General features: G+C 71.4%; 50 protein-coding genes. 28 read left to right on the top strand and 22 right to left on the bottom strand.

Translation table 11 applies throughout. From position 1 onward, the window contains the following. Positions 1–84 precede the first annotated feature (84 nt). Positions 85–1,089, bottom strand: coding sequence for a WD40 repeat domain-containing protein (locus tag AB0G47_RS30745; protein ID WP_360776656.1), 1,005 nt, complete (start codon positions 1,087–1,089; stop codon positions 85–87). Positions 1,090–1,185: 96 nt separating this feature from the next. Here AB0G47_RS30745 and AB0G47_RS30740 point away from each other — a divergent pair, with 96 nt between their 5' ends. Continuing rightward, positions 1,186–1,953, top strand: coding sequence for an SGNH/GDSL hydrolase family protein (locus tag AB0G47_RS30740; RefSeq protein ID WP_360776654.1), 768 nt, complete (start codon positions 1,186–1,188; stop codon positions 1,951–1,953). On the opposite strand, the gene AB0G47_RS30735 is transcribed toward AB0G47_RS30740, so the two are convergent. Next, entirely contained in the window at positions 1,943–2,728 is a 786-nt protein-coding gene (locus AB0G47_RS30735; RefSeq protein ID WP_360776652.1) for a hypothetical protein, read from the bottom strand. The two genes, AB0G47_RS30740 and AB0G47_RS30735, sit on opposite strands and share 11 nt — an antisense overlap. Positions 2,729–3,083: 355 nt before the next feature. On the opposite strand from AB0G47_RS30735, the gene AB0G47_RS30730 reads away from it, so the two are divergent. After that, positions 3,084–4,397 (top strand): DUF418 domain-containing protein, encoded by a 1,314-nt coding sequence (locus AB0G47_RS30730; protein ID WP_360776650.1) that lies wholly within the window; start codon positions 3,084–3,086, stop codon positions 4,395–4,397. Positions 4,398–4,491: 94 nt separating this feature from the next. Beyond that, positions 4,492–6,543, top strand: a complete 2,052-nt coding sequence (locus tag AB0G47_RS30725) for a tetratricopeptide repeat protein (protein ID WP_360776648.1) — start codon at positions 4,492–4,494, stop codon at positions 6,541–6,543. Positions 6,544–6,550: 7 nt separating this feature from the next. On the opposite strand, the gene AB0G47_RS30720 is transcribed toward AB0G47_RS30725, so the two are convergent. Continuing rightward, positions 6,551–7,006, bottom strand: coding sequence for a carboxymuconolactone decarboxylase family protein (locus AB0G47_RS30720; RefSeq protein WP_360776701.1), 456 nt, complete (start codon positions 7,004–7,006; stop codon positions 6,551–6,553). Positions 7,007–7,072: 66 nt separating this feature from the next. On the opposite strand from AB0G47_RS30720, the gene AB0G47_RS30715 reads away from it, so the two are divergent. Both AB0G47_RS30715 and AB0G47_RS30710 read left to right on the top strand, forming a co-directional pair. Then, positions 7,073–7,609, top strand: coding sequence for a MarR family transcriptional regulator (locus tag AB0G47_RS30715; RefSeq protein ID WP_360776646.1), 537 nt, complete (start codon positions 7,073–7,075; stop codon positions 7,607–7,609). A gap of 80 nt (positions 7,610–7,689) precedes the next feature. Then, a complete protein-coding gene (locus AB0G47_RS30710) occupies positions 7,690–8,682 on the top strand; it encodes an aldo/keto reductase (protein WP_360776644.1) in 993 nt (330 codons plus the stop codon). Positions 8,683–8,807: 125 nt separating this feature from the next. On the opposite strand, the gene thpR is transcribed toward AB0G47_RS30710, so the two are convergent. After that, positions 8,808–9,377, bottom strand: coding sequence for an RNA 2',3'-cyclic phosphodiesterase (thpR, locus tag AB0G47_RS30705; RefSeq protein ID WP_360776642.1), 570 nt, complete (start codon positions 9,375–9,377; stop codon positions 8,808–8,810). A gap of 121 nt (positions 9,378–9,498) precedes the next feature. Here thpR and AB0G47_RS30700 point away from each other — a divergent pair, with 121 nt between their 5' ends. The 3 genes from AB0G47_RS30700 to AB0G47_RS30690 are packed head-to-tail and all read left to right on the top strand — an operon-like array spanning position 9,499 to position 12,191. Further along, entirely contained in the window at positions 9,499–10,689 is a 1,191-nt protein-coding gene (locus AB0G47_RS30700; RefSeq protein ID WP_360776640.1) for an FAD-dependent oxidoreductase, read from the top strand. Positions 10,690–10,713: 24 nt separating this feature from the next. After that, complete coding sequence (locus AB0G47_RS30695; protein ID WP_360776638.1) at positions 10,714–11,652, top strand: sigma-70 family RNA polymerase sigma factor; 939 nt, start codon at positions 10,714–10,716, stop codon at positions 11,650–11,652. 29 nt (positions 11,653–11,681) lie between these two features. Beyond that, on the top strand, positions 11,682–12,191 hold the full coding sequence (locus tag AB0G47_RS30690) for a GNAT family N-acetyltransferase (protein WP_360776636.1): 510 nt from the start codon (positions 11,682–11,684) through the stop codon (positions 12,189–12,191). Between the two features lie 10 nt (positions 12,192–12,201). Here the strand turns inward: AB0G47_RS30690 and AB0G47_RS30685 are convergent, their stop codons facing one another. Further along, on the bottom strand, positions 12,202–13,542 hold the full coding sequence (locus tag AB0G47_RS30685) for an MFS transporter (protein WP_360776634.1): 1,341 nt from the start codon (positions 13,540–13,542) through the stop codon (positions 12,202–12,204). Between the two features lie 45 nt (positions 13,543–13,587). After that, positions 13,588–14,025, bottom strand: coding sequence for a MarR family transcriptional regulator (locus AB0G47_RS30680; RefSeq protein WP_360776633.1), 438 nt, complete (start codon positions 14,023–14,025; stop codon positions 13,588–13,590). A gap of 144 nt (positions 14,026–14,169) precedes the next feature. On the opposite strand from AB0G47_RS30680, the gene AB0G47_RS30675 reads away from it, so the two are divergent. Further along, the gene (locus AB0G47_RS30675) at positions 14,170–14,352 is read left to right on the top strand and encodes a ribbon-helix-helix protein, CopG family (RefSeq protein ID WP_135333375.1); all 183 of its coding nucleotides are present in this window, start codon (positions 14,170–14,172) and stop codon (positions 14,350–14,352) included. A gap of 12 nt (positions 14,353–14,364) precedes the next feature. Here the strand turns inward: AB0G47_RS30675 and AB0G47_RS30670 are convergent, their stop codons facing one another. Continuing rightward, positions 14,365–15,813, bottom strand: coding sequence for an NCS2 family permease (locus AB0G47_RS30670; RefSeq protein ID WP_360776632.1), 1,449 nt, complete (start codon positions 15,811–15,813; stop codon positions 14,365–14,367). Between the two features lie 212 nt (positions 15,814–16,025). Here AB0G47_RS30670 and AB0G47_RS30665 point away from each other — a divergent pair, with 212 nt between their 5' ends. Beyond that, complete coding sequence (locus tag AB0G47_RS30665) at positions 16,026–16,295, top strand: DUF2530 domain-containing protein (RefSeq protein ID WP_360776630.1); 270 nt, start codon at positions 16,026–16,028, stop codon at positions 16,293–16,295. 95 nt (positions 16,296–16,390) lie between these two features. Then, positions 16,391–18,793, top strand: coding sequence for an HAD-IC family P-type ATPase (locus tag AB0G47_RS30660; RefSeq protein WP_360776628.1), 2,403 nt, complete (start codon positions 16,391–16,393; stop codon positions 18,791–18,793). Positions 18,794–18,822: 29 nt separating this feature from the next. Here the strand turns inward: AB0G47_RS30660 and AB0G47_RS30655 are convergent, their stop codons facing one another. Both AB0G47_RS30655 and AB0G47_RS30650 read right to left on the bottom strand, forming a co-directional pair. Continuing rightward, the gene (locus AB0G47_RS30655; RefSeq protein ID WP_360776626.1) at positions 18,823–21,996 is read right to left on the bottom strand and encodes a molecular chaperone Hsp90; all 3,174 of its coding nucleotides are present in this window, start codon (positions 21,994–21,996) and stop codon (positions 18,823–18,825) included. Positions 21,997–22,603: 607 nt separating this feature from the next. After that, positions 22,604–23,542: a DUF3027 domain-containing protein gene (locus AB0G47_RS30650; protein WP_360776624.1), complete on the bottom strand. Its 939-nt coding sequence runs from the start codon at positions 23,540–23,542 to the stop codon at positions 22,604–22,606. A gap of 357 nt (positions 23,543–23,899) precedes the next feature. Here AB0G47_RS30650 and AB0G47_RS30645 point away from each other — a divergent pair, with 357 nt between their 5' ends. From AB0G47_RS30645 to AB0G47_RS30630, 4 genes are all read left to right on the top strand, one after another. Further along, the gene (locus AB0G47_RS30645; RefSeq protein WP_360776622.1) at positions 23,900–25,312 is read left to right on the top strand and encodes an MFS transporter; all 1,413 of its coding nucleotides are present in this window, start codon (positions 23,900–23,902) and stop codon (positions 25,310–25,312) included. Positions 25,313–25,389: 77 nt separating this feature from the next. Then, positions 25,390–25,899, top strand: coding sequence for a DUF2771 domain-containing protein (locus AB0G47_RS30640; protein ID WP_360776620.1), 510 nt, complete (start codon positions 25,390–25,392; stop codon positions 25,897–25,899). Beyond that, on the top strand, positions 25,869–26,552 hold the full coding sequence (locus AB0G47_RS30635) for a futalosine hydrolase (protein WP_360776618.1): 684 nt from the start codon (positions 25,869–25,871) through the stop codon (positions 26,550–26,552). The genes AB0G47_RS30640 and AB0G47_RS30635 overlap by 31 nt, the downstream gene beginning before the upstream one ends. Further along, positions 26,545–27,414, top strand: coding sequence for a 1,4-dihydroxy-6-naphthoate synthase (locus tag AB0G47_RS30630; RefSeq protein ID WP_360776616.1), 870 nt, complete (start codon positions 26,545–26,547; stop codon positions 27,412–27,414). The genes AB0G47_RS30635 and AB0G47_RS30630 overlap by 8 nt, the downstream gene beginning before the upstream one ends. A gap of 64 nt (positions 27,415–27,478) precedes the next feature. Here the strand turns inward: AB0G47_RS30630 and AB0G47_RS30625 are convergent, their stop codons facing one another. Beyond that, the gene (locus tag AB0G47_RS30625; RefSeq protein WP_055701393.1) at positions 27,479–27,862 is read right to left on the bottom strand and encodes a cold-shock protein; all 384 of its coding nucleotides are present in this window, start codon (positions 27,860–27,862) and stop codon (positions 27,479–27,481) included. A gap of 172 nt (positions 27,863–28,034) precedes the next feature. On the opposite strand from AB0G47_RS30625, the gene AB0G47_RS30620 reads away from it, so the two are divergent. Beyond that, the gene (locus AB0G47_RS30620) at positions 28,035–28,286 is read left to right on the top strand and encodes a hypothetical protein (RefSeq protein WP_360776614.1); all 252 of its coding nucleotides are present in this window, start codon (positions 28,035–28,037) and stop codon (positions 28,284–28,286) included. Here the strand turns inward: AB0G47_RS30620 and AB0G47_RS30615 are convergent. Next, positions 28,279–28,908 (bottom strand): HAD hydrolase-like protein, encoded by a 630-nt coding sequence (locus tag AB0G47_RS30615; protein WP_360776612.1) that lies wholly within the window; start codon positions 28,906–28,908, stop codon positions 28,279–28,281. The two genes, AB0G47_RS30620 and AB0G47_RS30615, sit on opposite strands and share 8 nt — an antisense overlap. A 149-nt stretch (positions 28,909–29,057) precedes the next feature. Between AB0G47_RS30615 and AB0G47_RS30610 the strand changes: the two genes are divergently transcribed. Genes AB0G47_RS30610 through AB0G47_RS30595 form a run of 4 tightly spaced genes read left to right on the top strand, consistent with a single transcriptional unit; the run spans position 29,058 to position 32,996 of the window. Further along, positions 29,058–30,056, top strand: a complete 999-nt coding sequence (locus AB0G47_RS30610; RefSeq protein ID WP_360776610.1) for an iron ABC transporter permease — start codon at positions 29,058–29,060, stop codon at positions 30,054–30,056. Next, positions 30,056–31,168 carry an iron chelate uptake ABC transporter family permease subunit gene (locus tag AB0G47_RS30605; RefSeq protein ID WP_360776608.1) on the top strand — a complete coding sequence of 371 codons (1,113 nt, stop codon included), beginning with the start codon at positions 30,056–30,058 and terminating at the stop codon, positions 31,166–31,168. The genes AB0G47_RS30610 and AB0G47_RS30605 overlap by 1 nt, the downstream gene beginning before the upstream one ends. After that, positions 31,165–32,031, top strand: coding sequence for an ABC transporter ATP-binding protein (locus AB0G47_RS30600; RefSeq protein WP_360776606.1), 867 nt, complete (start codon positions 31,165–31,167; stop codon positions 32,029–32,031). The genes AB0G47_RS30605 and AB0G47_RS30600 overlap by 4 nt, the downstream gene beginning before the upstream one ends. Next, positions 32,028–32,996 carry an iron-siderophore ABC transporter substrate-binding protein gene (locus AB0G47_RS30595; RefSeq protein ID WP_360776605.1) on the top strand — a complete coding sequence of 323 codons (969 nt, stop codon included), beginning with the start codon at positions 32,028–32,030 and terminating at the stop codon, positions 32,994–32,996. Before AB0G47_RS30600 ends, AB0G47_RS30595 begins: the two co-directional genes overlap by 4 nt. Positions 32,997–33,034: 38 nt before the next feature. On the opposite strand, the gene AB0G47_RS30590 is transcribed toward AB0G47_RS30595, so the two are convergent. Further along, entirely contained in the window at positions 33,035–34,090 is a 1,056-nt protein-coding gene (locus AB0G47_RS30590; protein ID WP_360776603.1) for a hypothetical protein, read from the bottom strand. 694 nt (positions 34,091–34,784) lie between these two features. On the opposite strand from AB0G47_RS30590, the gene AB0G47_RS30585 reads away from it, so the two are divergent. Both AB0G47_RS30585 and AB0G47_RS30580 read left to right on the top strand, forming a co-directional pair. Next, positions 34,785–37,325, top strand: coding sequence for a helicase C-terminal domain-containing protein (locus AB0G47_RS30585; protein WP_360776601.1), 2,541 nt, complete (start codon positions 34,785–34,787; stop codon positions 37,323–37,325). A 103-nt stretch (positions 37,326–37,428) separates the two neighbouring features. Further along, positions 37,429–39,072, top strand: coding sequence for a DNA repair helicase XPB (locus AB0G47_RS30580; protein ID WP_360776599.1), 1,644 nt, complete (start codon positions 37,429–37,431; stop codon positions 39,070–39,072). A 24-nt stretch (positions 39,073–39,096) separates the two neighbouring features. On the opposite strand, the gene AB0G47_RS30575 is transcribed toward AB0G47_RS30580, so the two are convergent. Continuing rightward, on the bottom strand, positions 39,097–39,501 hold the full coding sequence (locus AB0G47_RS30575; RefSeq protein ID WP_360776598.1) for a hypothetical protein: 405 nt from the start codon (positions 39,499–39,501) through the stop codon (positions 39,097–39,099). Further along, positions 39,410–40,558, bottom strand: a complete 1,149-nt coding sequence (locus AB0G47_RS30570) for a glycosyltransferase 87 family protein (RefSeq protein WP_360776699.1) — start codon at positions 40,556–40,558, stop codon at positions 39,410–39,412. Before AB0G47_RS30570 ends, AB0G47_RS30575 begins: the two co-directional genes overlap by 92 nt. Before the next feature lie 329 nt (positions 40,559–40,887). Here AB0G47_RS30570 and AB0G47_RS30565 point away from each other — a divergent pair, with 329 nt between their 5' ends. Then, a complete protein-coding gene (locus tag AB0G47_RS30565; protein ID WP_360776596.1) occupies positions 40,888–42,936 on the top strand; it encodes an ATP-binding domain-containing protein in 2,049 nt (682 codons plus the stop codon). A 90-nt stretch (positions 42,937–43,026) separates the two neighbouring features. Here the strand turns inward: AB0G47_RS30565 and AB0G47_RS30560 are convergent, their stop codons facing one another. From AB0G47_RS30560 to AB0G47_RS30550, 3 genes are all read right to left on the bottom strand, one after another. Then, positions 43,027–43,572, bottom strand: coding sequence for a DUF2165 domain-containing protein (locus AB0G47_RS30560; protein WP_360776594.1), 546 nt, complete (start codon positions 43,570–43,572; stop codon positions 43,027–43,029). A gap of 50 nt (positions 43,573–43,622) precedes the next feature. Further along, positions 43,623–44,321: a copper homeostasis protein CutC gene (locus AB0G47_RS30555; RefSeq protein ID WP_360776592.1), complete on the bottom strand. Its 699-nt coding sequence runs from the start codon at positions 44,319–44,321 to the stop codon at positions 43,623–43,625. Between the two features lie 135 nt (positions 44,322–44,456). Then, on the bottom strand, positions 44,457–46,736 hold the full coding sequence (locus tag AB0G47_RS30550; protein WP_360776590.1) for a heavy metal translocating P-type ATPase: 2,280 nt from the start codon (positions 46,734–46,736) through the stop codon (positions 44,457–44,459). Between the two features lie 181 nt (positions 46,737–46,917). Between AB0G47_RS30550 and AB0G47_RS30545 the strand changes: the two genes are divergently transcribed. Beyond that, positions 46,918–47,910, top strand: coding sequence for a hypothetical protein (locus AB0G47_RS30545; protein WP_360776588.1), 993 nt, complete (start codon positions 46,918–46,920; stop codon positions 47,908–47,910). A 127-nt stretch (positions 47,911–48,037) separates the two neighbouring features. Here AB0G47_RS30545 and AB0G47_RS30540 read toward each other — a convergent pair whose 3' ends face one another. Continuing rightward, entirely contained in the window at positions 48,038–48,712 is a 675-nt protein-coding gene (locus AB0G47_RS30540; RefSeq protein WP_360776586.1) for a maleylpyruvate isomerase family mycothiol-dependent enzyme, read from the bottom strand. Positions 48,713–48,858: 146 nt separating this feature from the next. Continuing rightward, entirely contained in the window at positions 48,859–50,268 is a 1,410-nt protein-coding gene (locus AB0G47_RS30535; protein ID WP_360776584.1) for an MFS transporter, read from the bottom strand. 100 nt (positions 50,269–50,368) lie between these two features. Here AB0G47_RS30535 and AB0G47_RS30530 point away from each other — a divergent pair, with 100 nt between their 5' ends. The 3 genes from AB0G47_RS30530 to AB0G47_RS30520 all read left to right on the top strand — a co-directional run bounded on the left by AB0G47_RS30530 (position 50,369) and on the right by AB0G47_RS30520 (position 53,526). Then, positions 50,369–51,022, top strand: coding sequence for a hypothetical protein (locus tag AB0G47_RS30530; RefSeq protein ID WP_360776583.1), 654 nt, complete (start codon positions 50,369–50,371; stop codon positions 51,020–51,022). A 20-nt stretch (positions 51,023–51,042) separates the two neighbouring features. Next, positions 51,043–52,116, top strand: a complete 1,074-nt coding sequence (locus AB0G47_RS30525) for a GNAT family N-acetyltransferase (RefSeq protein WP_360776581.1) — start codon at positions 51,043–51,045, stop codon at positions 52,114–52,116. 192 nt (positions 52,117–52,308) lie between these two features. Then, the gene (locus AB0G47_RS30520; protein ID WP_360776579.1) at positions 52,309–53,526 is read left to right on the top strand and encodes a Cmx/CmrA family chloramphenicol efflux MFS transporter; all 1,218 of its coding nucleotides are present in this window, start codon (positions 52,309–52,311) and stop codon (positions 53,524–53,526) included. A 25-nt stretch (positions 53,527–53,551) separates the two neighbouring features. Here the strand turns inward: AB0G47_RS30520 and AB0G47_RS30515 are convergent, their stop codons facing one another. From AB0G47_RS30515 to AB0G47_RS30505, 3 genes are read right to left on the bottom strand one after another with little or no spacing between them, the layout of a single operon-like run. Next, entirely contained in the window at positions 53,552–53,854 is a 303-nt protein-coding gene (locus tag AB0G47_RS30515; RefSeq protein ID WP_360776577.1) for an NIPSNAP family protein, read from the bottom strand. Positions 53,855–53,880: 26 nt separating this feature from the next. Beyond that, a complete protein-coding gene (locus AB0G47_RS30510; RefSeq protein WP_360776575.1) occupies positions 53,881–54,147 on the bottom strand; it encodes a DUF4031 domain-containing protein in 267 nt (88 codons plus the stop codon). Continuing rightward, entirely contained in the window at positions 54,144–54,515 is a 372-nt protein-coding gene (locus AB0G47_RS30505) for a hypothetical protein (RefSeq protein WP_360776573.1), read from the bottom strand. The genes AB0G47_RS30510 and AB0G47_RS30505 overlap by 4 nt, the downstream gene beginning before the upstream one ends. Positions 54,516–54,630: 115 nt before the next feature. Here AB0G47_RS30505 and AB0G47_RS30500 point away from each other — a divergent pair, with 115 nt between their 5' ends. Continuing rightward, complete coding sequence (locus tag AB0G47_RS30500; protein WP_360776571.1) at positions 54,631–55,554, top strand: MurR/RpiR family transcriptional regulator; 924 nt, start codon at positions 54,631–54,633, stop codon at positions 55,552–55,554. The last annotated feature ends 57 nt before the right edge of the window (positions 55,555–55,611 follow it).

The following is a 55,611-nucleotide window of genomic DNA, read 5'->3' as shown; positions in this document are numbered from 1 at the left end:
GAAGCCCCGCGGGGTGCGCTTCCGTGCCCCAAAGGGGCGCGGGGAACTGCGCGACCAGCCACATACGGCCCGCAGATTCCATCCTCAGCGCCGCCGCAACACCCGCTTCAGGCCGAGGAAAGCCGCCACCACAACCGCCAAGGCCAACGCCCCCACCTTGAAGTCCCCGTCGAGCCCGGAGCCCCCGCCGCCCCCGGCATCCGGGCCCGAACTCCCGCCGCCTGAACCGGCGGTGCCACCCGCGCCCTCCACCTCGACCGGCTCGACCTCGCCCTGCTCACCCTCCGTGCCGTACATGAGGTTCGTCCCGTCCAGGGTGTACGACACCGACTCCCCCTGGCCCTGGAGGGGAACGCTCAGCCGCCCCTCGCGCGCCGGCAGCTTCCCCTCGCCCTTCCAGGCGTACGAGACACCGCCCAGGTAGCCCCGCAGGGCAAGCTGCTTGCCGTCGGGGGAGAACGCGCCGTCGGTCGTCCAGAGGCCGGTCTTCCCGAGGCGCTTGAAGACATTGACCCCGGAGGCGGACATCTGCGCAGGCCCCTCGTACAGCGCCCCGCCCTCCTCCTTCTTGTCCGCGATGTAGATCCGCCCGGTCTTGGGGTGGACCATCAACGCCTCCGCGTCGCGCGCCCCGTCCTCGTACTTCACCGTGTACTGCGTGGCGCGCACGGTCTGGTCGCGGAGCTGCTTCGGCTCGGGCAGCTTGTAGATCCACACGTGGGACCAGGTGCCGCCGAGGTTGTCGCCGATGTCGCCTACGTAGAGGTTGCCGTCGCTGCCGACGGAGACCGCCTCGACGTCGCGCGGCTTCCCGACGCCGGTCATGGTGATCGTCGCGACCGTCTCGCCGGTCTTGCCGTCCACGGCGTAGAGCAGCGCCCCGCCCTTGTCCTGGTCGTTGTGCGTCCAGTAGACGCCCGGGTGGGCGCGGGACGCGGCAAGGCCGCTGGACTCGATGATGCGGGGGTCCTTCATGGTGAACCCGTCGTGGCTGTCGTCGGCGGCGGCCGGAGCGGCGGCACCGAACAGGACCAGGCAGCCGGCGGCGGCCGCGGCCATGGCACCCATCGAAGTACGCAGTGAACGCATGGCCCAAGACTGCCACCCCGGCGCGGGGCGGCGGGCGTCCGGCGGGTGTTGAGCCTCACATCGCAGGCCGGGGCGTTGATCCGGGATGATGAGCGGATGCTCAGGTTCATGTTCGTCGGCGACTCGATGACGATCGGAAGCGCCGGGGAACACACCTGGCGCCACCGGATGTGGCAACACCTGCGGTCCTCGCTCGGCGAGCCCGGCGAACTCGGCGAGCCCGGCGAACTCGGCGAGCCCGGCGGCGAGGGCTTCGCCGTCGTGGGCCCGCGTCTGACGCTGCACGACAAGACCACCGGCGAACCGACGTCGCACGCCTACGCCGACGGCACGGACCCCGCCTTCCCCCGCAACCACCTCGCGGGCTGGGGCGAGGGCTGGCTGCACATGGCGCCGCAGATCGCCGACGCGGTGACGCGCGACCGCCCCGACGTGCTGCTGATCTCCCTCGGCCTGATCGACCTCGGCTTCTACACGAACGCCGAGCAGACCGCGGAGAACATGCGCCGCTTCGTCGCTCAGGCCCGTACGGCGAACCCGCACATCCGGATGGTCATGCTCCCCGTCATACCGAACGTCCGGGCCCGCACGGACGCCCCGTTCGCGGCGGAGGTCGCCCGCTTCAACACGCTGCTCGCGAAGGCGGTCGCCGACCTCGACACGGGTACGTCCCCGCTGCTCCTGGCCTCGTCCCCGCCGTCGTACGACATCGACGTCGACACCTACGACGGGACGCACCCCAACGCCTCCGGCGAGCACCGCCTCGCGGGGGCGTTCGCCGACGCCATGCACCAGGCGTGGGGCGTGGGCGCGCCGTACGGAACGACGCGCCCAGAACTGCTCAACTCACTTACTACCGGCTGAAGTTGGCCTTGAGGGCCTTGAGCCCGGCGATGTCCCACTTCGTGTACTGACCGGCGTACTTCTTGACGCGGTCCTCGCTGCCGCCCTTCGCCCTGCCGTGGCCGCCGTTGGGCGAGCACATGACCGGGGTGTCCTTGCTGCTGTTGCTGACGCACTCGAAGGGGTCGACGGTCCTGTTGGCGTCCGGGCCGTCGGCGTTCGCGTGGTCGAGCCCGATCGCGTGCCCGATCTCATGGCTCATCATGTTCGAGACGCGCGCCGGGCCTATCGCGTAGTCCCCCGGCTTCCAGTACTCGCTGTCGACCCATATCCACCCGCCCCACGCGCTCTTGTTGCCGCTCGCCGAGCAGGGGTGCGCCTGGGAGTAGCCCGGCTTGTTGCCGGGCATGAAGGGCCGGTACTTCAGGCCGACGGTGATGACGTGACGCTCGGCGGTGTTACAGGCGTTCTGCTCCTTGTGATAGCCGCTCGCCAGCGTGAACTTGGTCCCCGTGACCGCGGTCAGCTGCGCCGCGGTCTTCTTCAGCTGCGCCCGCAGCTGGGACTCGGCGGTCTTGGTCTGCGCGGCGGTGAGCTTGGTCTCGGAGGCCTTGGGCTTCACGAGATGGATGACGTACGGATCCGGGCTGAGCGACTGGATCCCCCGGTCGGACAGGATCCGCCATCCGGTGCCCTTGTACACGTCCCCCGCGGCGTACGCCGGATTGCTGAGCGCGACGAGCCCCGCGGCGGCGGCGAGCACGCCGACGGAGCGGACGATCTTCTTCATGGTCATGCAGGGATCTTCGCGGAGGGTGCCAACAAGTCCCCAACGGGGGTGGGATCTTGGCCGGCTGCTCCTGCTTCGAGCGCGCGGGGTGGCGCGGAAAGTCTCCGCGCCGCCCCGTCCCCCGTCCGCTCCCCCCTGCCCCGCCCCGATCCCCCGCTCGTTCCCCCGTTCGTTCCCCCGTTTTGTGCCGGGCGCCCCCGTAACGCCCGGCAGGAAGAACGCTAGGCAGCCCCGCCAACACACCGCCAACAGCGGCTTCGTACTTTGGTCGGCGGGCGGGACGGCGATCGCATCCCTTCGTCGGCGACCGCGGGACGGAAGGCGGATGTCCGCCCTCCCGCCGCCTTTCTAGCGTCGAAGCATGACGGTCGAGACCAAGAACACGGGCGCCCGCACCGCGAAGACGGGCCTTCGCACCGCGCCCCGCCGTGCGGGCGTGCTGCCCGCCGAGCGGGCCCTCGCACCCGACCTCGCGCGCGGGCTCATGCTGCTGTTCATCGTCCTGTCCAACACCGCGTTCCATCTGACGGCGGCCCGGCACGGCCCTTCCGGCTGGCAGCCGGTGGACGGCGGATGGCTGGACCATGCCGTGCAGTTCGCCATGATCACTGTCCTTGACCTGCGCATCTATCCGCTCTTCGCGTTCCTCTTCGGGTACGGGATGATGCGGCTCTATCTGCGGCAGACGGCGGCAGGCACCTCGGAGCGGGACGCCGTGCGCCTGCTGCGGCGGCGGAGTGTGTGCCTGGTCGTCATCGGGCTGCTGCACTCCACGCTGCTGATGGCCGGGGACATCATCGGCTACTACGGGGTGGTCAGCCTCGTCCTCGGCTGGCTGTTCCTGCGGCGCAGCGACCGTGCGCTGAAGTGGTGGATCTGGATCGCCGCCGCGCAGTTCGTGCTGCTGGCCGCCCAACCCGTCGTATCCGCCCTGCTGGCAGGGGAGTTGGGGTCACTCGGGGACGCCGGTGCCGAACCGGGCGCCGATGCCTACGCCGCCGGCGAGTCCAGCTGGGTGGCAGCCGCGGGGACGCGGCTCGGCAGCGGGCTCTTCGTGACCTTCGCCGCCGCCCCGCTCTCCCTCGTCGGCGGTGCGTACGTCGTCTTCCTGCTCGGCTTCTGGGCCGCGCGCAAGGGTGTGCTGGAGAACCCGGGACGCCATCTGCCGCTGCTGCGGTGGACCGCCGTGACCGGCATCGCGGTGGGCTGGCTGGGGGCGCTGCCCGCCGCCCTTGCGCACGTGGGGGCGCTGGATGTCCCGGACGACGCGCAGAGCGAGGGCGGCGTCCTGACGATGCTGCGGGACGCGACGGGGAACGCGGCCGGGCTCGGGTATGTGGCGGCGGTGGCGTTGTTCGCGCACTGGTGGGCGGGGCGGGAGTCCCGCAGGGGCACTCGGGCCCTGTCGGCCGTGACCGCCGTGGGCAAGCGGTCCCTCTCCTGCTACCTCGCCCACTCGCTCCTCTTCGCCCCCGTCCTCGCGGCCTGGGGGCTCGGCCTGGGCGAGCACCTGTCGAGCGCGACGATGGCCCTCTTCGCCGTCGGGGTGTGGCTGGTCACGGTGGCGGGAGCGTACGCACTGGAGCGGGCGGGGCGCAGGGGTCCCGCGGAGGCGGTGCTGCGCAGGATCATGTACCGGCCCGGGCGCGGCTCGGCCTCCACGACCGGCGCCTGAAGCAACTCGTCGTAGCGGCCTGTGGGTCACCCGTCGGACACGGAGCGGCAGTTGACGTACAAGTCGAAGTGCAAGCGGACTACCGTAGCTGTGCATGGGGGAGAACACGGTCTCCGGTGGCCGTCAGGACGCCGTCGTCCAGGCCGGCACGGTCCACAGCGTGACGATCACGTCGCCGGCGCAGAGCCGGGAGTCGCTCCCGCGCTATCTGCGGGATCCCGACCGCTGGCCGCTCACCGACGAGTGGGAGGCGCTGGCGGCGGGCGCGCACCGGGCGCGGCCCGGCGATGACGGGAGCAAGCTGCCGCCGTACGTCGAGCGGGACGTGGACGCGGTGCTGCGCGAGGCGGTCGCGCGGGGCGGTCTGATCGTGGTCGTCGGCGACTCCACGGCCGGCAAGACCCGGGCTTCGTACGAGGCGGTGCGGGCGGTGCTGCCGGGCTGGCGCGTGGTGGCACCTCCGCCGGGCGGTCATCTGGAGCGGGCGCCCGAGGTGGTGGAGCGGGCGGGGGTGCCGTGCGTCGTGTGGCTGGACGATCTGGAGCGGTATCTGGGCCCGGAGGGTCTTGAGCCCGACGTGCTCGACGATTTCATCAGGCTGGACGTCCCCGTCGTCGCGACGATGCGCCTCAAGCCGTACGAGACGTTCAGCGTCGACCGCGAGGACGACATCGGTTCGCGGGTGCTGCGCCTCGCCGAGGTCGTCGACATGAACCGCCTGTGGAGCGAGGTGGAACTGTCCCGCGCCGGCGACTGCGACGACTCACGCATCGTGGACGCCGTTGCGCACCACGGCACTTATGGGCTCGCGGAGTACCTGGCGGCGGGGCCCGCGCTGCTGCGGGAGTGGCGGCACGCGTGGGCGGCGCAGGGGCATCCGCGCGGGGCGGCACTGGTGTCGGCGGCCGTCGACCTGACGCGCTCGGGTCTGCGCGGGCCCTACCCGCAGGCACTGCTGGTCGAGCTGCACGGGCATTACCTGTATGCGGCGGGCGGGCGGGTGCTGCGGCCCGAGCCGTTGGATGAGGCCTTCGCCTGGGCGTCGCGCGTGCGGCTCGGGGTGACGAGTCTGCTGGTGCCGGTCGGTGAGGAGCAGTGGGCGGCTTTCGACTACCTGGTGGATGCCGCGGATTCGGCGGTTCCCGGCTGGACGTGGGACTGCGCGCTCGCCGGCGCCGCGGACGACAAGGACTCCCTGGCCATCGGGGTGAACGCGTACCGGGCCGGCGAGGACGGCGTCGCCGAGGCGGCTTGGCGGCCGCTCGTCGAGGCCGGCCACACGGGGGCCACGAACAACCTCGCGATCCTCCTCGCGCGCACCGGCCGCCCCGACGAGGCCGAACGTCTCTATCGCCGGGCACGCGACAAGGGCCACCCCAGCGCCGCGCACAACCTGGCCCTCCTCCTGGCGAAGACCGGCCGCACCGACGAAGCCGAACGCCTCTACCGCCATCTCCACGACAAGGGCCACCCCAAAGCCGCGTACAACCTCGCCATCCTCCTCGCGGAGACCGGCCGCACCGACGAGGCCGAGCGGTTCTACCGCCACGCCCACGGCAAAGGACACCCCAGAGCCGCGCACAACCTCGCCAATCTCCTGAACAGGGCCGGCCGCACCGAAGAAGCCGAGCGGTTCTACCGCCACGGCCACCGCGACGGCCAGGCCAATGCCTCGTACAACCTGGCCATCCTCCTGGCGAAGACCGGCCGCACCGACGAGGCCGAGCGCCTCTACCGCCGTCTCCACGACGACGGCCACCCCAAAGCCGCACACAATCTCGCAGCCCTCCTGGCGAAGACGGGCCGCGCCGACGAAGCCGAACGGCTCTACCGCCCCCTCCACGACAACGGCCAGATCAAGGCCACGTACAACCTGGCCATCCTCCTCGAAGAGGCCGGCCGCACCGACGAGGCCGAGCGGTTCTACCGGCACGCCCACAACAACGGCCACTCCAGCGCCACGTACAACCTGGCCATCCTCCTGAACAAGGCCGGCCGCACGGACGAAGCCGAACAGCTCTACCGCCACGCCCACGAGAACGGCCACCCCAAAGCCGCTCACAACCTCGCCATCCTCCTGAAGAGAACCGGCCGCGCCGACGAGGCCGAGGCCCTGCGCAGCCGGCTCCCGGAAGTCGAGGAGTGAGCGCGGCTCACACCGCGCGCGTCAGCCGGTTCGCCAGCGTCGACATCGTGTACGTACCGATGCCGAGGACGACCTCCAGCGCGTTCCGCTCCGTGTAGCCGTGGGAGAGGAACTCCTTCAGCCGGTCGTCGTCGACTCCGCCCGCGGTCGCAAGGACCTCCAGCGTGAACTGCCGTACGGCTTCGAGCCGTTCGTCCTCCAGGGCGCTGCCGTCCCGCAGCGCGGCGATCAGCTCTGTGCCCGCGCCCAGCTTGCGCAGCTTCCCGGTGTGCATGGTGACGCAGATGTGGCAGTCGTTGCGTACGGCGATCGTCATGATGACGACCTCACGGGCCACCGGCTCCAGCGTCGAGCGCTCGAAGCTCGCGCTCAACTCCAGGAAGCCGTTGAGGAGTTCGGGTGACTCGGCGAGGCGCGCCACCGCGCTCGGGGTCTTGCCGAAGGCGGCCGCCGTGCGCTCCATCGCGGCGCGCGACTCGGCCGGTGCGGTCTCCACAGTGTGCTCAGCGAACAAGAGGTACCCCTTACGATGGACAACGTGGTTGACGATAAGAAGGTAAACCAGGTTGACGATTCCCGCAAGGGGGTCGAGGAGCCCGAAAGCGACGGGCGCGGCTACGAGCTGCCCCTGCTCCTCTTCGCCGGGTTCCGCACCCTCATCGACCGGCTGCACGCCGAGCTGGCCCGGCAGGGGCACCCGGACGCCCGCCCGGCCCACGGGTTCGCGATGCAGGCGATCGGGATGCAGGGCGCGAGCGCCAGCGAGGTCGGGCGCCGGCTCGGGGTCTCCAAGCAGGCCGCGGGCAAGACGATCGACCGCCTCATCGCCCTCGGCTACGCGGCACGCACCGACGACCCCGCCGACGCCCGCCGCAAGCTGGTCCGGCTCACCCCGCACGGCATCGACGCGCTCGCCCGTTCGGCGGCAATCTTCGACGAGCTGCACGCGGAGTGGGCCGGGCAGTTGGGCACGCGGCGCCTGCGCGCCATGGAGGACGATCTGCGGGCCGTCGTCCCGCCGGAGGCGTTCCGGCTCGACGCGGCGGGGTGGATGGGCGGCTCGTGACCGGGCCGGGGCGACACGTTCCCCCGCAGCTGAGCCGCCCCCTTGCCTGGAGCGCACTCGAAGTCGTTGGCTAGGTGCTCATGAAGTACACGCAGCTGGGACGCACAGGGCTCAAGGTCAGCCGGCTCACGCTCGGGACCATGAACTTCGGGCCGCAGACCAACGAGGCCGACAGCCACACGATCATGGACGCCGCGCTCGGCGCGGGGATCAACTACTTCGACACCGCCAATGTCTACGGCTGGAGCCCGAACAAGGGCCGCACCGAGGAGATCATCGGCACCTGGTTCGCGCAGGGCGGCGAGCGGCGCGACAAGGTCGTGCTCGCCACCAAGCTGTACGGGAGCATGGCCGTCGACGGGGAAGCGCCGTGGCCCAACCACGACAAGCTCTCCGCGCTCAACATCCGCCGGTCGGTGGAGGCGTCGCTGCGGCGGCTGCAGACCGACTACATCGACATCTACCAGTTCCATCACATCGACCGCCGGACCCCTTTCGAGGAGATCTGGCAGGCCGTCGACGTACTCGTGCAGCAGGGGAAGATCCTGTACGCCGGGTCCTCCAACTTCCCCGGGTACAAGATCGCCCAGGCGAACGAGGTCGCCGCCAGGCGCGGCAGCTACGGCCTCGTCAGCGAGCAGTGCCTGTACAACCTCGCCGAGCGCAGCGCCGAGATGGAGGTCATCCCGGCCGCCCAGGACTACGGCGTCGGGATCATCCCGTGGTCGCCGCTGCACGGCGGGCTGCTCGGCGGCGTACTGAAGAAGGAGGGCGAGGGCGTCCGGCGTGCCAGTGGGCGGGCCGCCGCGGATCTCGCGAAGCCGCAGGTGCGCGCCCAGGTCAAGGCGTACGAGGAACTGCTCGACAAGCACGGCCTCGAGCCGGGCGAGGTCGCGCTGGCCTGGCTGCTCACGCGGCCCGGCGTGAGCGCGCCGATCGTCGGGCCGCGCACGGCCGAGCAGCTCGACTCCGCGTTGCGGGCGGTCGAGCTGGAGCTTTCGGATGAGGTTCTGGGCTCGCTGGACGAGATCTTCCCCGGTCCTGGGCCGTCTCCGGAGTCCTTCGCCTGGTAAGGCGTACGCGGGTGGGCCGCTTCGGCTAGCCGCCGAACGCGGCCGCCACCGCCACCACGACGAACATCATCACGAGTACACCGGCCATGATCCGGTTCCTGGTTTTCGGGTCCACGTAGTCGAGGTTAACCGGCGCCGCCGAGCGGCCAGCGCCCGACCACCTCGTAACGGGGCCGCTCCCCCGGCATCCCGCTCTTGGGCAGATTGCTGCGTACGAGGGTCAGCTCGCCCACGGTCCACTCCTCGCCCCGGAACGTGGCGAGCCCCTCGGCGTACGGGGCAAGGGGCGGCTCGCCCTTGCCGCGGGCCAGGGTGAGGTGGGGGCGGTAGTGGCGGTGTTCCTCCATGGTGATGCCGGACTTGCGGGCCGCGGCGTCCGCGCGGGCGGCGAGCAGACGCAGGGCGTCGATGTCGCCCGCGGCGCCGACCCACAGCGCCCGGTCGCCGAAGTGGCCTCCGGCGTGCAGGGAGAGGGGGAAGGGGGCGGTGCGGCGCGCGGCGCGGTTCAGGCGCTCGGTGAGGTCCAGGACGGTCTCGTCCGCGACCTCCGACATGAAGGCGAGCGTGAAGTGCCAGCCCTCCGGGGCGGTCCAGCGCAGCTCATCGGCGCCCGGCAGGGTCTTCAACTTGGCCGCGGCCTGGGCGAGTTCGTCCACCACCGCATCCGGCGGGAGCACCGCCGCAAAGAGTCTCATGGTGCGATTCTGACCTCCGGCACCCCTCTCCCCGGCGGTGACCCGCATCACATCCGGCTCCTGTCAGCAATCGGGGCGCCGTCTCGTTCAAGGGGCACGCGAACGAGACAGGAGCAACGCCATGAAGCACCGCATCGTCGTACTCGGTGCCGGATACGCCGGGGCCTTCGCCGCCGGAAACCTGGCCCGCAGGCTCTCCCCCGCCGACACCGAGATCACCGTCGTCAACGCCGTGCCCGACTTCGTCGAGCGGATGCGGCTCCACCAGCTCGCGAGCGGCCAGGACCTCGCCCTGCGCAAGCTCGCCGACGTCTTCGCGGGCACCGCGGTCCGGCTGCGCCTGGCCCGCGTCACCGGCATCGACCCCGAGCGCAGGACCGTCGCCGTGACCGGCGAGGACGGCGACGACGAGCTCGCGTACGACACGCTGCTCTACGCGCTCGGCAGCTCCGTCGCCCACCACGGCGTCCCCGGCGTGGCCGAGCACGCCTTCGACGTGACCGGCAGGTCATCGGCGCTGCGGCTGCGCGAGCGCCTGGCGGGCCTGGGCGCGGGCGGCACCGTCCTTGTCGTCGGTGAGGGTCTCACCGGCATCGAGACCGCCACCGAGTTCGCCGAGACCAGGCCCGACCTCTCGGTCGAGCTCGCCGCCCGCGGCGAGCTCGGCGCCTGGCTCTCCCCGAAGGCCCGCCGCCACCTGCGACGCGCCTTCGACCGGCTCGGCGTCACCGTCCACGAGCACACCGGCATCGAAGCCGTCGAGCCGACTCGGGCGATCGCCGCCGACGGCAGCTCCATCCCTGCCGACGTGACCGTGTGGACGGCCGGGTTCGCCGTGCACCCCATCGCGGCCGCCAGTGGCCTTGAGGTAGCCGAGACCGGCCAGATCGTCGTCGACCGCACCATGCGCTCGGTCTCGCACCCGGACATCTACGCGGCCGGTGACTGCGCCTACGCGATCGGCGAGAACGGCCGGCCGCTGCCGATGTCCTGCGCGTCGGCCGGCTTCACCAACATGCAGGCGACCGCCGCGATCATCGCGCGCCTGACCGGCGGCAAGGTCCCGGCCGTCGGGCTGAAGTACTACGGCAACCACATCAGCCTCGGGCGGCGGGACGCGATCTTCCAGATGGTGGACGGGGACGTACGGTCGAAGGCCTGGTACCTGGGCGGCAAAACCGCCGCGCGGCTCAAGTCGGGTGTGCTGAAGGGCGCCTCGCTGGGCATCGCCCACCCGACCTTCGGGATGCCGAAGCGCAGGCGCCGCCTGGCCGGCGCGACCGAGCGGTCCGGTGTGAAGGCCGCCGCATAGGCGGTGCCACATACGGTGTTCCGCATGGACATTGCAGCCGTCGATCGGTTCGAGGCAAGCCGGGGCCGGCTTGCCTCGCTCGCCTACCGTCTGCTCGGCTCGGCCGCCGACGCCGAGGACGCCGTGCAGGACACGTTCCTGCGCTGGCAGGCCGCGGACCGCGACCAGGTCGAGGTGCCGGAGGCGTGGCTGACCAAGGTCGTCACCAACCTCTGCATCGACCGGCTCCGCTCGGCGCAGGCGCGCCACGAGCGGACGGCCGGGGCCTGGCTGCCCGAGCCGCTCCTCGACGGCGACCCGATGCTCGGCCCCGCCGACACCTTCGAGCAGCGCGAATCGGTGTCCTTGGCCGTACTGACCCTCTTGGAGCGCCTCTCCCCGGTCGAGCGGGCCGCCTATGTCCTGCGCGAGGCCTTCTCCTACCCGCACGCCGAGATCGCCGGGATCCTCGACATCTCCGAGTCCGCGAGCCAGCAGCATGTCCACCGGGCCCGGCGCCGGGTCGCCGCCGAGCGCCGCGGCGGCGCCGAGGTGGACCCCGCGTCCGCGCGCCGGGTCGTCGAGGAGTTCCTCGCCGCCGCCATGTCGGGGCGCACCGAACGCCTTGTGGCGCTGCTCACCGACGACGTGACGGCGGTCTCGGACGGCGCGGGCCTCGCCAAGCGGCTGTTGCGGTACACCACGCGCGAGCGGGTCGCTACCTACGTACGCGCCGGCTTCAAGCCCACGGCGGCGAAACGGCGCCTGGCCGGCGGCTCGCCCGCGATGCACATCGCGCTGCTCAACGGCTCCCCGGCGGTCGTCGCCGTGGTCGAAGGCCGGGTCGTGGGCGCCGTGGCGTTCGACGTCACCGACGGCAAGGTCGCCTCCCTGCGCGGCATCGCCGCCGCGGACCGGCTCACGCGCCTCAACGAGGCCTGGCAGCAGCACGATCACGAGGCGCCGGTCATCAACGCGTGGTGAAAGGGGCGGAGTTGGGGAAGGGAAAGCACATGGACCCCATAGCCCGCATCCGCCCCGGCGGCCCCACCGACATCCCCGTCATCCTCGGCCTCTTCGACCGCGCGGTCGAATGGCTGGTGGCCCAGGGCCGCACCGGCCAGTGGGGCGACAAGCCCTGGTCCGCCAATCCCAAGGCCGTCTCCATGGTCGAGAAGTACGTCACGACCGGCACCCCGTGGATCGCCGAGCTCGACGGGGAGGCCATCGGCACCCTCACGCTCACCGACGCCCCGGGGTCCTACGTGAAGCCCGCCGGCGAGCCGGAGCGGTACGTGCACCTGCTGGCCGCCCGCCACGGCTCCGGCGCGGGCCGCGCCCTCCTCGCCCACGCGGCAGCAGAAACCCGGAGCCAGGGAATCTCCCTGCTCCGGGTCGACTGCTACGCGGGCGGTGACGGCAAGCTCGTCGCGTACTACGAACGCAACGGGTTCACGCGGACCGAGGCCTTCGTCGAGGGCGACGGCGCCTGGCCGGGACAGGTCCTGGCCAGGCGCGTCTGAGGCAGCGCCGTCACGCCGCCGTGGCCAGCTGCTCCCGCGGCACGAACTGCACATGCTGCTGACCGCGCCGCAGATCCACCTTCAGGCGAAGGTTCGCCGCCCGGGCCAGCATCAGGCCGACGCCCACCGCGGCGAGCGCGCAGACGAGACCGCCGACGGCCATGCTCAGGCGGACGCCGTACGCGTCGGCGAGCCAGCCGAAGAGCGGGCCGCCCAGCGGCGTACCGCCGGTGAAGACCATCATGAACAGGGACATGACGCGGCCGCGCATCTCGGGGTCCGTGGCCATCTGGACCGAGGAGTTGGCGGTGACGTTCACCGTCAGACCGAGGATGCCGATCGGGATGATCAGCGCGACGAACATCCACAGGTCGGGCGCGAAGGCCGCCACCATCTGCAGGACGCCGAAGGCGATCGCCGCCCCGGCGAGCAGCCGCAGACGTGATGTGCCGCGGCGCGCCGCGAGCAGCGCGCCCGCCAGCGAACCGACTGCCATCAGGGTGTTGAAGAGCCCGTACATCCCCACGCCGCCGTGGAAGATGTCGTCCGCGAAGGCGCTCATCCAGATCGGGAAGTTGAACCCGAAGGTGCCGACGAAGCCGACGAGGACGATCGGCCAGATCAGTTCGGGGTGCTTCGACACGTAGTTGAGGCCTTCTCGCAGCTGGCCCTTGCCCCGCGGCTTGCGCGGGGTGTGGTGCAGCTCGCTCGTACGCATCAGGAGCAAGCCGGTCAGCGGTGCGAGGAAGGACAGGCCGTTGGCGAGGAACGCCCAGCCGGGGCCGACGGCCGCCGTAAGGCCGCTCGCCACGGCGGGGCCGACGAGCCGCGCCGACTGGAAGTTCGCCGAGTTGAGCGAGACCGCGTTGCGGACCTGGTCCGGGCCCACCATCTCGGAGACGAAGGACTGCCGGGTCGGGTTGTCGACGACCGTGACGAGGCCGGTGAAGAAGGCCGCCAGGTAGACGTGCCACACCTGGACGTTGCCGCTGAGCGTGAGCACGGCGAGGAAGAGGCCGCTGATGCTCATCGCGCCCTGGGTGCAGAAGAGCAGCTTCCGCTTGGCGAACCGGTCGGCGATGACGCCGCCGTACAGGCCGAAGAGCAGCATCGGCAGGAACTGCATCGCGGTGGTGATGCCCACGGCCGCGGACGATCCGGTGAGGCTCAGGACCAGCCAGTCCTGGGTGATGCGGGCCATCCACGTACCGGTGTTGGAGACAACGGCGCCGGAGGCGAAGAGCCGGTAGTTGCGGATCTTCAGCGAGCTGAACATCGACGACTTGTCGGCAGGGGTCTTGTCGAGGGCGGTTGGTGCGGGGGCGGAGTCTGCTCCGGATCCCGTACTCAAAGTGGGTTCGCCTCCTTGGCGTACGTGACAGGGGTCCCTGCCGGGTTACAGATGGGCGAGCTTCTCCAGGACCGGAGCGGCGGCACGCAGCCGCGCCCACTCGTCCTCGTCGAGGTGCACCGCCAGACCGGCGAGCCAGGCGTTCCGCTTGCGGCGGCTCTCTTCGAGCATGGCCTCGGCGGTCTCGGTCTGGGTCACCACCTTCTGGCGGCGGTCCTCGGGATGCGGCTCGAGCCGGACGAGACCCTTGGCTTCGAGCAGCGCCACGATGCGGGTCATCGACGGCGGCTGCACATGTTCCTTGCGGGCCAGCTCACCGGGGGTGGCGTGGCCGCAGCGGGCGAGGGTGCCGAGCACCGACATTTCGGTGGGGCTCAGCGATTCGTCGACCCGCTGGTGCTTGAGTCGACGGGACAGGCGCATCACGGCGGAGCGCAGTGAGTTCACGGCGGCGGCGTCGTCACCATGGGAGAGGTCCGGCATGTTCGTTAGAGTAACTCATTACTCTACCTAAAGACCACCCGGTTTCCCGCACTGGACCAGGGAGAACCTTTTCGTCACCCATATGAGTGAGGTGACTTCGGAAAGTGAGACGCGCGCGGCAGGGCGGCGGCGACTCTGTCACGCATGGGATCGACAGTGCTCAGCCTGCGGATAGACGGTGAGCTGCTCGACCGGCTCAAACAGCACGCCGCCAAAAGAGGGATGAGCGTCCAGGACTATGTGGTCCGGACGCTCATCCGCGATGACTTCGACGAACGCTTTGCGACGTCCGTCGAGGAGACAGAGAAGTTCTACGGGGCGGCGTGAGCCCCGGGGCCCTTACGTGAGACCCAGCGCCGGCATCAGGTAATAGAACCCGAACACCGCCGCCACGACGTACATCGCGACCGGCACCGAACGCCCACGGCCCGCGGCCAGCCTCAGCACGGTGAAGCTGATGAAGCCGATGCCGATGCCGTTCGTGATCGAGTACGTGAACGGCATCATCACCATCGTCAGGAACGCCGGGATCGCGATGGTGAAGTCGCTCCAGTCGATCTGCGTGATCGAGCCGGACAGGATCAGGAAGCCGACCGCGATCAGCGCGGGCGTGGCCGCCTGGGACGGCACCATCGTCGCGATGGGCGTGAGGAAGAGCGCGACCGTGAAGAGGCCGCCGGTGACGATGTTGGCGAAGCCCGTACGCGCGCCCTCGCCGACACCCGCGGTGGACTCCACGAAGCAGGTGGTGGCCGATGAGGACGAGGCGCCACCGGCGGCGACGGCGATGCCGTCGACGAACAGGATCTTGTTCATGCCGGGCACATTGCCCTTGGAGTCGGTCAGCTTGGCCTCGTCGCTGACGCCCATGATCGTGCCCATGGCGTCGAAGAAGGTCGACAGCAGCACGGTGAAGACGAAGAGGGTGCCGGTCAGCATGCCGACCTTGCCGAAGCCGCCGAACACGCTGATCTGACCGATGAGCCCGAAGTCCGGTGACGCGACCGGATTGCCGGGCCACTCGGGCGTCGTCAGGCCCCAGGAGGGGACCGTCGCGACGGCTTCGATGATCATCGCGACGATCGTCATGGTGACGATGCTGATGAGGATCGCGCCGGGCACCTTGCGGACGAGCAGGGAGAGCGTGAGCAGCGCGCCGAGCACGAAGACGAGAACCGGCCAGCCGGTGAGGTGGCCGTCGCCGCCGAGCTGCAGCGGGACCGTGGTGTGCGCGGCGTCCGGGATGCGCGAGACGAAGCCGGAGTCGACGAGGCCGATCAGCATGATGAAGAGACCGATGCCGATCGCGATGCCCTTGCGCAGGCCCAGCGGCACGGCGTTCATCACGCGCTCGCGCAGGCCGGTCGCAACGAGCAGCATCACGACGAAGCCCGCGATGACGACCATGCCCATCGCGTCGGGCCACGACATGCGGGGCGCGAGCTGGAGGGCGACGACGGTGTTCACGCCGAGGCCTGCGGCGAGCGCGATCGGGACATTGCCGATGACGCCCATGAGCAGCGTGGTGAAGGCGGCGACCAGGGCCGTCGCGGTGACCAGCTGGCCGTTGTCGAGCTGGTTGCCGTACATGTCCTTCGCGCTGCCCAGGATGATCGGGTTCAGCACGATGATGTAGGCCATCGCGAAGAAGGTGGCGAAGCCGCCGCGGACTTCCCTGGCCAGCGTGGAGCCCCGCTCCGTGATCTTGAAGTAGCCGTCGAGGCCGCCTTGCGGGGGCTTCGGCGGCTCATTGCTGGCGTCGACCGGGGCGGTGGCCGAGGAAGGCATGCGGGACCTCATGAGCTCAGGGAAGGGAAAGATCGTTAAGCCGTGACCTCAAGATCGAATTGTTTCTTCGTACGAAAGCAATCGGCCATTAACGAACCGTTTCAGTATGAATACATGAGACCGAATTCGCTATCTCCGCGCGTAGACCCTTGACCCACAAGGCTTGTGCGCCCGCAGACCGGGCCCGGCCCGCCCTCTCGTAAGGTGTACCCATGGCGAAGTGGACCCCCAAGCACGAGGCACCGGAGCCCCTGGAGGGGCCCGTCGTCGCCACCATCACCGGCGGCACGATCCTCTGGTTCGTCCTCTTCCTGGTCCAGCTGCCGTTCTATGGCTGGTTCGACGACCGCGACGCGACGTGGTGGGTCTGGACCTGCCTCGCCGGAGCCGGTCTCGGCCTGATCGGCATCTGGTACGTCCGTGGGCGCGACGCCGCGATCAAGCGAGCCGCCGAAGATTCGGCGCACAGGGCCGCGGAGTAGTCCGTACGACCACGGGACCGTTCGCGTCCTACCGTGGTCGGATCTTTCCGGCACTCAAGGGGTGAACGGCCCTTCCCGCCCTTACCGTCGAGGGCATGACGCATATCGACGCGGGCGCCGAGCTCGACCCGGTCCACCCGGTGGCACCGGCCACCGGACGCGCGACGGGTCTTACGGCCGCCGAGGTCGCCGAGCGGGTCGCACGCGGCGAGGTCAACGACGTACCCGTACGCAGTTCGCGCTCGACCACCGAGATCATCCGGGCGAACGTCTTCACGCGGTTCAACGCGATCATCGGCGTGCTCTGGGTGATCATGCTCGGCGTCGCGCCGATCCAGGACAGCCTCTTCGGCTTCGTCATCATCGCCAACACCGGCATCGGCATCATCCAGGAACTGCGCGCCAAGAAGACCCTGGACGGGCTCGCGGTCATCGGCGAGGCCAAGCCGACCGTGCGGCGCGACGGCGTGGCCGCCGAGATCTCCACCTCCCAGATCGTCCTCGGCGACCTGGTGGAGCTGGGCCCCGGCGACAAGATCGTGGTGGACGGCGAGGCGGTCGAGACCGACAGCCTGGAGGTCGACGAGTCGCTCCTGACCGGTGAGGCCGACCCGGTCATCAAGAAGCCCGGCGACCGCATGATGTCGGGTTCCTTCGTCGTCGCGGGCGGCGGCGCGTTCACCGCGACGAAGGTCGGCCGCGAGGCGTACGCGGCGCAGCTCGCCGAGGAGGCATCGCGCTTCACGCTCGTCCACTCCGAGCTGCGCAGCGGCATCTCCACGATCCTCAAGTACGTGACGTGGCTGATGGTGCCGACCTCGATCGGGCTCATCATCAGCCAGCTCGTCGTCAAGGACGACAACTTCAAGGAGTCCATCGCCTACACGGTGGGCGGCATCGTCCCGATGATCCCCGAGGGGCTCGTCCTCCTCACCTCGGTCGCCTTCGCGATCGGTGTGATCCGCCTCGGCCGCAAGCAGTGCCTGGTGCAGGAGCTGCCCGCCATCGAGGGCCTGGCCCGCGTCGACACGGTCTGCCTGGACAAGACCGGCACCCTCACCGAGGGCGGCATGGACGTCACCGAACTGCGCTCGCTCAACGGCTCGGACGAGAGTTACGTACGCAAGGTCCTGGGCGCCCTCGGCGAATCCGACCCGCGCCCCAACGCGTCGCTCCAGGCGATCATCGACGCCTACCCCGACGCCGAGGAGTGGCGCTGCACCGAGTCGCTGCCCTTCTCCTCGGCCCGCAAATACAGCGGCGCCTCCTTCAGCGAGGGCGACGGCGACAACTCGACGTGGCTGCTAGGGGCGCCGGACGTGCTGCTGCCCGCCGAGGACCCCTCCCTCGCCGAGATCGAGGACCTCAACCAGCAGGGCCTGCGTGTGCTGCTCCTTACCCGCGCCGCCGGTGAGCTGGACGACCCGGACGTCGCCGCAGGGGCCCGCGCCACCGCCCTGGTCGTCCTGGAGCAGCGGCTTCGTCCGGACGCCGGCGACACCCTGCGCTACTTCGAGGAGCAGGACGTCGCCGCCAAGGTCATCTCCGGCGACAACGCGGTCTCGGTGAGCGCGGTCGCGGGCAAGCTGGGCCTGCCCGGCGCGGAGAACACGGTGGACGCCCGCCGGCTGCCCACGGAACAGGGCGAGATGGCCGAGGCCCTGGACGCCAACTCCGTCTTCGGGCGGGTCACCCCGCAGCAGAAGCGCGACATGGTGGGCGCCCTCCAGTCGCGCGGCCACACGGTCGCGATGACGGGCGACGGCGTCAACGACGTACTCGCCCTGAAGGACGCCGACATCGGTGTCTCGATGGGCTCGGGCTCGGAGGCGACGCGGGCGGTCGCCCAGATCGTGCTCCTCAACAACAGCTTCGCGACGCTGCCATCGGTGGTCGCGGAGGGCCGCCGGGTCATCGGCAACATCACGCGGGTCGCGACGCTGTTCCTGGTCAAGACCGTCTATTCGGTGATCATCGCGCTGCTTGTGGTCTGCACACAGGTCGAGTACCTCTTCCTGCCCAGGCACCTCACACTTCTCTCGACCCTCACCATCGGCGTCCCGGCGTTCTTCCTGGCACTGGCCCCCAACAAGGAGCGGGCCAAGCCCCACTTCGTACGAAGGGTCATGCGCTACGCGATCCCGGGCGGTGTCGTCGCGGGCGCCGCCACCTTCGCGACGTACCTCCTGGCCCGGCACCACTACGAGGGCGCGGGCGCACGGGAAGCCGAGACCAGCGCGGCCACGCTGGCGCTGTTCCTGATCGCCATGTGGGTGCTCGCGATCATCGCCCGCCCCTACACGTGGTGGCGCATCGGGCTCATCAGCGCGATGGGGCTCGGCTTCCTGCTGGTGCTCACCGTCCCCTGGCTCCAGGACTTCTTCCAACTGAAGCTGGTGGGTACGACGATGCCGTGGGCGGCGGTCGCGATCGCGGCGGCCGCCTCACTGGTCATCGAGGTCGTCTACCGCTGGGTGGGCCGCCGCTTTCCGGCGTGACGGGGGGGGCGCGGCAGCCGCGCGGCCCCTCAGTCGAACCAGCGGTCCCGTTCCAGCTCCTCCGTCCGGGAGGGGTCCTCGAGCAGGGCCGCGACCTCGAAGCGGCGTGGCCACTGGGACGCCGCCCAGGCGAGGCCCGCCGCGACGCCCTCCAGCGTCGCCGCGTGGAGGACGCCGTCCGGCGTGCGGCGCCAGTCCAGCTCGACGCCGCCCGCGATCAGTTCGTCGTGCTCGATGTACGTCTCCGGGGTCGCGGGGCCGAGCAGCGTACGGACCGGCTCCGGGACAGGATGCTCGGCGCCCTCTCCCGCAGGCTCGACCGCCGCCGTCTCGCTCAGCCGCCGTACCTGGAACAGCTCGGCCAGGTCCGCCGCCTTGCGGGGCTCCACGGGCAGCAGCGCCACGCCGTCGGCCAGCGGCAGCAGGTCGGGCGCGTCCGCGACCACCGCGTCCGCCACGTCGACCACCACGACCTCGCCGTCCACGACCGCCCGCACCTCGTCCGGCAGCGTGACCTGCTCCGGGTCCAGGTCCGCCAAGGCGCCGTACAGGGCGTGCAGCTGGGCCGCCGAAACGGTCCGCTCCGGGTCCGCGAGCCGGTCGAGCAGCTCGGCGGCGCCGCCCGGCTCCTCCAGGAGTGCGGCGACCGACGTGCGTACGCCGAGGGCGCGAAGCACCTGCTCGTCGTCGAAACCGGAGGCGTCGGCGGCGTCGTAGAGACCTTCGAGCAGCGGGTCGCCGCCCGAGGCCCGAAGCCCGGCGGGACGACGGCCGCCGAGGACCGGGTTACCGCGCAGCCACCACGCCGTGTACGACCGGACGGTCTCCGTCGTGCCGTCCGGGAGCAGGATCCGCAGCGGCTGCGTCAGCGCGTCCCGCAGCGGCGGGCGCGAGAGCAGGGCCAGCGCCTGCGGCCAGCGGTCCTCGTCGACCAGATCGAGATCCCGTACGGCGACGATCTCGGTCGCGACCGGCGGTACGGGCGTGTCCGGAAGCCGGTCGAGCACGTCCTCGCACCACACGTCGACCGCGTCGAGCAGCCCCGCGTCGTCGGGCTCGGCGAAGTCCCCTTCGCGGGGTTCGAGTTCATCGGGATCGAGGACGACGTCCGTGGCGCGGACGAGGGCGAAGGTGGCCAGGACGCCACACGCGGCCAGTGGCTGTTCGCCCCAGCGGTCGGCGAGATCGGCGTCCACCATGGCGAGTTCGTCCTCGCGCATGACCTCGGCGAACGGGCTGCCGGGCAGCACGAGTTCACCGGCGGGCGCCGGTTCGCCGTCCTCGTCGGGCAGCGCGAGCGCGCCGAGCCAGGGCTCGTCGCCGGGCGCGAGGTTCGCCCCACGGACGAGTCCGAGGACAAGATCCGCCAGCTCCTCGGCATCGAGGGCGTCCTCGTCCCAGGTGTCGTCGTCGAGGGAGGCCGCGACGGCGGCACGGACCTGCGGAGTCGTCAGGACGGCGCGGGGCGTGGCGGGCAGCGCGCCGAGCTTCTCCAGGAGGGGGTGGACGGCGTCGGGGTGCGCGACCTTCAGGCCGAGCCGGGCGAGGGCCGCGGGGTCGCCGTCCTCGCTGTCCGCACCCGTGAGGGGCAGCAGGACCTGGCGGGGCCCGATGGTCGTACGCCCGTCGGCAAGCGGGACAGGCAGGCCCGTCAGCCGGTCCGGATCGACACCGGCGAGGGCGTCGTACAACCGCCGCCACCAGTCAGGATCCTTCTCCAGACCGGCGAGCCGGTCGATCGCCTCGGTCAGCGGGACCCGGGCGACGCCGAGGGTGCGCAGCTCGGCGCGGCGCTCGAGCCCGGCGGGCAGCAGGCTGGGCAGGACATCGGCGAGGACGCGTACGGTCTCGGCGCCCGCGCCCTCCACGACCTCCGCGTCACGGGGCCGCAGCGCGACGGGAACCTCCCAGTCGGGGACGTCCGACGCGTCGTCCTTCGGGGCGGCGGGCTCGACGGCGGGCGGCAGGAAGGCGGTGCGGGGCAGCCGGTCGAGGATGGCCTGGCGCAGCGCACCGTCGAGTTCACTCTTGCCGAGCGGCCCGGGGACGAGGCCGATGATGCCATCGCCCACGGGCCGCCAGCCGGCGAGGAGTTCGGCGTACGCGTCGGCCGCCCGCTGCACGAGGAAGTCGGTGAGGGGACCGGGAGCCGCATGCCGCCGGGTCGTGTCGAGCGGGAACGAGGCGATGAGCAGCGCGGGCACCCCGAGCGGCTCGTCGCTCGGCGTCGGCGCGTGCAGCACGGGGGCGCCGCGGGGCGGCCGCGGGGCGCCGTCGTGGTCGGTGGGAACCGCCCAGGTCACGGACCAGTGGGGCCGCAGCCGCTCCTCGACGGGGCGGTCGGCGAGCAGCTCCTGCTCCAGGGGCCCTTGCCGGCTGACGGTCCGCCAGCGAGTCGTGTTCGCATTCGTACGGCCTTCCGGGTCCTCACGGCTGTCGGATACGTCGACGAATCCGTCCCCGGCGGTGCGCCGAAGGACGCGCGGCTCGGCGTCCGCGACCTGCACGACGACTTCTTCGAGGCCGGGGAGGGCGAGGAGCAGCGCATCGTCGATCCCCTCAAGGAGACGGGTGACGAGATCCTCGGCGGCGGCGTCGCGCAACGGCAGGATGACGACGGTGTCGTACCCGTCGGGGGCGGTGCCTTCGGCGGCGAGCGGCAGCCGAAGCAGCGGCACATGCCCGTCACGGCGCCGGATCTCGTCGCCGAGGCCCGGGCTGAACCGGGCGGTTTCGGCGGCGAGTTCGCGTGCCTCGCCCAGGGACCAGCGGACGCCTCCGGTACGCCCGACGACGGCGGGCTCGTCGGATACGGCGAGCACGGCGGCGAAGCCGACGCCGAACCGTCCGACTGCGGTCTCCTCGTGCCCCTCTCGCTTGGCGGAGGCGCGGAGGGTGGAGAGGGACTCGACTCCGGCGGCGTCGAGGGGGGCGCCGTTGTTGGCGGCGGCGAGGACGCCGTCCCGGAGGGTGAGGGCGAGGCGGCCCCGTGCCCCGGCGCGGGCCGCGGCGTCGGCGGCGTTCTGCGCCAGCTCGACGACGAGGCGGTCACGGTAGCCGCCGAGGGCGAGGTCCTCCTCGGCGTTGGCGTCCTCGCGGAACCTCGCCGGGCTTGCCGCCCAGGAATCGAGGACTCCCCGTCGGAGCCGAGCCGTGCCGAACGGGTCAGTCCCCTCGGCCGCCGGCCGCACGGTCTTGCTCACGGTGTCGTCTCCCTCGCTTGGTTCGCGGGGCGAACGGTATCGCGTGGCCGGGGGGCCTCGGGCAGTGCGGCTGCCTCCGGCGGGGTGGGCCGGTCCTTCGGCTGTCGGCCGGTGGGTGGTCTTCCCGCGCTCCGCGCGGGCCTTTCCCACCCGCCCGCCCGATCACCCGGGGGGCTTCCGCGCTCCGCGCGGGATTTCCCCACCCAGCCCACCCGATCACCCGGCAGCCACGGGCCGCGGTAGGTCTCTCGGCTGCGAGCCGCCCGTGGCCTACCGCGCTCCGCGCGGGCTCTTCCCGCCCACCCACCCGATTGCCCTGCGGGGTGATCGGGTGGGCGGGCGGGAAAAGATCCGCGCGGAGCGCGGGAAGGAACCCCGACTCGCCGCAGACGAAAGCCCACAGCCCGCACGGAGCCCCGGGGCAATCGGGTGGGTGGGCGGGAAAGAATCCGCGCGGAGCGCGGTAGGAAACCGACTGGCCGCGGACGAAGGTGAACAGCGCAGAGAGACCCGGGCGGCGGCAAGAGTCCGCTGCCTCGGCGCAGGCCCGCGCGGAGCGCGAAGGGACCGCGGGCCCACCCAGCAGTCGGCTACCCCCAGCGGGAGCTCAGGAGTGGCCGAGGTCCTCGCTCGGGCCCTCCGGGGGGACCGAGCCCGAGTCGGGGGACGGGCGCAGGGGCAGGACGTCGACTCGGGTCTCGTCGAGGACCGGTTCCGCGGGGCGCGGGGGGCGCGGCATGACGGCCGCCTCGGAGTGGCCCCCGCAGCCGTACGCGAGAGACACCACCTGGCCGTCCGCAGGACCGAACTCGTTCGCGCACACCCCGAACGCCTGGCCGAGCGACCCACCGATCGGGGCGAGGAACCCGCAGCTGACGCAGGTCGCAGGCGCCGCCTGCGCCATCGCGGTCTTCGCGCCGTGCGTCTCCTCCCAGCGATCGGCCGCGGCATGCAGGCCGTACCGGGAAAGGACCCGGGCCCTGCGCATGCCGAGTTCATCGGCGATCGCGGCGATGGAGCCGCGCGCGGGCGCCATCGGGAGCTCGGCCGGCGGCCCCGACGTCACCTCGGCGTCCTCCGCCTCGACCAGCTCCGCCATCTCCTCGGAGACCGCGGAATTCGGCGGCGGCTCCTCCTCGCCGGAGAAGCCGGGCTCCAGGCGGAGGTCCTCGGCGTCGGTCGGGAGGAGGTCGCCCGGGCCCATGTCGCCGGGGCGCAGACGCTCGCTCCACGGCACCCACTCGGGGGCCAGCAAGGCGTCGGGGCCCGGAAGCAGCACCGTCTCGTCGAGCGTGACGAACTTGGCCCGCGAGGCGCGCGCCACCGTCACCGCCCAGCGCCAGCCCCGGTAGCCGAACTCCTTGCATTCGAACAGGTGCGTGACCACGCGGTCGCCCTCGACCACGACATCGACGTGCTCACCGACGACACCCGGTGCGGCGGCCTCCTCGGCCGCCTCACGGGCCATTCCCACCGCCTCGGCGCACAGGCGGTCGGGAGTACGCGGGGTACGCGGGGTACGGCTTCGCGTTGTCGCTGCGCTCACAGGTATCGCTTCTCTCCTACGCCGTCTCACGAGTGCGCCACCCATACGCGGGAGTGCGGACGGAGCGGACCAATGGGCCGCGTCGACGTCCGCGCCCGAACGTCCTCGGGCGCACCTACTGTCATCCATTCTGCGGGATGAGCGAGAGGCGCGCGGCCAAGAACTACCGCCGCAGGCGCGCTACGCACGCTACCTTCTCCTGGCCCCTGGGCCTACACCGGCGTGCCCGGCCCCTGTGGCGGGGGCCGCCCGTGCCCGCCGCTTCGCGGGGGATTTTCCCGCCGACCCACCCGATTACCCCGCGTACCCGGCTGTCGATGCGCACTAGCGCAGGCCAATAGAGGGCACTATGACGAGGTGGCCGCCGCAAGGTCCTCTCAGGGAAACAGCGGAGCGGGCTCGGCGCTGAGCAGGGCCGTCCGTTCCGTCGGGCGTGCCCTGCATCTGCCCTTCACCGGTACCGCCCGCGGCATCAGGAAGGCCACGCACGCGCACGGCGCGGGCGAGTCCGGGCTCGGCAAGCTCATCGAGCTGCACGCCGTGAACGGCGCGGGCGACGTCATGATCACCGTCGCGCTCGCGTCGACCGTGTTCTTCTCCGTGCCGACGGACGAGGCCCGCGGCCGTGTCGCCCTCTATCTCGCCATCACCATGGCGCCCTTCACCCTCCTGGCCCCCGTCATCGGCCCGCTTCTGGACCGCCTCCCGCACGGCCGCCGCTATGCGATGGCCGCCGCGATGCTGGCCCGTGCGCTGCTCGCCCTGCTCCTGTCGGAAGCGGTGATCACGGGGAGTATTGAGCTCTATCCCGCCGCGCTCGGGGTGCTCGTCGCCTCCAAGGCGTACGGGGTCGTCCGCAGCGCTGTCGTGCCCAGACTCCTGCCCGCCGGGTTCTCGCTGGTCAAGGCCAATTCCAGAGTCACCCTTGGTGGGCTGCTCGCCACCGGTATCGCCGCGCCCATCGGGGCGGGGCTGCAGGCGCTCGGGCCCCGCTGGCCGCTCTACGGCGCCTTTGTGATCTTCGTCGTCGGGATGTTCCTGTCCCTCTCGCTGCCGCCCAAGGTCGACTCCGCGAAGGGCGAGAGCAAGGCGCTGCTCGCCGCCGACGAGGAGCATCTGCATCTGCATGCGCGGGCCGAAGCCGCGGCGGACACCAGCAAGAAGCGGAAGCTGGGGCTGCGTACCGTCGGACCCGCCGTCACCCACGCCCTCGCCGTCAACGCCTCACTGCGCTGTCTCTCCGGGTTTCTGATCTTCTTCCTCGCCTTCCTTCTGCGCGAGGAGCCGCTCGCCGGGCAGAGCGCGGCGGTGTCCCTGGGGATAGTGGGGATCGCGGCCGGCGTGGGGAACGCGCTCGGCACAGCCGTCGGTGCCGGGCTGAAGTCGCGGGCGCCGGAGATCATCATCGTGACCGTCGTCGCCTTCGTCCTCGCCGTCGCGATCACCGCCGCGCTGTTCTTCTCGGCGGTCGGCGTCGCCTGCCTTGGCGCCGTCGCGGGCTTCGCGCAGGCCATGTCGAAGCTGTCCCTGGACGCGCTGATCCAGCGGGACGTCCCGGAACAGGTGCGGACCTCCGCCTTCGCCCGCTCGGAGACAATGCTTCAGGTGGCCTGGGTGATCGGCGGCGGCATCGGCATGGCGCTGCCGCTGAACGGGTCGCTCGGCCTCTCGGTGGCCGCCGCGATCGTCGCCATCGGCTGGCTGTCGACCGTGCGGGGCCTGCTCGCGGCGGCCCGGCACGGCGGCTCGCAGCGACGCCGGGTGGCGTGAGCCCGTCACATCGCGGGTGCGGCACGCCGCGACCCCCACGTGGCAGGACGGCACGAGGTGCCCGATAGCCTTCGCCCATGACCTCCCTGCTCCGCGGCGGAGCCGCACACGTTCACAGCTCGGCGCGCCGCCGCCGTTCCGTGGCTGCCATTGGCGCTGTCTCCGCCGGACTCCTCGTCCTGTCCGCCTGCGACAAGCCGACGCCGCTCGCCACCGTCACCGTCGGCAGCAACTCGGTGAACACCGAGGCCTCCTGCTACAACGACGGCGAGGAGCTCAAGCAGTCCCAGCTGCAGGGCTGCCTGAAGGACAAGGACGTCAAGTCCATCAAGGTCGATCCCGACGAGAAGGTCCGCTTCGGCGTCGACCCGGAGATCGCCGAGAAGGGCTGGACGCTCCTGATGAACGGTCAGCCGCTCACCGAGGCAAGCGACAAGACCTACGTCGTCATCCCGGGCAGCGTCTTCTTCAACCAGCAGTACGGCGGCGGCACCAACGCCACCACCGTCAGCCTGCTCGAGGGCGGCAAGGGCTCCGGGTCCAAGGCGACGGGCCTGTGGTCGTTCAAGCTCGAGAAGGACTCCTGACCACGGCTTCGGTACGTGTTCTGGTGGCCACCGCCGTCCCGGCCGAACGGGACGCGGTGGCCAAGGGCCTGCCTTCGCAAGTCGGCGATGTTGTCGCCGCCGGTGTGGGCCCCGCCGCCGCTGCCGCGCACACCGCGGCCGCCATCGCGCGCGGCACGTACGACCTCGTCGTCTCCGCCGGAATCGGCGGCGGCTTCCGGCCCGACGCGCCCGTCGGCTCCCTCGTCGTCGCCGACGAGATCACCGCGGCCGATCTGGGCGCCCAGACGCCCGACGGGTTCCTGCCGGTCACCGAGCTCGGGTTCGGTGCCGTCACCCACCTCCCGCCGCCGTCCCTCGTACGCGACGTGGCCGCGGCGACCGGCGGCCGGGTCGGCGGCGTCCTCACCGTCTCCACCGTGACCGGCTCCGCCGAGCGCGCCGCCGAGCTGCGGCGGCGCCACCCCGGTGCGCTCGCCGAGGCGATGGAGGGGTTCGGGGTCGCCGAGGCGGCCGCCGCGTACGGACTGCCCGTCCTGGAGATCCGCGCGGTCTCCAACGCCGTCGGGCCGCGGGACCGCGGCGCCTGGCGGATCGGCGACGCGCTCGCCGCGCTGACCGACGCGTTCGGGAAGTTCGCGCCCGTACTGGAGAGTTGGAAGAGGCATGACTGAGACCCAGGCCCAGGTGGACCGGCCGCTGCAGATCGCGTACTCGCCCTGCCCCAACGACACGTTCGTCTTCGACGCCTGGGCGCACGGCCGGGTGCCCGGCGCGCCCGAACTCGACGTCACCTTCGCGGACATCGACATCACCAACGGCATGGCCGAGCGCGGCGAGTTCGACGTACTGAAGGTCTCGTACGCCGTGCTGCCCTATGTCCTCGACGAGTACGCGCTGCTGCCGTGCGGCGGTGCGCTCGGCCGTGGCTGCGGCCCGCTGGTGCTCACCCGGGAGGCCGGGGTCGACCTCACCGGCAAGACGGTGGCGGTGCCGAGCGAGAAGTCGACGGCGTATCTGCTGTTCCGGCTGTGGGCCGCGGACACCCTGACCGGCGGTGGCGTCGGCGAGATCGTGGTGCTGCCCTTCGACCAGATCATGCCCGCGGTGCGGGACGGAAAGGTCGACGCGGGGCTCGTCATCCACGAGGCGCGCTTCACCTACCAGAACTACGGCCTGCACTGCCTCGCGGACATGGGCGAGCACTGGGAGCAGACGACACGCCTGCCGATCCCGCTGGGCGCGATCATCGCCAAGCGGTCGCTCGGCGCCGAGCGGCTGCGGCAGCTCGCCGACGCGGCGCGGACCTCCGTGCGCATGGCCTGGGACGACCCCGAGGCGTCCCGGCCCTATGTCCTTGAGCACGCGCAGGAGATGGACCCGGCGGTCGCCGACCAGCACATCGGTCTGTACGTGAACGAGTTCACCGCGGATCTCGGCGAGAGCGGATACGCGGCGGTCCGCGGCCTTCTCACGCGGGCGGCCGCGGAGGGCCTGGTCCCGGCGCTGCCGCCCGGTGCGCTGAACTTCGGCTAGATCTCGCACGTAAGGCGGGCCGAAAAGCCTCGGCCCGCCCCCGCGTACGGAAAGAACAGCTCCGCTAGACGTCCAGCTGGTCCGCCACCGCACGGAGCAGTCCTGCGATCTTCGCGCCGGATGCCTTGTCCGGGTAGCGGCCCTTCTCCAGCATCGGCGTGATGTTCTCCAGGAGCGTCGTCAAATCCTGCACGATGGACGCCAGTTCATCCGGCTTGCGGCGCTGGGCCGCCGCGACCGACGGCGTCGGGTCGAGGATCGTGACCGAAAGGGCCTGGTCACCGCGCTGGCCCGCGACGACGCCGAACTCGACGCGCTGTCCGGGCTTGAGTGTGTCGACGCCGGCGGGCAGTACGGAGGAATGCACGAAGACGTCGCCGCCGTCATCGCGGGAGAGAAAGCCGAAGCCCTTCTCGCTGTTGAACCACTTGACCTTGCCGGTAGGCACGTGAAGTCCTCGTCCTCGTACTTGTCGTCGTACTCGTCTATGCCGCGGAAAAACGGCTCTGGATAGCACTACAGCGGGTCGCCCGACCCGCCAGGACCAAGACTATTGGTCCGGGAGCCGGTGACAAGACGTCCCCGGATTCTTCCTTCGCGCTGGGAACTACCCTGGTGGGGTGCGTGACAAAACCCAAGCGAATTCAGCCGGACCGGGCGATGGCCTGGTCCGTGCCGGAGCGATCGTCTTCTTCGTCGGAGCCGTGGCCACTCTCGTCACAGTGGCCCCGCTTTTCCTCGGCACGGATCCCTTCCCGTCCATCGCGTACGCGGTGTGCATGCTGATGGGGGTCGGATTCATCGTCGCCGGGGCGGGAGTGCTGCGCGGTATCGCCGTCCAGCGCCGCCAGGCCAGGTCCGCCGCTACTTAGCGGCGGCGCCGGCGGCGTACGACGCGAGCCAGGCGGGGAATTCCGTCAGGTCGGTGAGCACGACGTCCGCGCCCGCCGCGCGCAGTTCGGCTGCGTCGCACGGCCCGGTCGGCACCGCGACGGACAGCGCGCCGGCCGTACGCGCGCCGCGTACATCACCGGTGTGATCGCCGACGTAGACCGCCGCGTCGTGCTCGCGCAGCGCCTCCGCCTTCGCCTCGGCCCACAGCCAGCCGATCACCGCGTCCGCCTCGATGCCGAGGTGCGCCAGGTGCAGCTTGGCGTTGGGCTCGTGCTTGGCGGTCACCACGATCGCGCGGCCGCCGAGCTCGCGGACCGCGGCGACGGCCTCCCGGGCGCCGGGCATCGCGAGCGCCGGCGCGATGGCGTATGTGGGATAGATCTCACGGTAACGGTCGCCCATCTCCTGGATCTCGTCCTCGGGGAACCAGTGGCGCAGCTCCTCATCGAGGGGCGGGCCGAGGCGGGTGATGGCCAGATCGGCGTCTATGTACGTGCCCGTCTCCGCGGACAGTGCCTCGTAGGCCGCCTTGATGCCCGGGCGGGAGTCGATCAGGGTCATGTCGAGGTCGAAACCGACCGTCAGCGCGCGAGAGGTCATAGGGCCATTGTGCAGAGGCCCGACGGCCGGGGGACGGGGGTTGAGGTCCCCCCTTAGGCTTAGCCAAGCCTTACCTCTGCGATGCCCCTGATGTACCGCCGTACCCCCGTACCTCCACCCTGCCGATTCCTCCGAAACGAGCTCAGCCGATGCGTGTGCCAGCCAGACGCGCTGTCGCGATGACGGCGGCCGTGCTGGCCCTGCTGCTCGCGGTCCTGCTCAGCCTCTCCGTCGGCGCCCGTGCGATCGCGCCGTCCGCCGTCTTCGACGCCCTGCTGCACGGCGGGCACAGCGACGCCGCCGAGGTCGTCCGCGAGATGCGGTTGCCTCGTACGGTCATCGGCCTGATGGTGGGCGCCGCGCTCGCCCTGGCGGGCACCGTCCTTCAGGGCATCACCCGCAACCCCATCGCCGACCCCGGCATCCTCGGCGTCAGCCAGGGCGCGTCGGTGGGCGTCGTCATGGCGATCGGCTTCGCCGGGGTCCACACGCTGACCGGATACGTCTGGTACGCCTTCGTCGGCGCGGGCATCGCGTCCGTCGCGGTGTACGCGATCGCCGCGAGCGGACGGGGCGGGGCGACCCCCGTGAAGCTCGCGCTCGGCGGCGCCGCGATCAACGCGCTCCTCGTCTCCCTGACCACCGCCGTCCTCACCACCAAGGCCTCCGCCCTGGACGAGTTCCGCTTCTGGCAGGTGGGTTCGCTCTCCGGTCGTGACGCGGAGGTCGTCGGGCAGATCTGGCCGTTCCTGCTGGTGGGGCTCCTGCTCGTGCTGTCCGTGGCGCGCGGGCTCGATGCGCTCGCCCTCGGGGAGGACGTGGCCAAGGGGCTCGGGCAGAAGGTCGCGACGGTGCGGATCGTGGGCGGACTCGGCGCCACCGTGCTCACCGGCGCCGGGGTCGCGGCCGCCGGACCCATCGCCTTCATCGGGCTCGCCGTCCCGCACATCGCTCGCGCGATCGTGGGCAGCGGGCATCGCTGGGTGCTGCCGATGGCCGCCGTCCTTGGGCCTGTGATGCTGCTCGTCTCCGACACGGTGGGGCGCGTGATCTTCCCGCCGAGCGAGGTGCCTGCCGGGGTGATGACCGCGCTGATCGGGGTGCCGTTCCTGGTGACTCTGGTGCGCCGGAAGGTGGTTGCTGCCTGATGGCCGTCGACTCGAAACCGCCGCTGCGCGGCGGATCTTTCCCGCCCGCCCACCCGAAACTCCGCATCAAGCCTGCCGGGTATGCAGTGCTTCGGGTTCGGCGTGCTGCTTTCCTCGTGCACCGGCGGGCAGCCGTGGTCGCCGTCGGGCTCGCACTCCTCCTTGCCGCGAGCTGTCTCGCGTACCTCTGTGTCGGCGAGTCCTTCGTCCAGCCCGCCGAAGCCCTGAAGGTCCTCTTCGGGCAGCCGTCCCCCGACGAACTGGTCGTGGGCACGCTGCGCGAACCCCGCATGGTCGTCGGCCTCCTCGTCGGCGCCGCGTTCGGCGTCGCCGGCGGGCTGATCCAGACCGTCGCCCGCAACCCCCTCGCGAGCCCCGACATCATCGGCATCAGCCAGGGCGCGAGCGCCGTCACGGTGGGTGCGATGACCCTCGGGGTCACCTCGTACACCGTGCTGCCGTATCTCTCGGTGCTCGGCGGTGTCGCCGCCGCCGCTCTCGTGTACGTCTTCGCCTGGCGCGGCGGCCTGCACGCCACCCGCTTCGTGCTCATCGGCATCGGCTTCGCGATCGCCCTGCGGTCCATCACCACGCTCTTCATGACCAAGGGCGACTATCTCGTCGCCCAGCAGGCGCAGATCTGGATGACGGGCTCGCTCAACGGCCGCGGCTGGGCGGAGGCGGAGCCGCTCGGCCTGACCCTGCTCGTGCTGCTCCCGTTCATCGCGTGGGCGGCCCGCGCCCAGCGCTCGGTGACCATGGACGACGACACGGCGACCGCGCTCGGGGTGCGCCTGGGACACGTACGCCTCGGTCTCGTCCTGCTCGGCGTCGTCCTCGCCTCCGTGGCGACCGGCGCCGCGGGGCCCGTCGACTTCGTGGCGCTGCTCGCCCCGCAGATCGCCCGCAGGATGACCCGCACCGCGCAGATCCCGCTGCTCTGCTCGGCGCTGCTCGGCGCGCTGATCATGGTCATCGCCGACCTGCTCGCCCGCCGGCTCTTCTCGCCCACGGAACTCCCGGTGGGTGTGCTGACCGCGGCCGTCGGAGCCCCGTACCTGATCTGGCTCATCGTCCGCAGCCGTTCCGTCCGCACTGGAGGCACCTCGTGACCGGCGCTTGTCTGAATGCCCGCCTGAGCGCCCGCGAGCTGACCCTCGCCTACGAGGACCGTGAGGTCGTGCACGCCCTCGACCTCGCGATCCCGGACGGCGAGGTCACGGTCATCGTCGGCCCCAACGCCTGCGGGAAGTCGACGACCCTGCGGGCGCTCGGCCGCCTCCTCAAGCCGAAGAGCGGCGCGGTCCTCCTGGACGGCGAGGCCCTCGCCAAGCTCCCCACCAAGAAGATCGCCCAGCAGATCGGGCTGCTCCCGCAGACGCCCGTCGCGCCCGAGGCGATCACCGTCGGCGACCTCGTCGCGCGCGGCCGCCAGCCGCACCAGAGCTGGTGGCAGCAGTGGTCCGACGAGGACGAGAAGGCGGTGACGGAGGCGATGGAACGTACCGACGTGTCCGCGCTCGCCGAACGCTCCGTCGACGAGCTCTCCGGCGGCCAGCGCCAGCGCGTATGGATCGCCATGGCGCTCGCCCAGGACACCGGCCTGCTGCTCCTCGACGAGCCGACCACGTATCTCGACATCTCGCACCAGGTCGAGGTCCTCGACCTGGTGCGCCAGCTCAACCACGACCGCGGCCGCACCGTGGTCGTCGTCCTGCACGACCTCAACCAGGCGGCGCGGTACGCCGACCATCTCGTCGCCATGAAGGAGGGCCGGATCGTCGCGGAGGGCGCACCGGCCGATGTCGTCACCGAGGAGCTCGTGCGCGAGGTCTTCGGTCTGGAGTGTGTGGTGGTGCCGGATCCCGTGACCGGATCGCCGCTGGTCGTCCCCGGGGCGCCGTGGGCCGCCGGGTCCCGTTCGCAGTCCTCCGTACCCTCCTCATCCGCTCGAAAGGTGGCCCAAAAGCCATGACCAGCTCCCAGAACCGCCGCGCCCTCGCCGCCGGCGCCCTCGCGCTCAGCGGTGCGCTCGCCCTGTCGGCCTGCGGCTCGTCGGACTCCGACGACGACGCGGCGAACTCCGGCAAGACGCACGTCGTCAAGACGGCCATGGGAGACGTGAAGGTCCCGGTCGCCCCCAAGCGCGTCGTCGTCCTCGACACCGCAGAGCTGGACTCCGCGGTCACGCTCGGCGTGAAGCCGGTCGGAGCCACACACGTCGAGACGTCCAAGGGCTTCCCGAGCTACCTGCCCAAGGACGAGGTCAGCGGCATCAAGGACGTCGGCGAGATGCTGAATCCGAACATGGAGGCCATCGCGGCCCTCGACCCGGACCTCATCCTCACCAGCAAGATCCGGCACGGCGCCAAGTACGACCAGCTCAAGAAGATCGCGCCGACCGTGATGACGGAGAACACCGGGTACCCCTGGAAGGAGAACTTCCAGGTGCACGCCGACGCGCTGGGCAAGAAGGCCGAGGCGAAGAAGATCGTCTCCGCCTACGACGCGCACGCCAAGAAGGTCACCACGGCCGTCGGCGGCCCGGCGAAGGCCAAGGCGACGGAGGTCAACGTCGTCCGCTTCGTGGAGGGCGCGGACATCCGCATCTACGGCGAGCAGACCTACATCGCCACGATCCTGAAGGACGTCGGCCTCGGCCGCGCGCCGATCTCCGCGAAGGCCAAGGACGGCTTCTCGTACGACGTGTCGCCCGAGAAGATCGACCTCGCCGACACCGACGTCATCTTCCAGGCGACGTACGGCGATCCGAAGAAGGCCAAGCAGACGCAGACCACGGGCAGCAGCCTGTGGAAGAACATGAAGGCGGTCAAGTCCGGCAACGTCCACACGGTCGAGGACGAGCTGTGGATCCAGGGCATCGGCTACACCGCGGCGAACAAGATCCTGGACGAGATGCAGGCGGACCTGAAGAAGTAGCTTGGGGAGCTTGCTTGAGGCAGTAACTCCCGCCCGGCTCACGGCCGTTGCCGCTGCGATCTCCACAACAGGTAGAGCGCGGAGGCGACGGCCGCGCCGCGTACCACCCAGGGCCAGGTGTCGGCCATCGCGTCGCTCATGTGGCCGTCGCGGACGGGATCGCCCCAGCGGCCTTCGCTCCTGCCCCACAGCCAGGTGATCCCGGCGGCCACGGAGAGACCCGGAAGCCCGAGCACGGCCCATTTGGCCTCGGCGCGGCTGAGCCTGCGCGAGACGTAGGCGAGGAGCCAGCCGCCGCCGAGGGCAAGCAAGTTGCCGAGGATCGCGCCGACGGTGAGGAGCGCGGCGGCGAGCAGCAGCAGGGGGTTGCTGAGGCCGGGGCCCGCGTCGCCGCCGCCCTTGGCCCGCCGAAGCCGGAGCCGCCGCCGGGGTGGCGGCTGCTCATCCTCCCCCTCGTCGCCCTCCTCGGCCTCCTCCCACTCCTCTTCCTCTTCTTCGGCCTCGTCGTCTGGGCGCTTCTTCGCACTCGCCGGGGGCTTGAGGATTTCGGGGATCTCTACGCCGCCGACGAAGCCCGGCACGCTGTCGGCGAAGCCGAAGGGGCCGTTGCCGTCACCCCGCTCCACCCGCCACCAGTCGGGCTCGGAGCCGCTCGGGCCGAGCTCGTCCGTGCCGGCGAGGTGCGGCGGCGACGGGCGGAAGTCCTCCTGCGGAAGCTCCGGTTCGTCGGCGGCGGGGCGGGGGCGGGGGACGATGCGGCGGAGGCGTTTGGGGCGCTGGGGCGGTTCGGCGGTGCGCTGGGTGGGGACGGCGGGGCGGGGCACGTCTCGGGAGCGGGGCCCCGCATCGGAGGTTTCACTCCCCGACCCGGAGGCTGCCGCCTCGACGAGGTCCTCCGGGGAGCCGAGGCGGTTCAGGATGCGGCGTATCGCTGCCGGGTTGTCGGGCGTGGCCTTGGCCCGGCTGCGGTCGATCTCGTTGCGGAGCTCCGAGACGAGGCGCATGCGGGTGCCTGACGGCAGTTGGCGCTGCTGGGCCAGGTCGCCGACGCGGCTCAGATAGTCGTAGACGAGCTGATCGCTCTCGATCCCCACGAAGTCCCCTCCGGGGCGGCTGCGTTGACCGCCTTTCGCGTGCGCTGTGCCTCGACGGTATCGCGTCCCTTTGGTGGCCCCGCAGTCTCCGGGCGCCGAACATGCCTTTCCCGCCCACCCGCCCGATTGCCCGGCAGCGGGGCGACTTGCCGGGGTGGGTGGGGGAGGCGGCGGAACCGCACCGCTCACCCGCACTGTGCGACGTACACGAGGGGCTGGACCACGGCCTCACACACCAGCAGCGCGCAACGAGAACGCGAGGGGAGGGACCGGACCACAGCCCCCACGCACCGCCAGCACGCGACGAGACGCGAGGGGACGGACATCGGCTCCCACACACCGTCAGCACGCCACGAGACATGGGGGGGGACGGACATCGGCCCCCACGCACCGTTGGCGCGCAACGAGACGCGAGGGGACGTGTCGGTATTTCCGCACGGAGCACGGTACGCAGCACTCCCCAGCCGAAGCAGCAAGACGCTCGGACCGAGATGGCGAGTACGGACATACCGGCGCGGCCCCGCCCCAAGACGCACCGCACCGCAGACGACCCCCGAGCCCCCAAGACGCACCGCACCGCAAACCGCAGCCCCGCAGCCCCGCAGCCGGCAACGACCCCGCACAGCACGCCGCACCCCCGGCCCAGCCCCACGAAAGGCCCAGCCCCAGCCGCCGACCCGCTACCGTGGCCAGGATGAGCACCGACGAGCAGGCACAGCGTCCAGCGGACACCCCCCGGTCACTCGCCGAGGCGCTTCGGTCCCGTGGCGACGAGTCGCTCGGTGCGCTGCTGCAGGCCCGCCCCGACCTGCTCACCCCTGTTCCGACCGACCTCACGCAGCTCGCCACCCGCGCCGCGACCCGCGCCTCCGTCGTCCGCGCCCTGGAGCGGCTCGACCGTTTCACGCAGCAGGTCGCCGAGGCCCTCGCCGTGGCTCCGGAGCCGGCGACGTACGCCGAACTGCACGCACTGATCGCCGGAGACCAGGGGAGCGACGGCGCGGACGCGGCGACGGACGAAGCGCTCGGCCGGGCCGTCGGCGTCCTGCGTGAGCAGGCCCTCGTCTGGGGTCCTGACGACCGCCTGCGCCTGGTCCGCACGGCACGCGAACTCCTCGCCCCCGCCCCGCAGTACCCCTCCCCCACCGGCCTCGGCCCCACCGTCGCCGAGGCCACCGCGGGCATGTCGCCGAACCGTATCCAGGACATCGTCACGGCGGCCGGACTGCCCTCCACCCACGACGCGGTGTCCGCCGTCCGATCGCTGACCGACCTCTTCACGGACCGCACCCGGATGTCCGCGCTGCTCGACGAGGCCCCCGCCGAGTCCGTCGAGGTGCTTTCGCGGCTCGTCTGGGGCCCGCCGTACGGCCAGGTGACCGCAGACCCGGCGCGGCATCTGCGCTGGCTCCTGGACCGGGGGCTGCTCCTGCCGACCTCGCCCGGCACCGTCGTACTCCCCCGCGAGGCGGCCCTGCACCTGCGCGCGGGCCGCGCGCACCGCGTCATCGAACCGGCGCCGCCCGCCGTGCAGCCGCTGCGCGAGCACCGTCCACAGGTTGTGGACGCGACGGCGGCGGGCCAGGCGTACACGGCGCTCGCCACGGTCGAGGAGCTCCTGAAGGACTGGGACGAGGGCGGCCCGACGGTCCTGCGGGCCGGCGGCCTGAGCGTGCGGGATCTGAAGCGGACGGCGGTGGCCCTCGACGTACCGGAGCCGGTGGCCGCGTTCTGGGTCGAACTGGCCTACGCGGCGGGCCTGGTGGCGTCGGACGGCGAGGCGGACGAGCGGTACGCGGCGACACCGGCGTACGACGACTGGCAGGAAATGCCCGCCGCCGAGCGCTGGTCGGCGCTCGTCACGGCCTGGCTGACGGCGACCCGCACGGCGGGCCTGATCGGCGGCCGCGACGGCAAGGACCGCACGCTGTCGGCGCTGGGCCCGCACCTGGACCGCTCGTCGGCCCCGGAGATCCGCCACCGGGTCCTGACGCTCCTCACAACGCTCCCGGACGGTGCGAGCCCGACGCCCGACTCGCTCCTGGCCAGGCTGCGCTGGGAGCGCCCGCCGCGCGGCTCGTCCGGCGGCGGGGCATCCGCGGGCGGCGTGTCGACCGGCAGCAGCACATCCGCAGGCAACGCACCGCTCGAACTGCGCGCCCGCATCGCCCAATGGACCCTGAACGAGGCGGAGTTGCTCGGCATCACGGGCCGCGGCGCGCTGTCGTCGCACGGGAGGGCACTGCTTGGCTCCGAGGAGGGCGCGGCCACGGCGCCCGCCCCCTCCCCCGCCGAGCTGGCCGCATCCGCGGCCCGAGCCGCCCGCCTCCTCACCCCCCTCCTCCCCGAGCCCCTCGACCACGTGCTCCTCCAGGCGGACCTCACCGCGGTGGCCCCCGGCCCCTTGGAGCGCCCGCTCGCGGAGACCCTCGCCGTACTCGCGGACGTCGAGTCGAAGGGCGGCGCGACGGTGTACCGCTTCACGCCCGGCTCGGTGCGCCGCGCGCTGGACGCGGGCAAGTCCGCCTCGGACCTGCACGCCTTCCTGGCCGCACACTCCCGCACACCGGTCCCGCAGCCCCTCGCCTACCTCATCGACGACGTGGCCCGTAAACACGGCCATCTGCGGATCGGCGCCGCATCGGCGTACGTACGCTGCGACGACGAGGCGCTGCTCAACGAGATCCTCGCCGACAAGCGCTCCCAGGGCCTGCGCCTGCGCCGCCTAGCCCCCACCGTGCTCGCCGCGCAGGCCGACCCCGGCACGCTCCTCGAAGGGCTGCGCTCGATGGGCTTCGCGCCCGCCGCGGAGAGCGCCGAGGGCGACGTACTGATCCACCGCGCGCACGCCCACCGCACACCACCGCGCACGGCCCCCGAGCCCGTCCACGACGGCCCGCCGCTGCCGGACGACACGATGACCGGCGCCGCGGTGCGCGCCATCCGCGCGGGCGACCTGGCCTCGACGACTCCCCGCAAGGCCGCTCCGGAGGCGACCGGCGCGCTCCCCCGCACGACGGCGGCGGAAACCCTCGCCACGATGCAGGCGGCAGTCCTGACGGGCGAGGCGGTCTGGATCGGCTACGTGAACGCGGAGGGCTCGGCGAGCCAGCGCGTGATCGCCCCGATCCGCGTCGAGGGCGGCTTCGTCACGGCGTACGACCACACGGCGGACGAGGTCAGGACGTATCCGCTGCATCGGGTGACGGGGGTGGCGGAGCTCGCGGACGACTGAGGCCCCCGGGCGGAAGCGGCGGGTGAGGCCCGCAGCACAGTCAGGGCGGTAATCGCGCGCCATGCGGCACACTGGACGTTTGGCTTACCGAAAGGGTGCGCGCGTGAACGGTCCCCTCATCGTCCAGTCGGACAAGACCCTCCTGCTCGAGGTCGACCACGAGCAGGCCGATGCCTGCCGCCGTGCCATCGCGCCCTTCGCGGAGCTGGAGCGTGCCCCCGAGCACATCCACACCTACCGTGTGACGCCGCTCGGTCTGTGGAACGCCCGTGCGGCGGGGCACGACGCGGAGCAGGTCGTGGACGCGCTTGTGGAGTTCTCGCGGTATCCCGTGCCGCACGCGCTGCTCGTGGACGTCGCGGAGACGATGGCGCGGTACGGGCGGCTCACGTTGTCCAAGCACCCGACGCACGGGCTTGTGCTGACCACCACCGACCGGCCCGTGCTCGAAGAGATCCTGCGGTCCAAGAAGGTGCAGCCGCTCGTCGGCGAGCGGGTCGACGCGGACACCGTCGTCGTGCATCCCTCCGAGCGTGGGCAGATCAAGCAGACCCTGCTCAAGCTCGGGTGGCCCGCCGAGGATCTTGCCGGGTACGTCGACGGAGAAGCGCACCGGATCGACCTCGCCGAGGACGGCTGGGCGCTGCGGCCGTATCAGAAGCAGGCCGTGGAGGGCTTCTGGCACGGCGGGAGCGGCGTTGTCGTACTGCCCTGTGGCGCCGGGAAGACGCTGGTCGGGGCCGGGGCCATGGCCGAGGCCAAGGCGACCACTCTCATTCTCGTGACCAATACCGTCTCCGCGCGGCAGTGGAAGCACGAGCTGGTCAAGCGGACCTCCCTCACCGAGGACGAGATCGGTGAGTACAGCGGGACCCGGAAAGAGATCCGGCCGGTCACCATCGCGACCTATCAGGTGCTCACCACCAAGCGGAAGGGCATCTACCCGCACCTTGAGCTCTTCGACTCCCGTGACTGGGGGCTCATCGTCTACGACGAGGTGCATCTGCTGCCCGCCCCCGTCTTCAAGTTCACCGCCGATCTGCAGGCCCGGCGGCGTCTTGGGCTCACCGCGACGCTGGTCCGGGAGGACGGGCGGGAGTCCGATGTCTTCTCCTTGATCGGGCCCAAGCGGTTCGATGCTCCTTGGAAGGAGATCGAGGCTCAGGGGTACATCGCGCCCGCCGACTGCGTGGAAGTGCGGGTCAATCTGACGGACTCGGAGCGGCTCGCGTACGCCACCGCCGAGGCCGAGGAGAAGTACCGGTTCTGCGCCACCACCGCCACCAAGCGGAAGGTGACGGAGGCGCTGGTCAAGAAGCATGCCGGGGAGCAGACCCTCGTCATCGGGCAGTACATCGATCAGCTGGACGAGCTGGGCGAGCACCTGGACGCGCCCGTCATCAAGGGCGAGACGACCAACGCGCAGCGCGAGAAGCTGTTCGGTGCCTTCCGGGAAGGCGAGATCTCCGTGCTCGTCGTGTCCAAGGTCGCGAACTTCTCCATCGATCTGCCCGAAGCCACCGTCGCGATTCAGGTGTCGGGGACCTTCGGCTCCCGGCAGGAGGAGGCACAGCGGCTCGGTCGCGTGCTGCGTCCCAAGGCCGACGGGCACGAGGCGCGCTTCTACTCCGTGGTGGCGCGGGACACCATCGACCAGGACTTCGCGGCGCATCGGCAGCGGTTCCTTGCCGAGCAGGGGTACGCGTACCGGATCGTCGATGCGGACGAGCTGCTGACCGAGGGCTGAGGCCGACGCCGGTCGCCGTCGGGCTCAGGAGCCCGCGAGCATCGCCACGGGGATCGTCACGACCGACGTGAGGGCGAACGCCGTCCGCAGCCACGCCGCGCGCGAGTCGCGCGGCGTGAGCCAGCCCGCCGCCAGGCAGCCGACGCCGCCGAACAGCGCGAGTACGTAGCGGGCCACCAGGTCCTGGTGCTCCGGCGACGACGCGTCACCGAGCTCCGCGTCGAGCGAGACCACGTACCCGCCGAGCACGAGGAGCAGCACCACGACGGGGGTCGCGAGAGCCGGCCCGAGGATGCGGCTCGGGCGGGGGACGGGGTGCGCGGCGGCGTAGGCGGCGTTACGGGCGGCCCACGCCTCCTGCGGCTCCGTCTCGGATCGCGGCTCCGTCTCGGTTCCCGGCTCCGTCTCGGTTCGCGGCTCGGTGTGCATGGGGCGAGTCAACCTCCGGGCGCGGCGCCCGCGCCTCCGTCCCCGTACTCAGACACGTACTCAACATCGGCAGCAGTGCCACGCCGAGCAGCACGTACGGCGAGGCCAACGGCTGTTGCCACCACGGCAGATGCAGGTCCAGGTCGCCCTGGTGCGGGAGCAGCCAGAAGCTGCGGGCCGTGAAGAGGGTCGCCACCGCCGCGGTCAGGCGGGGGCGGCCCTCCGCCATGAGCAGGGTCAGGAGCGGTACGCACCACACCCAGTGGTGGGACCAGCTGATCGGGGAGATCAGCAGGGCGGTGGCCGCCGTCAGGAGGATGCCGCGGGGTTCCGACCTGGCCCGGCGCGCCAGCCGGAGGCCGAGCGCGGCGGTGAGGGCCGCGGGGATCGCCCATGCCGGGCCGGGGGTGGGGTCGTGCAGGGCCCTGGCGATCAGGCCCTGGAGCGACTGATTGTCGACGATCCATGCCTTGCCCACGCGGCTCGTCTCGAAGAGGCGGTGCGTCCAGAAGTCGGCGCTGGCGGCGGGGAGCACGAGGGCGCCGAGGGCGACCGTGCCGGTGAAGGCCGCCAGTGCGGTGCAGCCCTCGCGCACGCGTCCTCTCAGGAAGAGGTACGCGATGAAGATCGCGGGGGTGAGTTTGATGCCCGCCGCGATGCCGAGGGCCACGCCCTTGCCGGGGGCGCCGGGCAGGCGGGTGAGGTCCCAGAGGATCAGGCAGGCCAGGGCCAGGTTGATCTGGCCGAACAGGACCGTCTGGAAGACCGGCTCAAGCCAGAGCGCTGCCGCTGTGGCCGCCAAGAGGAGCGCGGGGCGGGTGCGGGTGCCCGCCAGGCGGGCGGAGAGGTGGATCAGGAGGGCGAGGAAGGCGATGTTGCCGAGGATGAAGGCGAGCCTGAGGGCGGGCAGGTGAAGCCAGGTCGTCGGCACGAAGAGGATGGCCGCGAAGGGCGGATAGGTGGCGGGCAGCTCCCACTCGGTGACGGTGAACCCGTAGAGGTCCGTCCCGTTGGCCACGGCGGCCCCCTCGGCCCGGTAGACGAGGGTGTCGGCCATGGGGATGCGTTGCTCTACGCAGAGGGCGGCGAGGGAGATGAGGGAGGCCAGGAACAGGCCCCCCGCGCCGACAGTGACCGCATTCCGTGACCACACCGTCACCCTCTGGTCCTTCACGGCGGCGACTTTATCGGCCCGGAGGTCTCGCCTGCACGAACAGGCCTTTCCCGCCCACCCGCCCGATTGCCCGGAAATTCGTTGGCCCCACCACGCGCCCCCGCATAAGATGCCCGGTCTGCCCGCGGGTCGCGCCCCGCCGTCGACCGGACGGAAACCGGTCGGCCCCCCTGTCGCACACTCACCCGCACCCGCATCGCCGGAGAGCTTCCATGCCCGCAGAGTCCGACCCCCTGGCCCGCGAACGGGCCCACCTCGCCGCCTCCCGCGGAGCGCTCCGCGCCATGCGGGAGGACGCCGAGGCCCTCGACATCCGTGACGTCACCGCGAACTGGGTGAACGCCGCCGTCCTGCAGAACCAGATCGACGAGCGGATCAAGTCCCTCGCCGACCTTTCGCACACGCCTCTTTTCTTCGGGCGGCTCGACTATCTGCACGCCCCCGGCGCCGAGCAGGCGGAAGGCGCAGAGGGCGAGCAGTTCTACATCGGGCGGCGGCATGTGCACGACGCCGAGGGCGACCCCATGGTCATCGACTGGCGGGCACCCGTCTCGCAGCCGTTCTACCGGGCCTCGAAGAAGACGCCGATGGACATCGGGCTGCGGCGGCGGTTCGGGTACACCGGCGGCGAGCTCACCGCGTACGAGGACGAGCACCTCAGCGACCAGGAAGAGGCCGAGCAGACCAGCAAGCTGCTCCAGCAGGAGATCGAGCGGCCGCGCGTGGGCCCGATGCGGGACATCGTCGCCACCATCCAGCCCGAGCAGGACGAGATCGTCCGCAGTGGTCTCGGCGGGAGCGTGTGCGTCCAGGGTGGGCCCGGCACCGGGAAGACCGCCGTCGGCCTGCACCGTGTCGCCTATCTGCTGTACGCCCACCGTGAGCGGCTCGCCCGGACCGGCACCCTCGTCATCGGGCCGAACGCCTCCTTCCTGCACTACATCGAGCAAGTCCTGCCCGCCCTGGGCGAGTTGGAGGTCAAGCAGGCCACCGTCGACGACCTCGTCGCGCATGTGGAGGTGCGGGGCACGGACGATCCCATCGCCGCCGTCGTCAAGGGCGACGCCCGCATGGCCGAGGTGCTGCGCAAGGCCGTGCGCTCGCACGTGACCATGCCCGCCGAGCCCCTCGTCGTCGTGCGCGGGTCCCGGCGGTGGCGCGTGCCCGCCCATGAACTCGAAGAGATCGTAGGCGAGTTGCTCGAACGCGATATCCGGTACGGGGCCGCTCGTGACGCCCTTCCCCAGCGCATCGCCCACGCCGTCCTCGTCCGCATGGAGCAGGCCGGCGAGGCACCCGACGACCGCGTACAGGACGCCGTCGCGCGCAACACCGCCGTGAAGGCCGCGGTGAAGGCCGTCTGGCCGCCCGTCGATCCCGCGAAGCTCGTGCTGCGGCTGCTGTCCGACGCCGACTTCCTCGCCGGGCACGCCGAGGGGATCCTGACGGAAGAGGAGCAGAAGGCCGTTCTGTGGGCCAAGCCGGCGCGGAGCGTCAAGAGTGCCAAGTGGTCTGCCGCCGACGCCGTGTTGATCGATGAGGCGAGCGATCTCGTGTCGCGTACGCATTCGCTCGGGCATGTGGTGCTCGACGAGGCGCAGGATCTCTCCCCCATGCAGTACCGCGCCGTGGGGCGGCGCTGCACCACCGGTTCCGCCACCGTCCTCGGCGACCTCGCGCAGGGCACCACGCCCTGGGCGACCCGGAGTTGGGCCGAGGCCCTCGCCCATCTCGGCAAGGGCGACGCCGTCGTTGAGGAGCTGACGGCCGGTTTCCGTGTGCCGCGCGACGTCATCGCGTACGCGTCCCGGCTGCTGCCCGACATCGCGCCCGGACTCGCGGCGGTCGACTCGGTGCGGGAGTCGCCCGGCTCGCTCGCCGTGCGGCACGTGGAGGACGTCGAGGGGCTCGACGCCGCCTGCCTGGAGGCGTGTGCCGATTCGCTGCGGCACGAGGGGTCCATCGGTCTTATCGCCGCGGACGCCCGCGTCCCCGCGCTCGCCGATGCCCTGACGGCGGCCGGGATCTCGTACCTCTCCCCCGGCCAGGAGACGACGGCCGACGCCCGGCTCACGCTCGTGCCCGCGTCCCTGGCCAAGGGTCTTGAGTACGACTACGTGGTGCTCGACGAGCCCGCCGCCGTGGTCGACGGGGAGCCGGACGAACGGACGGGTCTGCGCCGGCTGTACGTGGCGCTGACCCGTGCGGTGTCCGGCCTGATCGTCGTGCATGCGGCGGAGCTGCCCGTGCAGCTCAGCTAGGGCACTTCGCTGCAAGTCCGGTACGCCGGGCGCGGGTACGTCGTGGCTGGTCGCGCAGTTCCCCGCGCCCCTTCGGGGCACTGCCTCAGCTTATGAGGCAGCCTCCTTGGACGGCAGATGCGTCACGACCAGCGCGATGCCCGTGATCGTCACGATGCGCGTGGCCGCGTCGAGGCCGTTCCAGTCCTCCGACTGCCACATGGCGAACCACTCGCCGCCGATCCCGATGAAGCCCACTCCGAACAGCAGGATGAGCATCAACAGGCCGATGGTGCCCGCGCGTTGGGCGCGGCGCAGGCCCTCGGGGCGGCGCAGGCCCCTGGCCCACAGGACCGTCGCCGTGCCCAGGACGAGCGCGGCCAGCGTCTCCCAGGCGATGATCGCCACGTACGCGGTGTCCTGGAGCGCGGTGGACTCCACCGCGCGCCACATCAGGTCGTCGTCCTTGAACGTGCTGTCCATCGCCAGGACATGGCGGACGAACTGCTGGTTGGAGTCGAAGTCGGTGATGTTCCCGAACGCGACGAGCGCGATGTAGAGCGCGAGCGTCCCGGTGAACACCAACGCGACGACGGGCAGTGTCCCGGCCCTGAGTATTCGTTCCGCGGGACGCGTTTTCTCTGCTGGTATCGACATGAAGTCCCCTCCGTTTCGATCCCAGTTGTATCGGCCCCGCGGGGAATCGATCAATCGTCGAGCGCGGCCCTCCACCGGGCGACGGCCGCCGCGGAGACCGGTGCCGACCAGCCGTCGGGGCGGGACGCGCCGCCGATATGGAAGGCGTCGACGCCGGCCGCCTTGAGTCTCGGCAGGTGGTCGAGGCGGAGGCCGCCGCCGACCAGGATCTGCTGCTCGTAACCGGGCTCCCCGGACCGTGCCGCCTCGGCGAGAAGTGTGGTCAGGCCCTCGTCGACGCCCGCCGCCGAACCCGCCGTGAGGTAGGTGTCGAGCCCCGGCAGGTCCGCGAGCTGCTTGCGCAGGGCGTCGCGGTCGGCGGCCCGGTCGATGGCCCGGTGGAACGTCCAGCGGCAGCCGTCCAGGGCGCCGACCACCGTCTCGACCGCGGCCAGGTCGGGGCCGCCCGCCTCGTCCAGGAAGCCGAGGACGAACTCGTCGGCGCCCGCTTCCCTGAGCTCGCGGGCACGGCGTACGAGAGTGTCGAGCTGTCGGGAGTCCCCCGCGGCGAAACCGTCCGCGAGGCGCACCATCACGCGCAGGGAGATGTCCACGGCGGCGCGGATCTCGGCAAAGGTCTCGCGGGACGGGGTCAGGCCGTCCGCGGCCATGTCGGTGACCAGCTCGAGGCGGTCGGCGCCTCCCGCCTGGGCGGCGACGGCGTCCTCGGCATCGAGGGCGATCACCTCCAGGACTGCACGCTTGCTCATGGATGTCTTCCTTCGGGTCCGGCGCCTCGGGGGCGGAAAGGAACGTAGAACACAGGTCTAGTCCAATTCCCCAGCCTACGCGCAGATCGCCCCGGCGCTACCCACGCGCACCGGGGCGATCTTAAAGACGGGTACTCAGCTCAGCGGCTTGAACCCCCTCAGGCGCAGGCTGTTGCCGACCACGAAGACCGAGGAGAAGGCCATCGCGGCGCCCGCGATCATCGGGTTCAGGAGGCCGGAGGCCGCCAGGGGCAGCGCGCCCACGTTGTAGGCGAAGGCCCAGAAGAGGTTGGACTTGATCGTGCCCAGGGTGCGGCGCGAGAGGCGGATGGCGTCGGCCGCCGCCCGCAGGTCGCCCCGTACGAGCGTCAGGTCGCCCGCCTCGATCGCGGCGTCCGTGCCCGTGCCCATCGCCAGGCCCAGGTCGGCCTGGGCGAGCGCGGCCGCGTCGTTCACGCCGTCGCCGACCATCGCGACGCTGCGGCCCTCCGCCTGGAGGCGCTTGACGACGTCGACCTTGTCCTGCGGCATGACCTCGGCGATCACGTCATCGGGGGCGATGCCGACCTCCGCGGCCACCGACGCCGCTACGGCCTTGTTGTCGCCGGTCAGGAGGATCGGGGTGAGGCCGAGCGCGCGCAGGCGCTTGATCGCCTCGGGGCTCGACTCCTTGACCGCGTCCGCGACCTCCAGGACCGCACGTGCCTCCCCGTCCCAGGCGACGGCGATGGCCGTACGTCCCGCCGCCTCGGCCTGCGCCTTCGCGCGCTCCAGCTCCACGGGGAGGCTGATGACCCACTCGGCGAGGAGCTGGGTGCGGCCGACCAGGACCGCGTGGCCCTCGACGATGCCCTGGACGCCGAGTCCCGCGACGTTCGCGAAGTCCTCGGGGGTGGGCAGCGCGCCCACCTTCTCGGCGGCGCCGGTGGCGACGGCCTGTGCGATGGGGTGCTCGGAGGAGTGCTCCAACGCGCCTGCCAGGCGCAGGACTTCGTCCTCGGTGGCGTTGTCCGCCGTGTGCGTGGCGAGCAGGGTCATCTTGCCGGTGGTGACGGTGCCGGTCTTGTCCAGGACGATCGTGTCGACCTTGCGGGTGGTCTCCAGGACCTCCGGGCCCTTGATCAGGATGCCGAGCTGGGCGCCGCGCCCGGTGCCGACCATGAGGGCGGTCGGCGTGGCGAGGCCCAGGGCGCAGGGGCAGGCGATGATCAGTACGGCGACGGCCGCGGTGAAGGCGGCGGTCAGGCCGGAGCCGTTGCCGAGCCAGAAGCCGAGGGTGCCGACGGCCAGGGCGATGACGACCGGCACGAAGACCGCGGAGATCTTGTCGGCGAGGCGCTGGGCGGCGGCCTTGCCGTTCTGCGCGTCCTCGACGAGCCTGGCCATCCGGGCGAGCTGGGTGTCGGCGCCGACGCGGGTGGCCTCGACGACCAGCCGGCCGCCGACGTTCAGGGTGGCGCCGGTGACGCCGTCCCCGGTGGCGACCTCCACCGGCACGGACTCGCCGGTGAGCATGGAGGCGTCCACGGCCGAGGCGCCCTCGACGACCCTGCCGTCGGTGGCGATCTTCTCGCCGGGCCGGACCAGGAAGCGGTCGCCGACCTTCAAGTCGCTTACGGGGATGGTCTCTTCGCGCCCGCCGTCACGGATGACGGTGACGTCCTTGGCGCCCAGCTGGAGCAGCGCCTTCAGCGCGGCCCCGGCCTTCCGCTTCGACCGGGCCTCGAAGTAGCGCCCGGCGAGGATGAAGGCGGTGACGCCGGCGGCGGCCTCCAGGTAGATGTTCCCCGCGCCGTCGCTCCGCGCGATGGTCAGCTCGAAGGGGTGCGTCATGCCGGGCGTGCCCGCCGTACCGAAGAACAGCGCCCACAGCGACCACAGGAAGGCCGCCGACGTACCGACCGAGATCAGGGTGTCCATGGTGGCCGCGCCGTGCCGCGCGTTGGTGAAGGCGGCCTTGTGGAAGGGCCAGGCCGCGTACGTCACGACCGGCGCCGCGAGGGTCAGCGAGAGCCACTGCCAGTACTCGAACTGCAGGGCGGGGACCATCGCCATCGCGATGACGGGTACGGAGAGCAGGACCGCGGCGGTCAACCGCTGGCGCAGCGGCCGCAGTTCCTCGTCGGCCTGCTGCTCTTCATCGGCCGGACCCTGCTCCGTACGGACCGGGGCGGGCTCCTGCGCGGTGTAGCCGGTGGCCTCGACGGTCGCGATCAGATCCTGGACGGCGATGTCCTCGCCGTTGTAGCTGACCTTCGCCTTCTCGGTGGCGTAGTTGACGGTCGCCTCGACGCCGTCCATGCGGTTGAGCTTCTTCTCGATCCGGGCGGCGCACGAGGCGCAGGTCATGCCACCGATGGCGAGTTCGACCTCTGCGGTTGAGGCCACCTGGGTGGTGCCGGGAGTGGTGGACATGGCTGCGGGCTCCTCGTGGCGGTCCGGGTACCCGGGGTGGGTACCGCTGACGAGATCTATATATACCCCTGGGGGGTACTGAACGCAAGGGGAACCCACCGCTTGACTTCATACCCCTAGGGGGTATCTTCGGAGACATCGACCCGCATCGACCCGCTTACGTCATCCATCGGGAGTCGCCATGAACACCGGACTGAAGATCACCGCCTTCGCCGCCGCGGTCGCCGCGACGTTCGGCACCGCGTACGGCGTGGGGAAGGGTGTCGACCCCGTGACCTCGCAGAAGAAGCCCGCGAGTGAGCACGGCGGCCACGGCGGCGGTGAGGAGGCCGCCGCCGGCGAGAAGGGCGAGAAGCAGGGCGGGGGCCACACTGCCGACGTCCCCGGCGGCCTGCAGATATCCGAGCGCGGATACACGCTGGACCTGAAGACCGCCCGCATCGACGCCGAGAAGCGCGAGCAGCTGCGGTTCACGATCGTCAGGGACGGCACCGGCAAGGACGGCAAGGACGGCAAGGGCAAGAACGTCACGGCGTACCAGAAGGAACACGACAAGGAGCTGCACCTCATCGTCGCCTCACGCGACCTGACGACCTACCGCCATCTGCACCCGTCCCGCGCGGCGGACGGCACCTGGTCGACGCCGGTCGAGCTCCCCGAGGCGGGCGGCTACCGCGTCTTCGCCGACTTCAAGCCGAAGGGCGCGAAAGAGGGCCTGACGCTGGGGGCGGATCTGGCGGTGGCGGGCAAGTACGACCCCGCGGGTCTGCAGGCCCACAACACGAAGGCCTCGGTGGACGGCTACGAGGTCAGCCTCAAGGGCGAGTTGAAGCCGGGGAAGTCGGCGGGCCTGACCCTGAACGTGTCGAAGAACGGCAGGCCGGTGACCGATCTTCAGCCGTACCTCGGTTCGTACGGGCATCTGGTCGCCCTGCGGTCGGGGGACCTGGCGTACCTCCATGTCCACCCGACGGGCGAGCCGGGTGACGGCCGCACCGAGCCGGGGCCCGGCGTGTCCTTCCAGGCGACGGCGCCGAGCGCGGGCGCTTATCGGCTGTTCCTCGACTTCAAGCACGAGGGGAAGGTCCGGACGGCGGCCTTCACCGTGCACGCGGGTGGCTCCGCCGGGGGTGAAGGGACTGCCGAGTCCGGGGACTCGGGGCACGCGCACTGAGCGTAGGGCGGGGTTGCATTTTCGCTGCGGGTGCGTCGTGGCTTGTCGCGCCCACGCGGCGGAGCCGCATATCGATTCAGCCCCGCGCCCCTTCGGGGCGCGGGGGCTTTCGCATGTCCCGCCGCCCTCAGTCGAAGATCGGCAGCTCTGTCTCCTTCGCGCCCGCCAGTTCGTAGCGGGTTCCCGTCAAGGGGCGGCCCGTGTACAGCCTGATCAGGGTCGGGGCGTCGCCGATGTAGCGGGCCGGCGGGCGTTTGCCGTCGGGGACTCCCAGGGCCAGCGGCTCGTCCCAGCCGTCGACGTCCGCGTGCAGCGGCAGCGCAGAGGTCCTCCTGCTGTGCTCCGCGAGCAGCGGCAGCGCGTCCGCGAGGCCGTCGCCCCCGTACGCGCCGGGCAGGCCCCAGGCCTCGCGCACATCCCCCGCGTGCACCCACTCCCCCAGTGACACGCCGTCGAGGCGCCCCTTGGCCTTGACCATGATCTCGCCCGCCTCGGTCATCCCGCGCTCCAGCTCGTCCACGATGCGGGAGTTGGACCAGTCGGCGCGTTCGGCGATGTCGCGCTCGTTGCTCTCGGGGCTGTACACGCCCTCCTCGAAGCGGGTCTCGACGACACGCATCAGCGCGGAGCTGCAGTGCGCGAGCACATGCCGCACGGTCCAGCCGGGACAGCAGGTCCTGATCTCGTACGCGGAGTCGTCGGCGCCCCTCAACAGCGGGATCAGTACGTCGCGTTCGGTGCGCAGGAGGCGTCCCGGGCGCTCGGGGTCGTAGGTCTCGGCGTGGTTCGGAGTGGTGGTCATGTCTGCCAGCCAAGCTTGTACGGCGCCGCGCGGCAATGACATGGCAACGGACGGGCCGGAGTTTCCAGCCCGTCCGGCGGAAACATCCAGCCCGTCCGGCGTTTGAGGACGAGTAACGGCGAAGCCGACGACAGACGGTCACCCCACTACGCGTTCACCCTCTCCTTCGCGGCAACCGACTCTCCCCGCATCACCAGCAGCGTCACGACACCCCCCACCGCAGCTATGGCCCCGGCGCCAACAAACGCCGCGCTGAACCCGTCCGTCAGCGCAGGCAGATTGCCCAGCTCCCCCGCCCCCTGCGACGTCGCGAGAGCGGTAAGCGCCGCGAGGCCAAGGGCGGAGCCCACCTGGTACGTGGTGTTGACGATGCCGGAGGCCAGACCCGCCTGCTCCTGCGGGGCGCCGGACATCGCCGCCATCATCGCCGGGATGTACGCGAGGGACATGCCGAGCGCCGCCACCAGCGAGGCCGGCAGGACGTCCACCACGAACGAGCCCGTCGGGCCGACCTGCGCCAGCCACACCAGGCCGAGCGCGAGCACCAACAGGCCGCTCCCGATCAGCGGCTTTGCTCCGAAGCGGCCGAGCAGCCGCGCCGTGATGGCCGTCATGAAGACCATCAGGAGCCCCGTCATCGGCAACAGCGCGGCGCCGGACGCGAACGCCCCGTACCCCATCACCTGCTGGAGGTAGAGGTTGAGGAAGTACCACATCGGGATCCAGGCCGCGCCGAGCAGCGCCATCGCCAGGTTGGCGGAACCGAGCCGCGGGATGCGCCACACCTTGAGCGGCATCAGCGGCTCGCGCACCGACTTCTGCACGAGGAGGAAGAGCGCCAACAGAGCGCCTGCACCCACCAGTTGCAGCACCGTCGAAATCGAGCCCCAGCCCTCCTCCGGCGCCCGCACCACAGCGAAGACGGCCAGCGCGAGTCCCGCCGTCACAGACACCGCGCCGAGGATGTCGACCGAGCCGCGCTTGCCCTCGACGGCGGGCAGCAGGCGCGTCGCCGCGAGGGTCGCGACGCCGATCGGCACGTAGATGATGAACACCCAGGGCCAGCTCAGCCACTCCGTGAAGACGCCGCCGAGGAAGACTCCGGCCGTGCCGCCCGCGGGGGCCGCCGCTCCATAGAGGGCCATCGCCTTGCCGAGCTCCTTCGGGTCGTGCCCGAAGAGCATCATCAGGAGGGTCATCGCGGCGGGCGCGATCAGCGCGCCGCCGACGCCCTGCACGGCGCGCCCGACGACCTCGACGGTGGCGGTCTGCGCGGCCGCGGCGATGACGGATCCCGCGATGAGGACCAGCCAGCCGGATACGAAGACCTTGCGCGCCCCGAGCAGGTCGGAGAGGCGCCCGCCGAGCAGCAGCAGGCCGCCGAAGGCGATCACGTACGCGTTGAAGACCCACTGCAACTCACCCTGCGAGAAGCCGAGGTCCTTCTGCATCTCGGGGAGCGCGACCCCGATGATCGAGGTGTCCATGATCACCATGAACTGGGCGGTGGCGAGCACGAAGAGCGCCCACCAGCGCTTGGGATTGGCGGTTGACATGACGGTCCCCTCCAAAGAGCCGTACAATACCCCCGAGGGGTATCTAGCGCTGGGAAGTTAACATACCCCCTAGGGGTATTCAAGGGTTAGGGTTCGCCCCATGGCCGACGACAAGAACGACGAGCTGCGCGGGCGCTGGCTCACGACGCTGCTGCGGGCGCGGGACACGGACGAGTGCATCTACGACCCGTACAAGTACGCCGACAACCTGCTCGCCCGCTGGGCCGAGCCGCAGCGGCGGTACCACACCACCGCCCACCTGGCAGCGGTCCTCGACCACATCGACGTACTCGAAGAGCACGCGGACGACCCCGACCTGGTGCGGCTCGCGGCCTGGTTCCACGACGCGGTGTATCTGCCCGAGCGCTCGACCAACGAGGAGCGCTCGGCCCGCCTCGCCGAACGCGCCCTGCCCGAGGCCGGGTTGACCGATGAGCGGACCGCCGAGGTGGCCCGGCTCGTCCGGCTCACCGTCAGCCACGACCCCGCCGACGGCGACCGCAACGGCGAGACGCTGTGCGACGCCGACCTGGCGATCCTGGCCGCCGCCCCGGACGCGTACGCCGCGTACGCCGCCGCCGTGCGCGAGGAGTACGCCTTCGTCCCCGACGACGCCTTCCGCGAGGGCCGGGCGGCGGTGCTTCGCCAACTCCTCGCCCTGCCAAGACTGTTCCGTACGCCGCACGGGGCGAAGGAGTGGGAGGGTCCGGCGCGCGCGAACCTCGCCACAGAAATCGACCTGCTCAGCCCATGACGCTCCCGTACGCTCGGCGCATGCTTTTCATGGGCGGGGATCAGGTGGACGAGGCCGTGGCGCACGCGGCACGGGTGCTGCGCACGGCGGCGGGGCTCGACTGGAGCGTCAAGGCCGGTGGCCTGGAGTGGAGTTGCCTGCAGACCGCCGAGCACATCGCCTGCGATCTCGTCGCGTACGCGGGGCAGTTGACGGGCCGCGCGCCCGATGCGTGGGTCCCCTTCGAGGTCTCCCTCGACGAGGGTTCGGGCCCCGCCGACGCGATCAGCGTCATCGAGGCGACCGGCGGGCTGCTCTCGGCGGTCATCCGGACGACGCCGCCCGGCGTGCGGGCCTTCCACCCGTACCCCTCCGGCAAGGCCGACGCGACGGGCTTCGCGGCGATGGGCGTCGCGGAGGTGCTGCTCCACACGTACGACATCGCGCGGGCGCTCGGCATCGACGCTCAGCCGCCCGCCGAGCTGTGCGAGGCCGTGCTCGCCTGGATCTTCCCGCAGGTCACGCCCGCGTCCCGGCCCGAGGATCAGTGGCCCACGCTGCTCTGGGCCACGGGGCGCGGCACGCTGCCGGGGCGGGCCCGCCTCGACGGGTGGCGCTGGCACAACTCCCTTGAGATTCCCGCCGGACGGATCGCCCTGCGGGAGGTCAGGCCCGCGGCGGCCGCGGATCTCGCCGTGGGCGGCACGGGTGGTCTGAACTGGATCGACGGTGGGCCGTTCGAGGGGACGCGGACGGCGGCGGAGATGGTGACGAAGGCGTACGGATCCGGGGTGCACCGGCCCGAGTGGGGGATGTTCGCGCTGGTCCGCGTGGCGGACGAGGTCGCCGTCGGCGGGATGGGGTTCCACGGGCCGCCGGACGACGAGGGGACGGTGGAGGTCGGCTACGACCTGGCGGTCGCCGCGCGGGGTTGCGGCTACGCTTCCGAGGCGCTTTCCGCCCTCTCCGCGTGGGCGCTGGACCGTCCCGGGGTGTCCGCTCTCCTTGCCGTGATCGAGCCCGGCAACGCGGCTTCGCAGGGGGTGGTGACGCGGGCGGGATACGTCCGCATCTCCGACCGGGAGGAGAACCGGGCTTACGTCCGTCGTGCGTGACGGTTCCTACTTTTCCCGCCCGCCCACCCATTACCCCGGGGTAATGGGTGGGCGGGCGGGAAAGATCCGCCGCGAAGCGGCGGCCCAGCCCGGGACCGACCCGCACCCGGAACACAAGCCCCCCGCCGGGGAATGTAATGCCCCACCCCAACGTTCACCCCTGTTATGCCGACCCCTGCCGCGAAATCGCGGATGCCCGTAGCCGTCTACATCCTCGGGCTCGCCGTCTTCGCCCTCGGCACGAGCGAGTTCATGCTCTCGGGGCTGCTGCCGCCCATCGCGGACGACATGGGGGTCTCCATCCCCCGCGCCGGCCTCCTCATCTCCGCCTTCGCCATCGGCATGGTCATCGGCGCCCCGCTGCTCGCCGTGGCGACCCTGCGGCTGCCACGCCGCACGACACTCATCACGCTCATCACGGTCTTCGGCCTCGGCCAGGTGGCAGGGGCCCTCGCGCCCACGTACGAGATCCTCTTCGCGTCCCGCGTGATCAGCGCCCTCGCCTGCGCGGGGTTCTGGGCGGTCGGCGCCGCCGTCGCCATCGCGATGGTCCCCGTCAACCAGCGGGCCCGCGCCATGGCCGTGATGATCGGGGGACTCAGCATCGCCAACGTCCTCGGGGTCCCCGCAGGCGCCTTCCTCGGTGACAACTTCGGCTGGCGTTCGGCCTTCTGGGCGGTCGGCGTCGCCTCCGCCGTCGCGCTCGTCGGCGTACTCACCCTCATCCCGCGCATTCCACTCCCGGACGAGAAGCCCGAGCTGAAGAAGGAACTCTCCATCTACCGGGACCGGCAGGTCTGGCTCTCCATCGCGATCACCGCGCTCGCCGCGGGCGGCGTCTTCTGCGCGTTCTCGTATCTCTCGCCGCTCCTGACGGACGTCGCCGGGCTCGACGAGGGCTGGGTGCCGACCGTCCTCGGCCTCTTCGGGGCGGGCGCCCTCATCGGCACCTGGATCGGCGGCCGCATCGCCGACGCGCACCTCTTCGGCGTCCTGCTCAGCGGCATCGCGGCGTCCACCGTCCTCCTCGTCGCCCTCGCCCTCTTCTCGGGCACGGCGGCCGTCGCGGTCACCCTCTCCTTCCTCCTGGGCGTCTCCGCCTTCTACACCGCCCCGGCCCTCAACGCCCGGATGTTCAACGTGGCGGGCGCCGCCCCCACCCTCGCGGGCGCCACCACGACGGCCGCGTTCAACCTCGGCAACACGGGCGGGCCCTGGCTCGGCGGCACGGTCATCGACCTGGACTTCGGGTACGCGTCGACGGCCTGGGCGGGCGCCGCGATGACGGCGGTGGCGATCGGGGCGGTCACCCTCTCGCTGCGGCTGCACCGCAGGACTCCGAGCCGCGTCGTCACGGCCTTCTCCGCCGACAGCACGCAAGCGGGGGCCGACATCGAAACCGCCCGCTAGAAGCCTCACTCCAGAGGAGAAGCCCTCACTCCAGAGGCCGCAGGAACCGCCGCTCATAGCGGCGGATGCACCCCGTCCGGCGCGCGAGCTCGAAGGCCTCCTGGCACTCGGGATCGGTCTTGCTCTCGGTGCGGTACCGCTCGTACTCGGCGAGGCTCGGGAAGGAGAAGAGGGCGTACGCGATGTCGCTGTCGCCCTCGCTCGGCAGGAAGTAGCCGTGGTGGTCGCCGCCGAAGCGGTTGACCAGGGTGACCCAGCGGCGGCCGTACTCCTCAAAGTCGTCGATGCGGTCGGGATCGATCTCGTACTTCAGATGAACGGTGATCATGCGGTCCACCCTAGGCTCGAACCGCCTTACGCGGGTCTGCCTTTGGGCCTGCGCAGCCCCGCCTCCGTGAGCCGCCGCACCAGCTCCTTGGAGCCGATCTCGACCGCGCCCGCGCGCACCGCGTCCCCGTACCGGTGCGACGGCACGTCGTAGTGGTCGCGCTCGAAGGCGCGGCGAGGGGCGCCGATGGCCTCCGCGAACGTGTGCAGTTCCTCGTACGAGACGTCACTGACCAGGTGCGACCACATGCGGCCATGGCCCGGCCAGGTCGGCGGGTCGATGTAGAGCGTCACGTCGGGCCCGTCCCCGTCAGGCCGCCCACCGGGGCCACGACGACGCCCGCCTTACCGCACACCCAGTGCGGGTCGGGGCCCAACTCCGGTTCCACGTCCAGCGCGTGCGGGTCGCCCGAGCCGCAGACCGGGCACAGCGGCCAGCGGCCGTAGCGCTCAAGGAGTGCGTCCTGTACGTCCTGGGCGACGAGCCCGGCGACGTACTCGATGCCGTCCGGCCACTGCTCGACCCACCAGCGGCGGTGCGCCACCGCCTCCTCGACCAGCGAGACGACCTCCGCCTGCGCGACCTCGCGGGCCACGAGGTCGGCGATGACAAGTGCGCGGGCGGCGTGCAGCGCCTGCTCCAGGGGGTCGATCGCGTCCATGCAGCCATTGTCCACCCCGTGCGCAACCTGCCGGAGGTCCGTCCGAGATCGGGACCAAAGAGATCGGGACCAAGGGGGTCTTGACCCTTCCCCGCTCCGAAAATATCTTTCAGGTGTGACCAATGACGTGAAGGAAATTTTCGCGGGCGCGGCGCCCCCCGCCCCGGCCGCCCTCGCGGCCAAGGTGCGGACCCTCGCGCCGTCCATGACCCGCTCCATGCAGCGGGTCGCCGAAGCCGTCGCCGGCGACCCGGCAGGCTGCGCGGCCCTCACGGTCACCGGCCTCGCCGAGCTCACCGGCACCAGCGAGGCGACGGTGGTGCGCACCGCCCGCCTGCTCGGCTACCCCGGCTACCGCGACCTCCGCCTGGCCCTCGCCGGACTCGCCGCCCAGCAGCAGTCGGGCCGCGCGCCCGCCGTCACCGCGGACATCGCCGTCGACGACCCCATCGCGGATGTCGTGGCGAAGCTCGCCTACGACGAGCAGCAGACCCTCGCCGACACCGCGGCCGGGCTCGACACCGTGCAGCTCGGCGCCGCCGTCGCCGCCCTCGCCACCGCCCCGCGCGCGGAGATCTACGGCGTCGCCGCCTCCGGGCTCGTCGCCCAGGACCTCGCGCAGAAGCTGCTGCGCATAGGCCACATCGCCCACGCGCACTCCGACCCGCACCTCGCGGTCACCAACGCCGTCACCCTGCGGGCCAAGGACGTGGCCATCGCGATCACGCACTCCGGGTCGACCGGCGACGTCATCGAGCCGCTGCGGGTCGCCTTCGAGCGGGGCGCCACGACCATCGCGATCACCGGGCGTCCCGGCAGCCCCGTCTCGCAGTACGCGGATCACATACTGACCACTTCCACCGCCCGCGAGAGCGAGCTGCGGCCCGCCGCGATGTCGTCCCGCACGAGCCAACTGCTCGTCGTGGACTGCCTGTTCGTGGGTGTCGCCCAGCGGACGTACGAGACGGCGGCCCCCGCGCTCGCCGCCTCCTACGAAGCGCTCGCCCACCGCCACAGCCCGCGCGGCAGCAGCCGCTGAGCCCGCAGCAGCCGCTGTGCCCGCACACGTACCGGACCCGCCACCCCCGCCCGCGTA

Origin of the sequence: Streptomyces sp. NPDC021622 (assembly GCF_040640795.1) — a bacterium.
Lineage (GTDB): Bacteria > Actinomycetota > Actinomycetes > Streptomycetales > Streptomycetaceae > Streptomyces.
Note: the sequence above shows the minus strand (reverse complement) of the source record. Positions and strands in the feature narration are given on the sequence as shown.

Coding starts and splice junctions, on each gene's coding strand:
- AB0G47_RS30680 (WP_360776633.1), bottom strand. CDS start 14,025: ATGCCGGACCTCTCCCATGGTGACGACGCCGCCGCCGTGAACTCACTG.
- AB0G47_RS30560 (WP_360776594.1), bottom strand. CDS start 43,572: ATGTCGATACCAGCAGAGAAAACGCGTCCCGCGGAACGAATACTCAGG.
- AB0G47_RS30610 (WP_360776610.1), top strand. CDS start 29,058: ATGCGTGTGCCAGCCAGACGCGCTGTCGCGATGACGGCGGCCGTGCTG.
- AB0G47_RS30535 (WP_360776584.1), bottom strand. CDS start 50,268: ATGTCAACCGCCAATCCCAAGCGCTGGTGGGCGCTCTTCGTGCTCGCC.
- AB0G47_RS30565 (WP_360776596.1), top strand. CDS start 40,888: ATGCCCGCAGAGTCCGACCCCCTGGCCCGCGAACGGGCCCACCTCGCC.
- AB0G47_RS30735 (WP_360776652.1), bottom strand. CDS start 2,728: ATGACCATGAAGAAGATCGTCCGCTCCGTCGGCGTGCTCGCCGCCGCC.
- AB0G47_RS30545 (WP_360776588.1), top strand. CDS start 46,918: ATGAACACCGGACTGAAGATCACCGCCTTCGCCGCCGCGGTCGCCGCG.
- AB0G47_RS30700 (WP_360776640.1), top strand. CDS start 9,499: ATGAAGCACCGCATCGTCGTACTCGGTGCCGGATACGCCGGGGCCTTC.
- AB0G47_RS30595 (WP_360776605.1), top strand. CDS start 32,028: ATGACCAGCTCCCAGAACCGCCGCGCCCTCGCCGCCGGCGCCCTCGCG.
- AB0G47_RS30745 (WP_360776656.1), bottom strand. CDS start 1,089: ATGCGTTCACTGCGTACTTCGATGGGTGCCATGGCCGCGGCCGCCGCC.
- AB0G47_RS30550 (WP_360776590.1), bottom strand. CDS start 46,736: ATGTCCACCACTCCCGGCACCACCCAGGTGGCCTCAACCGCAGAGGTC.
- AB0G47_RS30720 (WP_360776701.1), bottom strand. CDS start 7,006: ATGGAGCGCACGGCGGCCGCCTTCGGCAAGACCCCGAGCGCGGTGGCG.
- AB0G47_RS30570 (WP_360776699.1), bottom strand. CDS start 40,558: ATGGCCGACACCCTCGTCTACCGGGCCGAGGGGGCCGCCGTGGCCAAC.
- AB0G47_RS30555 (WP_360776592.1), bottom strand. CDS start 44,321: ATGAGCAAGCGTGCAGTCCTGGAGGTGATCGCCCTCGATGCCGAGGAC.
- AB0G47_RS30530 (WP_360776583.1), top strand. CDS start 50,369: ATGGCCGACGACAAGAACGACGAGCTGCGCGGGCGCTGGCTCACGACG.
- thpR (WP_360776642.1), bottom strand. CDS start 9,377: ATGAGACTCTTTGCGGCGGTGCTCCCGCCGGATGCGGTGGTGGACGAA.
- AB0G47_RS30740 (WP_360776654.1), top strand. CDS start 1,186: ATGCTCAGGTTCATGTTCGTCGGCGACTCGATGACGATCGGAAGCGCC.
- AB0G47_RS30660 (WP_360776628.1), top strand. CDS start 16,391: ATGACGCATATCGACGCGGGCGCCGAGCTCGACCCGGTCCACCCGGTG.
- AB0G47_RS30665 (WP_360776630.1), top strand. CDS start 16,026: ATGGCGAAGTGGACCCCCAAGCACGAGGCACCGGAGCCCCTGGAGGGG.
- AB0G47_RS30715 (WP_360776646.1), top strand. CDS start 7,073: ATGGACAACGTGGTTGACGATAAGAAGGTAAACCAGGTTGACGATTCC.
- AB0G47_RS30710 (WP_360776644.1), top strand. CDS start 7,690: ATGAAGTACACGCAGCTGGGACGCACAGGGCTCAAGGTCAGCCGGCTC.
- AB0G47_RS30505 (WP_360776573.1), bottom strand. CDS start 54,515: ATGGACGCGATCGACCCCCTGGAGCAGGCGCTGCACGCCGCCCGCGCA.
- AB0G47_RS30730 (WP_360776650.1), top strand. CDS start 3,084: ATGACGGTCGAGACCAAGAACACGGGCGCCCGCACCGCGAAGACGGGC.
- AB0G47_RS30575 (WP_360776598.1), bottom strand. CDS start 39,501: ATGCACACCGAGCCGCGAACCGAGACGGAGCCGGGAACCGAGACGGAG.
- AB0G47_RS30515 (WP_360776577.1), bottom strand. CDS start 53,854: ATGATCACCGTTCATCTGAAGTACGAGATCGATCCCGACCGCATCGAC.
- AB0G47_RS30640 (WP_360776620.1), top strand. CDS start 25,390: ATGACCTCCCTGCTCCGCGGCGGAGCCGCACACGTTCACAGCTCGGCG.
- AB0G47_RS30695 (WP_360776638.1), top strand. CDS start 10,714: ATGGACATTGCAGCCGTCGATCGGTTCGAGGCAAGCCGGGGCCGGCTT.
- AB0G47_RS30585 (WP_360776601.1), top strand. CDS start 34,785: ATGAGCACCGACGAGCAGGCACAGCGTCCAGCGGACACCCCCCGGTCA.
- AB0G47_RS30615 (WP_360776612.1), bottom strand. CDS start 28,908: ATGACCTCTCGCGCGCTGACGGTCGGTTTCGACCTCGACATGACCCTG.
- AB0G47_RS30725 (WP_360776648.1), top strand. CDS start 4,492: ATGGGGGAGAACACGGTCTCCGGTGGCCGTCAGGACGCCGTCGTCCAG.
- AB0G47_RS30525 (WP_360776581.1), top strand. CDS start 51,043: ATGCTTTTCATGGGCGGGGATCAGGTGGACGAGGCCGTGGCGCACGCG.
- AB0G47_RS30630 (WP_360776616.1), top strand. CDS start 26,545: ATGACTGAGACCCAGGCCCAGGTGGACCGGCCGCTGCAGATCGCGTAC.
- AB0G47_RS30605 (WP_360776608.1), top strand. CDS start 30,056: ATGGCCGTCGACTCGAAACCGCCGCTGCGCGGCGGATCTTTCCCGCCC.
- AB0G47_RS30520 (WP_360776579.1), top strand. CDS start 52,309: ATGCCCGTAGCCGTCTACATCCTCGGGCTCGCCGTCTTCGCCCTCGGC.
- AB0G47_RS30690 (WP_360776636.1), top strand. CDS start 11,682: ATGGACCCCATAGCCCGCATCCGCCCCGGCGGCCCCACCGACATCCCC.
- AB0G47_RS30675 (WP_135333375.1), top strand. CDS start 14,170: ATGGGATCGACAGTGCTCAGCCTGCGGATAGACGGTGAGCTGCTCGAC.
- AB0G47_RS30540 (WP_360776586.1), bottom strand. CDS start 48,712: ATGACCACCACTCCGAACCACGCCGAGACCTACGACCCCGAGCGCCCG.
- AB0G47_RS30670 (WP_360776632.1), bottom strand. CDS start 15,813: ATGCCTTCCTCGGCCACCGCCCCGGTCGACGCCAGCAATGAGCCGCCG.